The organism is Microbacterium sp. A93 (assembly GCF_051842835.1).
Genome location: NZ_JBPXMT010000010.1, coordinates 1 through 57,671, shown reverse-complemented (window position 1 = coordinate 57,671; position 57,671 = coordinate 1). Strand labels below are relative to the sequence as shown.

Below are 57,671 nucleotides of genomic sequence, written 5' to 3'. Positions count from 1 at the left end.
TGGAGAATGTGATCCGGGCAGCGGCCCTCGTCCGTGGGGGACCAGAGCGGATCCGGGTCAGGATGGTCGGTCGAGGGACGCGCCACGGTGAACTGGTGGAGCTCAACGAATCCCTCGGGTATCCCGTGGAGATGCTCGACTCGGCCTTCGGCGCACAGCTGCAGGAGCAGTATGCCTGGGCGGACACCTGCGTGGTGGCGCTTCGGCCCGACTGGCCCAGCTTTGAGATGACCATCCCCTCCAAGACCTATGAGCTGCTGGCAGTCGGCCGGCATATCACCGGGGTGGTGACCGGTGAGGCGGCTCGGCTGCTCGAGGACACCGGCAGCGCGGACGTGGTGCCGGCAGATCCTGGCGCCGTAGCCGAGCTGTGGCGCAGGCTGGCTGCGGACCCGGACAGCACCGACGTCGGGGTCCGGGGTCGCCGGTGGCTCTCGGCACACGCCGACCTGCCACTGCTGGGCGCCCGGTTCGTGCAGCTCGCCGAGGCCGTGGTGGCGGGCAGAGTGCCCGCAAAGCTCTGAAGCAGACCTCTGAACTAGACTCGACGCTGTCCATTACCCTCCCGAACGAAGGATCGTGCATGACGAACATCTCCAGCATCGCTGTGGTCGGGCTGGGCTACATCGGCCTGCCGACCGCCGCGATCTTCGCGGAGTCCGGGTTGCGCGTGCACGGTGTGGACGTCAGCCAGAAGACGGTGGACGCCGTCAACCACGGGACCGTGCCCTTCGTGGAGCCGGAACTGGGAGATTACGTGGAGCGCGCCGTCGCCGCCGGCCGGCTGACCGCCAGCGTGGAGACCCCTGCGGCCGACGCGTACATCGTGGCCGTCCCGACCCCGTTCCGCCAGGACAAGTCCCCGGACCTCTCCTATATCGAAGCCGCTGGTCGCACCCTGGCTGCCCAGCTTCGCGGTTCCGAGCTGATCATCCTCGAGTCGACCTCGCCCCCCGGGGCCACCGAGCGGCTGGCCGAGGTCGTCTACGGCGTCCGCCCGGACCTGATGGACGAGGACGGCGGCTCCCTAGACTTCGCGCACTGCCCGGAGCGGGTGCTGCCGGGCAAGGTCATGGCCGAGCTGGTGACCAACGACCGGATCGTGGGCGGTTCCTCGCGTGGGGCAGCCGAACGGGCCCGTGACCTGTACCTGCTGTTCTGCCGCGGGGACATCCTGCTGACCAACACCCGGACGGCTGAGATGGCCAAGCTCGTGGAGAACGCCTTCCGGGATGTCAACATCGCCTTCGCCAACGAGCTCTCCATGATCTGCGCCGGGCTCGACATCGACGTCTGGGAGCTCATCGACCTGGCGAACCATCATCCGCGGGTGAACATCCTGCAGCCGGGACCGGGCGTCGGCGGGCACTGCATCGCCGTGGACCCCTGGTTCATCGTGGACGCCGCCCCCGAGGCCGCACGCCTGATCCGCAGCGCCCGGGAGATCAACGACGCCAAGCCGGGCTGGGTCATCCAGCAGGTCAAGGCCGCTGCCTACGACGTGTTGCAGAGCTCCGGCGAGCCGCCGGTCATCGCCGCCCTCGGGCTGGCCTTCAAGCCGAACATCGACGACCTGCGCGAATCCCCGGCCCTGGACATCACCCGCCAGCTCGGCGAGCAGTTCCCGGACAGCCGCATCCTGGCCGTTGAACCGCATGTGGACACCCTGCCGGCTGGACTCACCTCCCTCCCGAACCTCGAGAAGGCTGCCGCGCGGGAGGCCATCGAGGCGGCCGACATCGTGGTGCTGTTGGTCGACCACGCGCCGTTCGCCGAGCTGAAGGAGCTGGCGGCCGGCAAGCACGTCGTGGACACCAGGGGGCAGTGGCGCCAGACGCCCGGCATCTGAGCCGACGCCGGCCCCACGGCGGTGCCGGCCCGGGCACCCTCGCAGCTCGGCGGACCGGGTCAGCCGACCGCCGTCAGCGCAACCGCCGGCGCAGGCCGCGGTACACCCGCCGCAGCTGACGCTTCCACGGGGACGGTAACGGGGTGGTGCCCGGCACTGGCGTCGGTGTGCGTTCCGGTGCGGTCACCGGTTCGGATCCAGCAGCAGGTGCAGGTTGAGGTGAAAGTGTAGCGGCAGAGACAGGGGTAGGCGCCGGATGCTGGATCCACGAGGGGTCCGGGATCCGCAGGGGGGCGTCACGCAAGGACTCGCTGAGTCGGTCCAGATCGGCCGCGGCACGGCGTTCGAGCCCGTCGAGGGCCTCCGTGGTCTGTTCCGGTAGTCCGCGCTCGGAGAGCAGTCGTTCCAGGGTCGCACGCAGCTGCGGCGCCGGGGCATCCAAGTCCAGGACAGCCTCCGCACGGCCCAGCTGCAGGAAGTGCGAGCGGACCTTGGGGTCATAGGCGAGACCCAGCGCCGGCCGGCGCAACCGGTGCATCAGCAGGTTGGCGTGCAGACGCATGGCCACCAGCACCTCCGCGCCCCGCAGGACGGTGAGGAAATCCTCCAGACCGAGGTCCGCGGGGAGGATTTCGACGCTCACCCCGGCCGGGGCGGCGGCCGCGAAGTCCTGCAGGGATTGTTCGTCGGTGGACTGCATCGGCACCCCCACCACCTGCAGACCGTGGTCACGGGCCACCTCGAACAGCGTCTGCCACAGTCGCCGGCGGTCCTGATCCGCATCGGTCCACGGGCGGAGGTTGACGGCCAGATAGCGGGGACGGCGCCCCGCCCCGGCGGCTGGCGCGGCATCGGGGGCGGCTGTAGGGGCAAGTGCGGGGGTAGATGCGGGGAGTGCCAGCCCGTAGACCACATCGGGGCTGATGGTGACCTCGGCCGCCCAGTCCTCGGCGAGCGGCTCCAGGATCTCGGCCGATTCCCGGTCACGGACCACCACGGTCCGGGCCAGCCGACCGGTCAGCCGCACCGCCGCTCGGGCGGCGATGTCGTCCAACGGCCCGACCCCCATGCCGTGGACGTGCACCGTGCCGCCGTAGGCGGCCACCAGCAGGGGCAGCTGCGCCATGTGGGCGGGGGAGACGGTGGCCGCCCGGACCATACCGGCCGCACCACCGGCCTGCCGGATCGAGTAGTCGTGCCAGTGGCCGCCCGGTCCGAGGACGAGGGATGATGCGGTCGCGGCGTGGAGCTCGGAGGCCTGCAGATCTGCCCGGGGGAAGGCCTGGACACCGTGCAGGCGTTCGACCTCCGGCGCGCGGGAGGCGGCCACGACCGGGTGGGCTCCGGGGACGTTCGCCTCGAGGTGTTCCAGCAGCACCTGCAGCAGCAGCTCATCACCCCGGTTGCCGGCGCCGTAGTAGCCGGAGAACAGGACGGTCCGCGGCCGGGGTGCGCCGGCGCGGAGGCCGAGCGAACCGATCATCGCCTCCAGCCGGTGCTCATAGAGGTGGTTCGAGGCCAGATGGGCCAGGGCCCGGGCGGCCAGTTCAGGGGGAACCTCTGACCACTGACGGTGGGACGTGAGCTGCGCCCGCAGCTCGGCCTGGTCACAGGGCGCCGGTCCGCCCGGGCCGCGGTGTGCAGAGCCGTGGTGTCCAGAGTCGAGGGCGCGCAGGATCCGGTCCAGGGGCGGGGGCTGGTCACGGAGGAGCTCAGCACGGGTCACCGCGCCGGCCAGGTCCAGGGCCGTCGCGTGGTGGGCACCGGGCACCGGCGTCAGGGAGACCACCGGGACGCCGTCACGTCGCAGCCGTTCTGCCGTGGCCTCCGTCAACCCCCAGCCGAGGCCACCCATCAGGACGAGCCCGGGGGAGAACCGGGAGAAGATCCGGTCCACGGGTTCATGGCTGAACAGTGCGCCGGCGCCGGCAGGACCCGCGAGGGTCAGGGGATGGCGGTCGACGTCCAGGTCGAAGACGGTATGGCCGAGGTGACGCAAGGTGTGGAGGACATCGTGGTCCTCCTGACGACGCGTGGCCTTCCGGTTGCCCCGGACCACCAGGACGCGCAGTGGCGTCCCGGTCTGGCTCGGGCGGCCACGCAGCTCATGTTGCCACCGGTGGTGAGACGTCGAACTCACGATCTGGAGCCGCCTTCCGTGACCCTGGCCTCGGGCCGGACCAGGCGGTCCGGTGCCGCTGCCCATCGTAGCGGCACGGCGGTGTCCGGCCCGGAGTGGGCGGTACAATCGGCGGGGACGTGGGGCTCCACGTGATTCCGCAGGCGATGACAGAAGGTCGGCAGACACCATGAGGCTGGGGCGTTGGCTGGCGGGTGCCGCCCTGGGGGGACTGGCGCTGATCGTGGTGTCCGTCCCGGTCTTCCTGCTCTCCGACTCCGGCTGGGCGCCCGCACTGTTCGCCGTGGGGACCGGGGGTGTGCTGGGTTATCTGGCGCTGACCGCCCGGTCCATCCTGCGGGAGGCCCGCACCCTGAAGTCCAGCCTGGGCCGCCTGCGGCGGGAGCTGATCCAGGAGCACGCCGAGGCGGCCGGAGCGGCGTCCGACGTCCGGCGGGATCTGCAGGAGGTGACCGGCGCCCTCCAGGGGGTCCTGGACCCGGTGCGCCAGGACCTGGAGGCGTTGCAGCGTGAGGTCGGACGGCTGCGCGACGCCCCGGCCTCCCAGGCGTGGCGGGACCTGCGGTTGGACCGCCGTGAGGGGCCCTGCTGCCTGGTGATGGGTCACGCCGACCGTGATTCCCTGCTGGCGGAGGAGGATGCTCCCGGCCGATGGGAACACGTGGACCCGCGGGACTCCGGCCCCGGCGGGCTCCCCGCCGTACCGGCGCACTCGGTCGGCGCGGTGCTCATCGACCTGGATCGGTTCCAGGGGCCCGACGTCGGCGGGTCCGGCTGGGCACGCTATCTCCGATGGCTGCGTACGGACGTCCCGGTGGTCGGCTACACGAGGGAACCGGCGCAGCTGACGCTGCGCGCGGCCACCGTGAGCCGGTTGGCCGGAGGGGTCCTGTTGCCACGGCCTGTCGCCGCGGACCGGGTCCGGTTCGACCGCGGTCCCCGGCCGTATGGCTCAGCCGGTGACCCGGCACCTCGACGGGCCGGGGCGCCGTCATGAGGGTCGTGATCTATGACGGCATCCAGGAGTCACATGTGGCGGCCTCCCTGGAACGGGCCCTGATCGAAGCCGGCCATCAGGTCTACAACACCCGGCGGTTCGGTGCGGGGTACCTCTTCCCGGACCTCGAGGGGCTGCTCCCGGTGATCGCCCCACACCTGGAGCGGATCGCGGACTTCAGGCCCGACCTGGTGCTGGTGTTCCGCCCGAGCTCGGCGCCGTTCCCGGTGCTGCAGGCGCTGCGTGGCACCGGTGCGGTCCTGGCCGCCTGGCTGTCCGACGACCCGGTCCTCTTCGACCTCTCCTACGGGCCGGCCCTGGAGCTGTATGACCTCGTGCTGCACTGCGGCAATGCCGAGGTCCTGCGGTTCTACGAGCGGCAGTTCGGGCGCCCCACCGGCGTCAACTTCCCCTTCTGGACCGACCATGAGGCCTTCCCCGCTGTCCACGGGCGCCACGAGCCGGACACCACGGTGCTGTTCCTGGGCAACGTGGTCGGGCCGCTGCGTCGGCGGCGCTACGAGCAACTGGCCTCGATGCGGCACGAGGTCACGGTCTATGGGCGGACCGGGGACGACCCGGCAGGGCTCGGCGGTGGCTTCCTGGACACCGACGCCGAGGTGGTCCAGGCCGGAAGCCGGGCCAGGGTGGCCCTGAACATCCCGCAGTTCTTCACCGACCACCGCGACCAGCCGACCTGGTTCCCCGGGCTCGACGGCCTCGGGTTCTTCGACCTGCCCAGCCGCGTCATCCAGTATGCCGCGATGGGTCTGCCGACCGTCACGGTGATCCCCGGGGCCCCCGCCATCCCCTCCTTTCCCGAGCTCACCGTCTGCGGCTCGATCGAGGAGGCCGACGAGTGGATCGGCACGGTCCTGGACTCCGGCCGGCTGGCGGAGCTCAGCGCCCGCACACTGGACCGGTTCGACCGTTCCTTCAGCGCCCGGTCCCGGGTCCTGGCCCTGGAGTCACTGATGGTCGACGACAGCTGGCGAACCCTGGATCCCGTGGAGCGCGAACTCTGGTTCCACCGGTTCGATGGCCGTACCCCGGCCCCGACGGGTCCCACCGAGACCGACGCACGGGAGCGGGTGGAGGTCACCCTCGACCGGCCCGAGCCCGCGCCCGGGGACGTGACCCGGGAGGTGACCCGGGACGTGGCCGTGGTCCACGGCCGGGAGCCCCGCCGCTTCGGTGCCACCGATGTCATCCTGCGGGAGCTGCGCGACTGGGGCCGGGACGCCATGGTCTGGGGCCCGGGGTCCGCCGTGGTGCGGGAGGTGGTGCGCGAACCCGGCGGTGTGGGCCATGACCGGACCGTCGATGTCCACCAGGTGGTCCAGGCCTTCCAGGGGACCGCGGTTCGGCTGCTCGTCCTCACCGACGGCATCGGCCTGACGCCGGCAGACGCCGGGATCCTGCGCCAGGCCGGCCTCGCCACGGTCCGCGTGCTCGGCCCCGAACGGCTGTCGGCCACGGAGGCGGGGCAGTACGACGCGGTGGCCCGCGTCGGTCCGGCACCTGCCGCGGACGCGGCCGTGCTCGAGGGGATCGGGCACTGTCTCCGGGTCCCCGGGCTGGTGGAGTCCGCGTTCCTGGCCGCCGTGCGGCACCGGGGCGCTGGCCCCGCCGCGACCGGTGCCACCTCGGTCCACGCCGGACAGGACCCGTGGGCCGCCGGGGTCCTCGCGGAGCTGCCGGGCCCGCACGAGAACGTCACGTTCGACGAGCTGGACACCGCCGGCCTGCAGCGACTGGCCGAACTGTTCAGCCGGCCGGTGGTGTGCCTGCAACCGGTCCACTACGGCCGTCGGCAGGCCCACCCACCGCTCACCCCCTACGCCCTCTGCGCGGGCTCCACCGTGCTCACGACCCGGCACCGCCGGTCTCCCGACCCGGACCCCTACAGCCCCTGGATCACCCGGGCCGACACCGTCCGGGAGGCGGGCCTCAAACTCGCGCGCCGCGGCCCGGCGCCCGGGCCCGCGGCCGTCGCCGGTGGCGCGCTGGAGCTGACGCAGCACAGCTTCGACGCCCGCGCCCACCTGGCCACCTGGTTCGACCACGCGCTGGCGGGCCGGGACCGGGACCACACCGTCGCCGAGGACGTCATCGACCCCGGGACCGAACAGCGGATCCGGCTGGGCCGCCGGTACCGGGTGCAGGCCGAGGAGATGATCACCACAGCGCAGGGTCACCTGTCCCTGACCCTGCGGTTCCAGGACCCGGGGCTGCTCTGCGGCCTGCGCCTGTACGACGGGGACCGGACGGTGGCGCAGACCCACTTCCCACCCGGCTCGGCCGGCGCCGTCGAGGTGATCGCCTGGGGGCAGCGCAGGGACCCCACCGGGGACATCTCGGTGAAGTTCATGCCGCCGGAGCAGCACCGCCTCGGCCAGCTGGCCGGCATCGTCGTCCGGTCGAGCGCGACCAGCGGCCAGGGTGTACCCGGGACCGTCCCGGACCGGGGGTTCACCGCCTACCTGCTCCCGGTCGCCACGGAGCAGGCCGGTGACACGGAGCAGGCCGGTGACAGGGAGCAGGCCGGTGACAGGGAGCAGAGCGAAGAATGACGAGGAACCCGTGAGTGTAGAGAGCCCCACCCCGCGCGACGCCCGGCCCGCTACGACCCCCTGGCTGCGCAATGCGGCCCTGACGCTCCAGACGGTGCGTGAACACGTGGTGGACGACCCGGTGCAGCTGATCCTGCAGGTCTCCCGCCGCGCCCCGCACCGAGCCTCCCACCTGATCGGGCGGGTCCTGAGCCGCGCCGGCGGACTGGCCGGCGGGGTGCCGGCCGCCATCGGCCACGAACTGCTCGGTGACCGCCCGGAGGCGGTGCAGGCCTTGGAGCGGGAGGCCGGCGCCACCGGCTCCGCCACCTCCGAGGTGCACCGGGCGGATGCGGCCCTGGGCCTCGGCGAACCCGAGCTGGCCGCCCGACTGCTGGACCGCGTCGCCCCCCGCCGACGCGCGGCCCCCTGGGCGGCCTCGGCGGCACGGCTCGCCGCCTACAACGGTGACCTGGACGCGGCGGTGGAGTTCGCGGTCCGCGACGACCGCAACCGGAACCTGGCCCGGCGGATGATCGGGGAGCGGGACGCCTTCCGGTCCTCGCCGATCCGCGTGCCGCCGGTGACCGCCCGGCCGCCGGTGCCCGGCCGGATCATGCACGTGCTGACCAACTCGCTGCCCTACACCGGCTCCGGCTATGCCCAGCGCAGCCACTCCATCCTCCGTTCGCTGACCGACCTCGGATTCGACGTCGGGGCGATGACCCGGCCCGGATACCCCGTCCAGATCGGGGTACCGTGGGCCGGGATCCAGGACACGGTGGATGGCATCACCTACCACCGCCTGCTCCCGGGGCGACTGGCCCAGGGCCAGGCCGACCGCCTGGACCAGCACGCGCGGCTGCTCTCCGAGGCGGTGCACCGGTTCCGTCCCGCACTGCTGCACACCACCACCCACTTCACCAACGGGGTGGTCACGGACGCCGTGGCCCGGGCCCACGGGATCCCCTGGGTCTACGAGGTGCGGGGCCAACTGGCGGACACCTGGGCCTCCACCCGAGGCCCGGGGGCCCGCGACTCGGAACGGTACCGGCTCTTCCGGCAGCGCGAAGCCGAGGTGGCCCGCCGCGCCGACGCGGTCGTCACCTTGGGCGAGGGCATGCGCGACGTCCTGGTGGGCGACGGTGTGGACCCCGAACGCATCGTCATCTGCCCCAATGCGGTGGGCGACGTCTTCCTGAACCCGCCGAAGGACCAGGCGCAGGCCCGGCGGCACCTGGGCCTGCACGAGGCGGAGGGGACCTTCGTGGTGGGGACCGTCTCCAGCATCGTCGACTACGAGGGACTGGACACGCTCCTGCGGGCCGTCGCCCTGCTCAGCCCGCGGCTGCCCGGGCTGCGCCTGCACGTGGCCGGGGACGGCGTGGCCCTGCCGGGACTGAAGACCCTGGCCCGGCAACTGGGGATCGAGGGCCGGTGCCATTTCCCCGGACGCGTGCAGCGTGAGGACGCGCCGTGGCACCATGCGGCACTGGACGTCTTCGTGGTGCCCCGCCGCGACCTGCCCGTCACCCGGTCCGTCACCCCGATGAAGTCCGTCGAGGCCTCAGCCTCGGCCCGCCCCGTGGTGGCCTCGGACCTGCCGGCGCTCGCCGAGCTGGTGGACTCCGGGACGACCGGGCTGCTGGTCCCGGCCGGAGATGACCGGGCACTGGCCGCCGCGCTGGAACGGCTGGCCGGCGACCCCCGGGAGCGGCATCGGATGGGCCGGGCCGGCCGGGACTGGGCCCTGCAGTCGCGCACCTGGGCGGGCAACGCGGAGCGGTACCGGGACCTGTACGCCGGGCTCGGGGTCCACCCGACCCCCTGATCCACGGGCCCGGTGGTAACGTGTCACGGTGGCGCCGGCCGCCGTTGACCCCCACGTCCCGCAGGAAGGGTGCACCATGGATCCCTCCGAAGTGCGTCGATGGATCCGTTCCGGACTGCGCCTCGTCCCTCCGCGGGCCAGACGCCGGCTCCGCGCACCCGCCCGGGCCCTGGGCCGGCGGTTGCCGAGCGTGGTCCGAGAGCCGCTGAGGAAGGTCCTGGGTCTGCCCGTACCGCCCGTCCGCCGCGCCCCCGGGCCGGCGGGCTCACCCCCTCCGCGCCTGGCCGAGACACCGACAGACCCCCTCGGCCTGGCCACACCGCCGGCGCCGGGAGCCCAGACACCCACCCGGGTCCGCGCCGGACGCGCGGCAGCCACCGTCGCCGCGGACCCGCAGGCCTCCCTCCGCCTGGACCGCGCCCTGGGCGGCGGTCCCGAGGCCCGGCCCGATTCCGGCGGACGGCTCGTCGGCGGACTGGCCGCCGCGGATCTCCGCGGCCTCCTGGAGCAGTCCGGGCACCACTGGGAGCCCTGGATCCCCGGAACCGCCGAGGCCGCCGCCAGCCGTGCCGAGGTGGTGGTCCTCGACCTCGAGGCCGCCCACGGCGTCTGGGGCGGGCTCCTGGACGCGCGGGGGATCGCCCTGTGGGGCGAGCTGGCCGCAGCGGTGGAGGCCTCCGCCGGGCGCGGGGTGACCTGCTGGTTGGTGGACCGCGGCCGGAACCGGCACCGCATCGGGGCCGGCGCCTTGCGCCAGCACCGCGCCCTGCTGCCCGTAATGGTCGGTGCGCGGCCGGCGTCGCCCCATGTCACTGAGGATCCGGGGGATGCACCGCTGGGCATCCTGGACCTGTTGCGCGCCCTGGACCAGGACGCGGCGGACCCGGAAGGCGGGCGGGGGACCACCCCTACCGGACGTGATGCGCAAGGAGGACTGAACCCATGACCACCCGACCCGTCAAGGTGCTCCTCTACGGGGACGTCGATCTGAACGTGATGGACGGCTCCGCCGTCTGGCTCGTCGCCATGGCGCGGACCTGGGTGGCTGCCGGAGCCGAGGTCCACGTCCAGTTGAAGGCCCCCGAGCGCAGGGACCTGCTCACGGGTGAGCTGCGGGCCGAACCCGGGGTGAGAGTCCTGACCGCGCCGGACCAGCGGCCTCCCGGCCAGCCCGGCCAGCGGCTCCCTCAGCAGTTGACGCCGGCGGACGCGGCCAGCGCACTGGAGGCCCAAGATGCGCAATCGGCCTTCGACGTCATCATGGTCCGCGGGATCCACGCCTGCCGCGAGGTCGTCCGGCGTGACTCCCTCGCCGGACGGCTCTGGTGTTACGTCACCGAGTTCGAGTACCCGGCACCCGCCCCGGACCCGGAACTGGTGCGCACGCTGGAACAGATCGCCGAGGCCAGCAGGCTGGTGCTGGTCCAGACCCCGGCGGCACGGTCGGTGCTCGAGGCGCTGGTCCCCGCCGCCGCCGGACGGACCGAGGTGCTCACCCCGATGATCCCGGACGACCTGCGCGCCGCGCCGGGGCCGGACGAGACGGGCGGTTCAGACGGGGCAGTCGGGTCAGTCGGGTCAGTCGGGTCAGGACGTCCCCCGATCGGCTCCGAGGACCGTCCGCTGCGGATGGTCTACGCCGGCAAGTTCGCACGACATTGGCGGACCGACCTGATGCCGCAGCTGCCCGCCCTGCTGCGTTCCCGCGGCATCAGCTCCCGCCTGGAACTGATCGGGGACAAGATCCAGCGGGATCCCGAGGACACGATGTGGACCCGGACCATGCGCCAGACCATGGAGGTTCCGCCTCAGGATGTGGTCTTCGCCGGGGCGATGCGTCGTTCCGAGGTGTTCGAGCGGACCTCCACAGCAGACGTGTCCCTGGGATGGCGCTCCTCCCGGCTGGACTCCAGCTTGGAGATCTCCTCCAAGGTCCTGGAGAGCTGTGCTCTCGGTGTCCCTCCGGTGATCAACCGCACCAGTGCCCATGAGGAACTGCTCGGCGAGGACTACCCGCTGTTCGTGGAGTCCGCCGGCCATGACGACGCCGAGGCGGTGGCCGAGCTCATCGCCGGAGCCGCGTCTCGGCTTCCCGCCCTGCGCACCGCAGTGGCCGGGGCGGTGGAGGGATTCCGGATCGGACAGCGCGCGGCGGTGCTGCGCGGGTGGCTGGACCGTGTGGGCCTACCCGCCGCGGCCGCGCCGCAGGGGTCCACGCCCATTCGCGTGGTGGTGGCCGGGCACGACCTCAAGTTCGCCGGCGAGCTGGTGGACCTGCTGACGGACCACCCGGGGGTGGACCTGAGGTTCGACCACTGGTCCGGGCTGCACCGCCATGACGAGCGGGCCTCCCGGGAACTGGTGCAGTGGGCGGACGTGGTGATGTGTGAATGGGCCGGGCCCAACGCCGTCTGGTACGCCCGCCACAAGAGGCCGGGTCAACGTCTCGTGGTGCGCCTGCACATGTTCGAGTTGCGCGGAGCCTGGCTCGATCAGCTGGATACCGGCGCCGTGGACCGGTTTGTGACCGTCTCCGCCGAGTACCGCCGCCTGCTCGCCGCCCGGCTGGAGCTGGCCGAGGATGCGGTCACGGTCATCCCGAATGCCGTCAGCCTGGCAGACCTGGACCGGCGCCACGAGGCACCCGTCCCGGACCGCCGCTTCCGGCTGGGTCTGGTCGGGCTCGTCCCGCTGCGCAAGCGGCTGGACCGGGCCGTCGACCTGCTGCGGGAACTGCACCGCACCGATGACCGGTACACCCTGCACGTGCGGGGCCGCATGCCCTGGGAGTACCCCCACGAATGGCGCAAGCCGGACCAGCGTGAGGCTTACCTGGACCTGTTCGCCCGGCTCGGGAAGGACCCTCTGCGGCAGTCGGTGGCCTTCGAGCCGTTCGGCGCCGACATGGCCGGTTGGCTGGCCGGCATCGGGTGGATCCTCTCGCCCAGCACGGTGGAGAGCTTCCACCTCGCCCCCGCCGAGGGCATGGCGGCGGGGTCCGTGCCCGTGCTGTGGTCCCGGCCCGGGGTGCGGGAGATCTTCGGCGACGACTTCGTGGTGGCAGACACCGCCGCGGCGGCGTCACGGATCCTCGCCGCGGATGAGGACCACACCTTCGCAGCGCTCCAGGATGCCGCCCGCACCCAGGCCGGACCGTTCGATGAACACGTGGTGGCCCGTGCCTGGGCTCGGGTATTGCTCGGCGCGACATAGCCCGGGGAGGGCCCCGGGATCTCCCCGAACGGGCGCCGCCCGGCTGTTACGATGGACGCGCTCGTGCCGGAGGCTGATTCGGCGCGGGCGGGCCCGGGGGTATCCCTGCGGGCTGAACATTGACTGAGAGGTGTTCCCACTGTGAAGATCGCCGTCGTGGCTTTGGGCAAGATCGGACTTCCACTGGCCGTCCAGTTCGCATCCAAGGGGCACGAGGTGATCGGCGTGGATGTCAATGAGCAGGTCGTTGAGCTGGTCAACGCCGGCCAGGAGCCGTTCCCGGGCGAAGACCAGCTGCAGGAGAAACTCGCCGAGGCCGTGCAGAAGGGCCTGTTGCGGGCCACCACCGACTACGGCCAGGCCATCCCGGATGCCGAGGCAGTCGTCCTCGTGGTCCCGCTGTTCGTGGACGAGGAGGCCCGGCCGGACTTCGGCTGGATGGACGGCGCCACCACGGAACTGGCCAAGCACCTCACGACCGGCACGCTCGTCTCCTATGAGACGACCCTGCCGGTCGGGACCACCCGCACGCGCTGGAAGCCCATGCTCGAAGAGGGGTCCGGACTGACCGAGGGGCAGGACTTCCACCTCGTGTTCTCCCCGGAGCGGGTGCTGACGGGCCGGGTCTTCGCCGACCTGCGCAAGTACCCCAAGCTGATCGGTGCCCTGAGCCCCGCCGGAGCCGACGCGGCCCGCGAGTTCTACGAGGCCGTCCTGGACTTTGACGACCGGCCGGACCTCGGCCGGGGCAACGGTGTCTGGGACCTCGGCAGCGCCGAGGCCTCGGAGATGGCCAAGCTGGCCGAGACCACGTACCGGGACGTCAACATCGGCCTGGCCAACGAGTTCGCCCGCTATGCCGGAGGACACGGCATCGACATCTACCAGGTGATCGAGGCGTCCAACTCACAGCCCTACAGCCATATCCACCGACCGGGGATCGCCGTCGGCGGACACTGCATCCCGGTCTATCCGCGGCTCTACCTCTGGAACGACCCGGCAGCCGAGATCGTGCGCACCGCCCGGGCCGTGAACGCCGACATGCCGGCCTTCGCCGTCGGCCTTCTCGAGGAGGCGCACGGAGACCTCACCGGCCAGACGGTCGCCGTGCTCGGCGCGGCATACCGGGGAGGGGTCAAGGAGACCGCCTTCTCCGGCGTGTTCGCCGCGGTCGGAGCACTGCGCGAGCGCGGTGCCACCGTGCTGGTGCACGATCCGCTCTACCAGGACGCCGAACTGGAGAAGCTGGGGTTCGCCCCGTTCCACCTCGGTGAGCCGGCCGACGCCGCCGTGATCCAGACGGACCACGCCGAATACCGTGACCTGGCCCCGGAACAGATCCCCGGGATCCGATCCCTCGTGGACGGTCGGAACATCACCGACCCGAGCCGCTGGACCGCCGTCCAGCGCCGGGTCATCGGCCAGCCCGCTGACCAGGGCTGAGGGCGATCATGACTGAAGCGCAGAGGTCGGTGGACGTCACCGTGGCTGCCGGGGCCGATGTCTCGTACCAGGCGAGCATCGGTGCGGGCTCGAAGATCTGGCACCTGGCCCAGGTCCGGGAACAGGCGGTGCTCGGCCGCAACTGCATCGTCGGGCGCGGGGCCTATATCGGCACCGGTGTCACGGTCGGGGACAACTGCAAGATCCAGAACCACGCCCTGGTGTACGAGCCCGCCCAGCTCGGTGACGGGGTGTTCATCGGGCCGGCGGTGGTGCTCACCAACGACACCTATCCGCGGGCCATCAATGCCGACGGGACCCAGAAGTCCGCCTCCGACTGGGAGGCGGTCGGCGTGGTCATCGAACGGGGTGCCTCGATCGGTGCACGTGCCGTCTGCGTGGCCCCCCTGACCATCGGCGCCTGGGCCCTGGTGGCTGCCGGCTCGGTGGTGACCAGGGACGTGCCCGCGCACGCGCTGATGGCAGGGGTCCCGGCCCGGCGCATCGGCTGGGTGGGCACCACGGCCCGCCGTTTGGAACGTCACGGCGAGGTGCTCGTGTGCCCGGACACCGGCGAGCGGTACTGCGAGGAAGGCGAGGCGCTGACGCGCCTGGGTGACGACGGGACCGTCGCGCCCCACGACAACGGAGAGGGAAGTGGCCACTGATGCCTGAGTTCATCCCAGCTGCCCGGCCGATCATCGGCGACGAGGAGCGCGAAGCAGTCGACCGGGTCCTGCGCAGTGGCATAGTGGCCCAAGGCCCGGAGGTGGCGGCCTTCGAAGAGGAGTTCGCCGCCGCCCTGGTGGGCGGTCGGGACTGCGTCGCCGTCAACTCGGGGACCTCCGGACTGCACCTGGGCCTGCTGGCCGCCGGCATCGGGCCCGGCGACGAGGTGATCGTCCCGGCCTTCACCTTCGCGGCGACCGGTAACGCGGTCCGACTCACCGGAGCCACGGCCGTCTTCGCCGACATCGAGCTGGACACCTACAACCTGGACCCGGCCAGCGTGGAATCCCTGGTCACCGAGCGGACGCGGGCCATCATGCCCGTCCACCTCTACGGCCACCCGGCCCGGATGGACGAGCTCGGCCGCATCGCCGAGCGGCACGGACTGATGATCTTCGAGGATGCCGCCCAGGCGCACGGGGCCCAGTGGCAGGGCCGGCCCGTCGGCACCTTCGGGACCTTCGGGATGTTCAGCCTGTACCCGACGAAGAACATGACCAGCGGCGAGGGCGGCATGGTCTCCGTCGACGGCCCGGAGATGCGGCGCACGGTGCGCCTGCTCCGGAACCAGGGCATGGAGACGCAGTACCAGAACGAGCTGGTCGGCTTCAACAACCGGATGACGGACATCCACGCGGCGATCGGTCGCGTGCAGCTGACCAAGGTGATCGGGTGGACCCGCCAGCGTCAGCGCAACGCCGCCGTGCTCGACGCGGGACTCAGAGGCGTGCAGACACCCGTCGTGCTGGACGGGGCCGAGCACGTGTACCACCAGTACACGGTCCGCCTCCCGGAGGCACTGGCCGGACGCCGCGGTGAGATGCTCGCCCGGCTGAAGGACGAGTTCGGCATCGGTACCGGGATCTACTACCCGGTCCCCACCAACGAGCTGCCCTCCTTCAACGAACCGGCCGATCTGCCCCAGACGCGGATCGCCACGGCCGGGGTCTTCTCGCTACCCGTCCACCCGTCACTGACCGAGCAGGATCTCCAGCGCATCGTCGACGCTGTGAACACCGTGGTCGAGGAGGCTGGCGCATGACCCTCAGGACCGGACTGATCGGCCTGGGGATGATGGGCCGTCACCATGCCCGCGTGATGCGTACGGTCGAGGGCACCGAACTGGTCGCCGTCGCCGACGCCATGGGCGATCCCCACGGCGTGGCCGGTGGACTGCCGCTGTACCGGTCGATCGAGGAGCTCATCGGCCACGGCGTCGACGCCGTGGTCTGCGCCGTGCCGACCGGCATGCACGAGGAGGTCGCCCTGACCTTGGTCGAGGCCGGCGTCCACCTGATGGTGGAGAAGCCCATCGCCTCCAGCGTCGCGGCGGGCGAACGCATGCTCGAGGCCGTGACGGCACGCGGGTTGACCGGTGCCGTGGGGCACATCGAACGCTTCAACCCCGCGTTGCAGGAATTGCGCCGAAGGGTGGACGAGGGCCAGTTGGGACGCATCCTGCAGGTGGCGACACGCCGGCAGGGTCCCTTCCCGGCACGCATCGCCGACGTCGGTGTGGTCAAGGATCTGGCCACCCATGACATCGACCTGACCGCGTGGCTGGCCCGGTCCAAGTTCGATCGGGTCTCGGCACAGACCGCACGCAACGCGGGCCGTGAGCACGAGGACATGCTGGTGGCCACGGGACGGTTGGCCAACGGCGCCATCACCAGCCACATCGTCAACTGGCTCTCACCGGCCAAGGAGCGGCTCTGCGTGGTGACCGGCGAGAAGGGGATGCTGGTGGCGGACACGCTCAATGCGGATCTGACCTTCTACGAGAACGGCAGTGTGGAGACGACGTGGGAGTCCCTGGCGAACTTCCGCGGTGTCACCGAGGGGGATGTGGTCCGTTTTGCCTTCCCCAAGCAGGAACCGTTGCTCACGGAGCATGAGGCCTTCCGCGATGCCATCCTCCACGGCACCTCCCGGCACGTCTCCCTGCAGGAGGGTCTGGACGTGCTCCGGGTGGCCGAGGCCATGATCTTCTCCGCGGACCACGGGGAGGCCGTTGCGCTGTGAGTCCCACGTCGGCTGACCAGGCCAAACGGTGGCTGCGGAAAGTCATCAAGTTCGGCGGCGAACAGGTCCATGCGGCGCCGGAACCGGTCGCCAGGTTGGCACGGCAGGCGTTCCACGCCCTGCCGGACCGGTACGACGCCAAGAAGCGGGTTCGCCGCATCCTCACGGGCCGACCGGCGCTGCGCGGGGCGACGGCACGGTTCGGTGGGTACCTGTCCCTGGCGGACGCCGGGTCCACCTATTCGACGTCGGAGCAGGCGACCTACCTGCAGCTGGAGTTGGGCCACCTGAAGCGGGCCCTCTACGACCAGCCCCTCCCACCGTGGCCGGCCACCGGTTTCGAGGAGCAGGACGCCGCAGCCGCTCCCGGCCGGGTCGAGGAGTACCTCCGCCGCGTCCGGGAGGTCTACGGCGCTGAGGACGCCCCCACGGCGCCGCCTCGGCACCTGGTCATCGTCAACCAGTACCCGCGTGAGGGTGACGAGTACGGCAACGGCTTCGTGCACCGCCGGGTCAAGTACTTCCTGGAAGCCGGCATCGAGGTCCACGTCGCCGTCGTGGCACCGGAGGTGGAGCCTGAATCCACGGTGTATGACGGGGTCCCGGTCCTCGTCGGTCGGGGCGCCGAGGTGCGAGAGCTGCTGGAACGGATCCAGTACACCTCGGCCTCCAGTCACTTCCTCAACGCCTTCATCTGGGAGCAGGTCCGCGACAGCCTCGCCGGCCTGCGGTGGTTCACCTTCATGCACGGTTTCGAGTCACGGCGGTGGGTGCGGACCATCCGCAACTACCGTTCCCCCGAACCGCTCTCCAACGGAATCAAGGACACCCTGATCCGGCAGAGGTTCTGGCGTGAGGTCTTGGCCCACCCGAACGGCCCGGAACGGTTCGTGTTCGTCTCCCGGTGGTGGCGGCGGGGTTCCCAGGACGACATGGAGCTGGTCTACCCGGCCCAGCGCACGGCGGTTATCCACAACGTCACGGACACCCAGCTCTTCACCTACCACCCCAAGGACGCTGAACAGCGGTACAAGATCCTCTGGGTGCGCTCGGCAGCCAACCTGAACTACGCACCGGACCTCGCCGTCAAGGCGCTGCAGGCGCTGCGGGAGACCCGGTACTGGCCGCAGCTGTCCGTGCGGATCATCGGCGACGGAATGCACTTCCAGGGGTTCGAGGACGCCTTCGCCGAGGACGAGAACGTCCAGGTGGAGCGGCGCTTCGCCTCGCAGGACGAGATCGCGCGGCTGCACCGTGACTACGGGGTCTTCCTCGTCCCGAGCCGCTGGGACTCGCAGGGCGTCTCCCGGGATGAGGCCATGGCCTCAGGGCTGGTGCCGGTCACCAATGCCGTCTGCGCCATCCCCGAGTTCGTGGACGGCGCCAGCGCCGTGATCGCAGGTCCCGAGGACGTCTCGGGCATGGTGCGCGGCATGATCAGGCTGTTCGAACACCCCGAGTTGTTCCAGCGGATGTCCGCGGCCGCCGCTGAGCGCGTGACGCGGCAGAGCGGACCGGAGCAGACGGTGGTCCAGGAGATGGCCCTGATGGGTCTCACGTCTGACGGGCCTGGCCCCGTGCACGCCACCGAAGGGGAGGACGCCTCATGAGGGCACTGTTTCTGGTCTCGCACTATGGCCCGGCCGAGGCCGCACTCGTGGACCATGCCACCGGCTGCGGACACCAGGTCGATATCCTGGACGTCCAAGGCCCCGGGTGGCTGCAGCGCAGCGCACCCCAGAACGGACACGGGTTGAACCGCTGGGCCACCTACTGGCCGATGCGCTCGGCGCGCAACCAGGTCGCCAGGATGCTCCGCAAGGTCATCGACCAAGGTGCCTACGACGCCGTCTTCACGATGTCCCTGCCCGCGGCGGGCTTTGCCGCCCGCTATCTGGAGGAGGGGTTCGTCCCGGTCCTGTGGCGGGGGGATCTCGACTTCTCCGCAGCCCGGACCCTGCTCACGGAGGACGTCCAGGACCTCACCGCAGCCGTGGACCGGATCTTCCTGCAGGACGAGTACGAGTTCGACAAGGCGCTGTCCAAGTCGTCCCGCAGCGCCCACCTGCTGCACCTGGACCCGCGCGGCACCCTCGCGACCGGGGTGCCGATGCTGGACCGCCGGCCGTCGGGCCCGCAGGTGGTCATGCTCCATCCGGAGGGAGTCGCGCAGGACCGGTGCGAGGCCCAGGCCGGGATGCTCCGCCAGGTCGCGGAGCACCATGGGGGCACCTTGACCACCCTGTCCGCCTCAGCCCTGTACCGCAGGCGTGACGTGCACCGTCGCCGTCCGCTGGCCGGCACGGCCGCCGCCCGACTCGAGGGATTCACCCACGTGGTGCTCACGGGCAGCTCCCGTGACCACCAGGCCGTCGCAGACCTGCTCCTCGAGGCCGGGGACGGAGACCGGCTGGTGGTGGAGGAGACCATCGGCATGGGGTATTGGGCCGCTGACCGCGGGTTCACCCGCACGGGCCGCGGCGCCAGACTGGCCGGGGCCCTGCATGAGGTGCTGGACCTCACGTCCGCCGCGGACGACGGGGAGGATCAGGGCGGTCAGCCGTCGGGCCCCTCCTCCGGAACCCAGCCGGGACAGGACCTGCTCCGTGGATATCTGGCCGCGATGGGCCGGCCCGTGGAGCGCTCCTACGAGCAGCTGCAGGCGCTCCAGGACAGCGGGCCGCTGAATGTCTTCTTCTCCACCTCGCCCCTGGAGGACCGCACGGACGGGGCCCGGCCGCAGCGGGTGCGCAACATGGCCACGGCCCTGGACCGGCAGGGCTCCTCCGTCCGCCTGTACTCGACCCCCAGCGTCTTCGAACGGCGGGCGAAACTGGTGGAGCGCCTCCTGGACTCCGGCCGGCCGGCCGGACTGCTGTACGGGGAGAACTCCACCTCGCCGATCCCCTTCGAACACATCCCCGGTGCGGTGGCCACCCTGGCGCAGACGATGCGCCGCCACGGTGGACGCTCGGCGTGGTTCGTACGCGACCTGCACTGGCTGGAGGAGTTCGACGGATACCTGGACGAGGCGGACCGCCGCGCCCAGATGCAACATGACGGATTGCGCGAGCTGCAGGTGGTCGAGGCCGCCGTCGACGTGTTGGTGGCGCCGAGCGACGCCGCAGGGACCGGGTTCAACGCGCTGCTGGAGCGGCACGGCGAACCGGCCCGCACGTGGTTCGCGCTGCCTCCTGCGGTCGCCCCGCAGAACACGGCCGCCGGCCTCCCGGAGGCCATCGGAGCCGACGAGGAGTCCACCACCCTGCTGTACGCCGGCGGGGTCAGCGAACTGTACGGACTGGACGAGTACCTGGCCGCCCTGAACGGCCTGGACGAGTCACTGCTGCTCGACTTCGTGGTGCGGCCCCTGGAGGTGGGCCGGTTGCACGCCATGCTCGAACTCCACGGCCTGCAGGCACACCCCGGGCTGCGGGTGATCACCGAGTCCCTGGAATGGTACGTCCCGCGCAGCCGGCGGACCATCGGTGCGGTCCTGCTGGGCGGCTCCTATGCCCGGTTCAGTTTCCCGTACAAGACCATGAGCCTGATCGAGCGTGGTTATGCCGTGTTGTGCTTCGAGGACATGGCCATCGCCGACTTCGTGCAGGACCGCCGGATCGGTGTGGCCTGCCCCCGCTCCCAGGACGGCGTCCGGGAGGGGATCCAGGCCCTGCTGCGCCACGACCTGGCGGGCCTGACGCAGGCCCGCGAGCAGGAGACCTGGGACGTCCGGGTGGCCGGGCTGATCGCCCACCTGGACCGGACCGCGGACGTCCGTCCCTGACGGCAGATTCCCGACGGCAGATCCCCGGTGCCGGGCCCCGGCGGACCGGCACCGGGGCCGAGCCTAGATCCCGACCGGGCCCGAGCCTAGATCCCGAGGGCCGCGCGGATGACCTGGACGCTGAGACGCCCGTCGTGGACCTGGGTCCCGTAGTCCTGTCCGGCCCGGATCAGCTCCTCGGCCCCACCGGTCTGCAGGGATTCCGCCAGCTCCAGCACGCGGTCCACTAGGTCATGGTCCCCGGCGGGCACCACCGGAGCCGGTGTCCCGGCTGTCGCCATTGTTCCGCCTGTCCCGGCTGTCCCGGCCGGAACAACAGGGGACTGGCCCACCACGATCCGCCCGGAGCGCCAGGCCCACGCGGCGGCATCCGAGGACTCGCCCAGGTGCAGGGCATCGATCACGATGTCCGCCGTGGCGGCCATGGCGGGGACGAATCTCCGGTGCCGGGGACGGAGGACCTCGAGGCCTGCCGCCTCGGCCCGTTCAGCCATCCGATCCACCGCCTGTTCCTCCTGCGGGGTGCGCATGGTCGGCACCACCAGGACCTGCACGGGCCGGGCTGAGGCTCCAGACCCTGCCTCCGCCGATGGCTGGCCCGAGGCCCGGGACGGATCGGAGGCCGGGGCTGGGATGGGGACCGGGCACCACCGGGCCCCCAGGAGCCGGGCATCGGCCTGCCGACCCGTCAACAGTTGCAGGGCTCCTCCCGCCTGGAGGTCCAGGAGCGACTGCGCCGAGCGTCGCACCTGCCGCCGGTAGCGTTCCGCCGCCTCGCGCGGCAACGTGGAGAAGGGATGGCCCTCCGAGACCTCTGCCAGCAGCTGTGGGTCGGCGAGCGGGGCCTGCGCGGTCCATACGGCCACCGGCTTGCCCCGGTCCAGCAGGGAGCGGATCTCGGCGGAGAAACCCCCGTCCAGGCGTCCGGAGGCGGTCACGGCTCCGGCGTACAGGACCCCGTCGGCGGTGCGGTCCACCCGGATCCACCGATCGAGTGCCTCGAGCAGGCTCGGACCCTGCCCGTCGCCGCACTCCCGGGCCCCGGGCATCCGGTGCGCCGGACCGGCGTGTTCGCGCCAGGCGCGGACCAGGGACTGGTCCGCCGGATCTTCGGCCACCACGGCCAGCACGGGGCCGGCGGTCTCGCCTGCCGCAGACCCGGTGGCAGTCGGCGCGGCCGGTTCAGCAGGCCCGGCAGACCCGGCCGGTTCAGCCGGGGACTCGGGGACCGGGCACCACCGGTGCCAGAGCTCGGTGAGGGCCTGCTCCGAGCCCTCCCACGTGTGCTGGGACTGCAGCTCGGGGTTCCGGACGGCCGCGCGGAAGTCGGGAAGCCGGTCGAGCAGCTCCTGCACGGCGCCGGCCAGGGATTCTGGCTGCCCGGGGGCGAACACGGTGCCGAGGCCGCTGTCCCGGGTGAAGGCCGCCTGCTCGGTGAGGTCGCTGACGACCAGGGGCAGCCCCGACTGGATGTACTCGCGCAGCTTCGTGGGGATGGCCAGCTCGTGGGCGGGGGTGGGCAGCAGGGGGCTGACCCCGCAGGTGGCGGACTGGATGTACCACGTGACGGAGCTGGAGGACACGTAGTCGGCGATGTGCAGGCGGTCGGCCACGCCGATCTGGTCGGCGTGGTCCCGCATGCGCTGGCGGAAGGCGTCGTCCTGGTTGCCCACGAAGGCCGCGTGCACCCCCGGCAGCTGCGGGAGGGCGTCGATGACCGTGAAGATGCCCCGCACATCCGCCAGGCGGCCGATGTAGACCAACAGGGGGGTGTCCTCGTCCAGTCCGCACTCCTGGCGCAGGGGCAGCCGCTGCTCCGGGTCCAGCGGGGTCTTCGCGGCCAGGGGTGCGTTGTACACCACGGTGGGACGCTGGGGGAGTCGGTGGCGGCTCTTCATCCGGTCGGCCAGCTCATCGGTCACCGAGACCACGGCGTCCGCGTGTCTGATCAACTCCGCCTCCGCGGCGACCCAGCCGATCCGGGCCTGCGCGCCACCGACGATCTCCTGACCCGGGACCCACTCGTGGGCATCGTAGATCCAGGGCACCGTGCGACCCCGGGCCTGCATGAGCTGCACGTACGAGTGGACGGCGGCCAGCGGGTGCCGGTCATGGGTGTGGATGATGTCCGGGGCCAGGTGCAGCAGCGGAGCCAGGAACAGCTCCTCGTAGTCGGCGATGTGCGGCCACACGGTCCGCCAGCCCCCGGGCGTCTTGGCGAGGACGCGGTCCCGGGCCAACTCCGCCCTCTCGGCCAGCCGGTCCCGCCACGGGCGGCCAGCGCCTTCCCGGGGGGCCGGCAGCGGCTCGCCGGGGCCGAACGTCGGTGTGCCGTCGGCGTCCGCCAGCCGTTCCCACGTGGGGGAGACGGAGGGGCGCAGGGCCTTCCACTGGTTCAGCGCGCCCTGACGGCGGAACACCGCCGGGGTGCGGTAGATCGGGATCCCCTGATACTGGCCGATGGGGAACACGGTGCGGTGCCCGGTACCGAGCACGGTGACCCGGTAACCGGCCCGCTCGGCGGTGACGGCACTCTTCTCCACCCGGGAGTCACCCACCACCTGGTTGCCCACCACCATCACCATGTGCGGTCGTCGGTCAGGGGTGGAAGAGGTGTCGTTCACGGCTGGGGGCTCCTTGGCTGGCGGGGGACGGTCGGATGAGGGCTGCGGTCCGGAGGTGGTGTCACCGTCCGAGGTCTCTCTCACACGCTACCGGTGCCCGGGCCGGAGAGGAGCGGCGCACCGAGGACCTCCGCGGCCAGTCGGGGCAGCACGTTCTCCCGGCCATACCGGGCGGCCACCTCCTGCCGTGCCAGGGCCGCCTCCTGCGCCCAGGACCTGGACTCGGCGGTGGCCCGGCGGACGGCGCGGGCCAGGCCGGCGGTGTCCGCGGCCAGCCATCCGATGGGGTACAACAGGTCGGCACCGGGCCAGGCCAGGGACCGGGGCACGCAGCCGTGGGCTGCCCCGTCCGGGAGCGTGAAGTGGAAGGACTCGTAGTCGCTGGTCGAGAGCACCACGCCGATCCCGGCGAACCACCGGTCCATGTCCGGACCGTGCGGGGAGAACTCCACCGCCCCCCGCAACCGGGGATCGGTGGTGAGACGCTCCAGCTGGGAGCGGAAGTACTCCTGTTCGGCGGGCCGTCCATGCAGCCAGGCGACGTCGCCGGGACGGTGCCCGCGCAGGCTCAGCCGGTACCGCTCGTCCTGTCCGCGCAGCAGGGCCAGGACGTCCAGCGCCCGGTGCAGCCCCTTGCGGGCCGGGACCATCCCCACCAGACCCAGCCTGAACCTCAGGCCCGGATCGCGGGAGCCCGGCGGAGCCGGGATGCGCACGGCGTTGGGCACCACGATGCTGCGCTCGGCGGGCCAGCCGTGGTCCCGCACGACCTGCCGGCGGACGTGCTCGGCGACGAAGACGGCCCGGTCCAGCCGCGCGGTGTCCACCTGGCCCGGAAAGACCGTGGCCCCCTCCTGCAGGTGGAGCCGCACGGTCAGCCGGGTGCCGGCGGGGGTATTCCGTGAGTACCAGACGGCGTTGCCCAAGGCCCATTCACACAGCACGACGTCGGCCCACCGGGCCAGGCTGCGGCTCGCCTCGGCATCGTGGCGGGCATGGCCGGACCAGGTGTCCAGGCGGACCTCGTGCCCGGCCTGCCGCAGGTGCTCGACGAGGCCACCGGCGAACTTCAGATCGTGCCCGGCCACCACCACCCGGCGCGGCTCGAGACCCATCGTCACCCGAGCGTGGGGTGGGGGCTGGGGCAGCGCGGGCAGGAGGTCTCCGGCGGCGGCGGCCAGGGTGTGGCGGGCGGCCCGTCCGGCCACCCGCCGGTCCTCGGGACTGCCCAGGTCTCGGGGCAGGGGTGCCGTGGGCGGGTGGACGAGGACCATGATCCCCGCCGCCTGTGCCTCGGTGGCCAGCTGGCCGGTGGACCGTGGACCGGCGGGGACGGCGACCGCGCCGAGCAGGCTCAGCACCTCCGCCCGGCGTGCGGGGCCGGGGTCCTCGAGGACCAGCGCGACCCGGCGGGCGCCGGCGGCCCGGACGGCCTGTCGTACGGCCTCGGCCTGGCCGGTCGCGGTGAGGATGACCAGCCGCGGGGACCGGGCCGGCCAGTGGTGCCACGGCCGGCCGGCCAGCAGCGACGCCAGCTCAGCGGTGCTGAAGGACCCGGCCGGCGCCCCGGCGCCGTCCGGGCCGATGGTCAGGCCGAGACGCGCCTCGGTGCGATCCCCACCGTCTTGGCCGGCCGTCGTCGTGCCCCAGAGCCACCGGGACAGGTGCAGGGCCGGCGGCAGGGGGAGCAGGCGCTGGAGGGCCGGGGCCGCGTCCGGAACGGGCACCGTGGCGCGGGACCAGGCGGACTCCGGGACCCCGGTGGCTCCCGCGAGGCCGCGGAGACCCCACCGCGTGGAGGCCAGGGTGCGGTCCAGTCCGGACCGGGCCGTGCGGCCGCCCCGGCGGGCGCGCACCGCGGCACCGCGGGCCAGGGCGGACAGTCGTGCGGCCGGGCCCGGGACGGCGTGTTCGGTCATGCCGGCCCGCCCTAGCGGCGGCCAGCGTTGCCGTCGGTCCAGTTGAACCGGGTGCGGACCAGCTCGCGCTGGCAGGCCTCCCGCAGGAGGCGGGCCCCCTTGACGCGGTTGCGGCCTAGGTGGTTCGAGTACTCCTGGTACCGGGCCGTGACCTCGTCCGGGTCTCCATCCATCAACAGTTCCCCGCGCTCGATCCACAGGGCGCGGGTGCACATCTCCCGGATGGTGCCCAGGGAGTGGCTGACCAAAAAGACGCAGCCGGCGTTCTCACGCAGCTCGGAGATCCGCTGGCCGGTGCGCTCACGGAACTGTGCGTCACCGGTGTTCAGCGCCTCGTCGATGACCAGGATCTCCGGGTCCATGCTGGTGGCGATGGCGAACTGCAACCGGGCGGCCATGCCGGAGGAGTAGGCCTTCAGCGGCAGGTGGATGGACTCCTCCAGGCCCGAGAGCTCGATGATGGACTGCCGCTTGCTCTCGGCCTGGGCCCGGGACATCCCCATGGCCAGGCACCCCAGGATGATGTTGTCCTGACCGGAGATCTGCTGGACGAGGGCGGCGTTGACGCCGAGCATGATCGGCCGGCTGGTGGCGTAGACGGTTCCGCCGGTGGGGTGCAGCTGGCCGGTGACCAACTTCATCAGGGTGGACTTGCCGGAGCCGTTGGTCCCGATCACCCCGACGCTCTCGCCGTGCTCGACCATGAAGGACAGCGGCTTCAGGGCCTCGATGTGGGTCGTGGTCAGTCCGGAGGCGCTGCGGTTGCGCTCGGTCTTGCCGGAGGCCCCGCGGTGCGAGGTCGAACGCACCACGTAGGTCATGGCGACCTGGTCCACCACCACGAGCGGGTCCCGAGCGGGTACCGCCGCGCCCGGTGCCAGCGCGGAATCCATGGTCCCGGCCATCAGTTCTCCACCCCGTAGGTTTCCTCGGCGCGCCAGAACACCAGCATGCCCACCACCAGCATCACCACGGTCCACGCGCCCAGGACGATCCAGCGTTGGGGGTCGGGCCACGTGTTGTACAGCAGGCAGTCCCGGGCGATGTCCAGGACGCAGAACATGGGGTTGAGCTCCATGATGGACATGACGACCGGATTGCCCTCGAACCGGTCCAGGCTGAAGAACACGGCCGAGAGGTACAGCCAGATCCGGGTTCCGAAGGAGATGAGGTTCACGATGTCGGTGTGCTTGGTCACCCAGCGGGCCAGCAGCAGGCTGAGCCCCACATTGAACAGCACCTGCAGGGCCACCAGCGGCACGAACATCAGCCACTTCCAGGTGATCGGCTCGAAGGGCGGGATCACCAGGATCAACACGAACATGGTGATGAACGCCGGGATCTGGACCAGCAGCTCACGCACGTTCACCGCCAGCGGCAGGGTGGCGCGGGGGAATTGGAACGCCCTGACGACCGCCCGGTTGTTGGTGATGGACCGGGCGCCGCTGGTGATCGCCGAGGACGTGAAGCGGAACATGAACACGCCGATGATCAGGTAGGCGATGAAGTTCTCGATGCCGCGGCCGGTCCCGAGCAACAGGCCGAACACGAAGTAGTAGGTGGCGCCGTTGAGGATCGGGTTCAAGACCAGCCACAGCCGGCCCAGGGTGTTCTCGTTGTTGTCACCGGACACCCGTGACTGGGAGTCGAACATGATGAAGCTGCGGTACTTCCAGAGTTGCCGCAGGTACTCCAGGATCGGAGGGCGTGCGCCGACCCGCACGAGCTCGCCGCGTTCCAGGCTGATGGTCCTGACGGTGGGTCCGGCCTCCGGCGCTTGATCGACAGGTGGCAACTGAATCCTTCAACGTTGGCTGGCGGCGTCCGCGGGGTGGGACGTCCGGACCGCAGGGTCCGGCACACCCGGTGGAGCCGGGCGGAGCCGATGTGTCAGCAAGTATAACCGCGTCACCGGTGCCGATTCCGGCATCCCCGACCGGGTCCGCTGGCCGGGATCGGGCGGCTCTCGCCTAGGATGTTCGGGAGCAAGCGTGCCGAGTCGCAGCCGGAGATCGGCCGCCACCCTCGGCGTGTCCCGTCCACCGAGGAGTCCTCGATCACCGTGACCACTCGTCCATTGACCATCATGCCCATCTACGGGACCCGACCGGAGGCCATCAAGATGGCCCCGATCGTGACGGCCCTGCAGCGCGCGGAGAACCTGCGGTGCGTGGTGACCGTGACCGGCCAGCACCGGGAGATGCTGGACCAGGTCAACGAGCTCTTCGGGATCGTCCCGGATCACGATCTGAACATCATCCAGCCCCGGCAGACGCTCAACATGGTGATGGCGAAGACCATCTCCGGGTTGGACGAGGTCCTGGTCCGGGAACAGCCGGCCGCCGTGGTGGTCCAGGGGGACACCTCGACCTCGACCGCCGGGGCCATCGCCGCCTTCAACCGCGGCATACCGGTGGTGCACGCCGAGGCCGGCCTGCGCAGCTTCAACATCAACTCGCCGTTCCCCGAGGAGGCCAACCGCAAGATCACCTCCCAGGTCAGCGCGCTGCACCTGGCCCCGACCTCCGTCTCCCGGGACAACCTCCTGCGGGAGAACACGGCCCCGGCTGACATCTACATCACCGGCAACACGGTCATCGATGCCCTGCTGACCGTCGTGGACCAGAAGATCGCGTTCAGCGACCCCCAGTTGGGTGTCCTGGCGGATCAGGTGCGCCGGGGGCGGAAGCTGGTCCTGGTGACCACGCACCGCCGGGAGAACCAGGGCGAGGCCATGCGCGGGGTCGGCCGGGCCCTGGCACGCCTGGCCGGGGACAACCCCGAGGTCGAGTTCGTGCTGCCGGCCCACAAGAACCCGGTGGTGCGGGAGGCGATCCTGCCACTGCTGGAGGGGCTGGGGAACATCACCGTCACCGAACCGCTGCCGTATGGGGAGTTCACCCACCTGTTGTCCCTGTCCACGGTGGTCCTCACCGATTCCGGCGGTGTCCAGGAGGAGGCCCCCGGCCTCGGCAAGCCCGTGCTGGTGATGCGGGAGAACACCGAGCGGCCCGAGGCCGTCACCGCCGGAACCGTCCGCCTGATCGGCACGGAGGAGGAGCGCGTGGTGGACGAGGTCTCCACCCTGCTCCATGACCCGGTGGCCTATGAGGCCATGGCCAACGCGGTGAACCCCTACGGTGACGGACAGGCGGCCGCCAGGTCCGTCTCGGCGATCGCCGCACTGCTGGGCGTCGGATCCAGGATGCCGGAGTTCCAGGACGGCCTCAGTGGCTGAGTCCTGCCTCGTGGCCGGCCGCTGAACGCACCGGATCCGTGTACCTCAAGACCTTGACGGTCCGGGGCTTCAAGTCCTTCGCCTCGGCCACCACCTTCCACTTCGAGCCCGGCGTGACCGCCGTGGTGGGGCCCAACGGCTCGGGCAAGTCCAACGTGGTGGACGCCCTGTCCTGGGTCATGGGGGAGCAGGGTGCCAAGAACCTGCGCGGCGGCAAGATGGAGGACGTCATCTTCGCCGGGACCACGGGCCGGGCGCCGCTGGGCCGGGCCCAGGTCTCCCTGACCATCGACAACGCGGACGGCGCCCTGCCGATCGAGTACTCAGAGGTCACCATCTCCCGCACCCTGTTCCGCAGCGGGGGATCCGAGTATGCGATCAACGGCGCCCCCTGCCGGCTGCTGGACATCCAGGAGCTGCTCTCCGACTCCGGACTCGGCCGCGAGATGCACGTGATCGTGGGCCAGGGCCAGCTGGACCGGATCCTGCAGGCCAGCCCCGAGGAGCGCCGTGGTTTCATCGAGGAGGCCTCCGGGGTGCTCAAGCACCGCCGCCGCAAGGAACGCAGCGTCCGCAAACTCGAGTCCATGCGCTCCAACCTGGACCGGGTCCGTGACCTGAGCGAGGAGGTCCACCGCCAGCTGGGCCCGTTGTCCAAGCAGGCGAAGACCGCCCGCAAGGCCCAGCGCATCCAGTACGACGTCCGGGACGCCCGCTCGCGGCTGCTGGCTGACGAAGTGGCCCGGCAACAGGCGGCCCTGGACCAGTTGGGCGCGGGGGACCAGGAACTTGAGCTCGCGGTGACCGGCGCCCAGGCCGAGGTGGACCGCGCCACCGAGGCGGCCGCGGCCATGGCCGAGGACGTGGGCACCGCCTCCCAGGCGGCGGCCGCGGCCCGAGACCACTGGTACCGGCTGTCCACCCTGGCCGAACGGTACCGGTCACTGGGGGCCGTCGCCGCCGAACGGGAGCGCTCCCGCCGCCACCCCGTGCCGCCGCCGCAGGGCCCGGATCCCGCCACCGCCCGTGACCTCGCCGAACGTGCCGCCGCCGAGGCGGCCGGTGCCGAGGCGGACGTGACGGCAGCCCAGACCGCCCTGGAACGGGCCACCCAGCAGCGCCAGCACGCAGAACACGCCGCCCGCGCCGCCAACGAGGCCTACACCCGGCTCCTGCAACAGGCGGCGGACCGGCGCCAGGCGGCCGCCGTGGCCGCGGGCCGGATCGAGGCCGCCCGGGCCACCGAACGCTCCCTGCAGGGACAGTGGGAGCAGGCGGGCTCGCGCGTAGCCGAGAGTGAGCGGTCGGCCGAGGCGCTGCGCGCCGAGCTCGTCGACTACCAGAACCGGTTGGCCGGATCCCTCGACTCCGAGGAGGAACTGGACGCCGAGCATGAGACGGCCGCCGGGGTGGCCGGTGGCCTGCGGGAACGGCTCGCCCGCCTCGACGAGGCGCTCGCCGCAGCAGAGTCCGCCCAGGGCGCGGCCGTGGCCCGGCGGGATGCCCTGGTCGAGGCCCTCGAGCCGGAGGCCGGAGCCGCCGCCTCAGCACTCGGAGACCTGGACCCCACCGCCCTGGCCGATGCCCTGACCGTGGTGCAGGGCTGGGAGGCGGCGATCGCCGCGGCCCTCGGGGGACCCGCCGAGCAACTCGTGGTGGACGGCCTGGATGCGGCGGTGGCGGCCGCGAGCCGGCTGTCCGAGGCTGACGCGGCGGACGCGCGCCTGCTGTTCGCGTGGGACGGCGGCACGCAGGAGCCAGCGGAGCCGGCGGAGACGCCGGCAGCGGCAGGCGAGCCGGCGGCACAGGTTGAGGCACTGCCCGACGGCGTCACGGACGCGGGCGCGGTGGTGCGGTTCCCGGGTGGGCCGGCGGAGTCCGCCATCGCCGGCACGGTCCGCTCACTGCTGACCGGGACGCTGCTCGTGGAGGACCTCGCCACGGCCCGGAACCTGATGCAGTCCGGCGCGATTCCCGTGCACCACCGAGGTGCCACGGTCCGTCTGGCGACCCGGGACGGTCACGTGCTCGGGCCCGGATGGGCGGACGGCCGCGGTGCCGGTGCCGGGAGCCGGCTGGAACGGCAGGCTGCCGCCGATGCAGCGGCGGCGGTGGCAGGGCAGACCCTGCACGAGGTCGAGCGACTGCGTTTCGAACGGTCCGGGCTACTGCACGAGGTCCAGGAGGCAGCCGCCACGGAACGGGCTGCCCTCGCGGCGCTGGAGGCCTCCGACGCCCGCTTCACCGCCGTGACGGAGGATCTGGCGCGGCTGAACCAGCAGCTGGGCCATGCCGATCAAGCCGCGGAACGGCAGCGTGGAGAACTCGCCGGACTGCGCGAGCAGCTCGCCGAGGCCACGGCCGCCGTTCAGGATGCGGTCGAGGCCGCCGGGCGGCAGTCCGAGGCAGACCCCGAGTCGGACCCTGAGGCGGACCCCGAGTCGGACCCCGGGACGCAGACCGGTTCCGTCCCGGACCCGGCGGCGCGGGACGCCGCGGAGGTGCGGGCAGGTGAGGCCCGGCACGAGGAGACCGAGGCCCGGCTGGCCCTGCGGGCGGCCGAGTCCACGCTGTCCCAGCTCACCGCCCGGGCGGAGCAGTCGCGGCGTCAGATGGCCTCGGCCACCGTGGCCCATCAGGAGCGGGAACGCGCCGAGCAGAAGCGCCTCGCGTGGCTGGCCCGGATCACCGCCGTCTCGCGGGCCCTGGGGCAGGCGCTGGCGTCGCTGGAGCGGGCCGTGGCCCGGGCGGAGGCAGACCGCACGGAACTCGAGCGCCGGGGTGAGGAGCTCACGGCGGAACGCCAGGGGCTGCAGCGCGCCGCCGAGGAGCACCGCGCGGCGGTGGCCCGCGCCAAGGACCGGCTGCACACGGCGCGCATGGCCCGGCAGGAGCAGCAGCTCAGACTGGACCAGCTCCTGGCGAAGTCCCTCGACGATCTGGGGATGACGGGTCAGTACCTGCTCGAGCACTTCGGTCCCGAAGTTGCGGTACCGGACGGGCCGGCGTCGGACTCCGAGGCCGGGGACACCGACCCCGACACCGAGACCGAAACCAAGACCGAGACCAAGACCGTGCCCTTCGACCGGGCCGAGCAGCAGAAGCGGCTGCGCCGTGCCGAACGCGAGCTGGCCGCCCTGGGCCGGGTGAACCCCCTGGCCCTGGAGGAGTACGCCGCGGTGGAGGAGCGCCACCGGTTCCTCACGGGGCAGCTCGAGGACCTGGATTCCAGCCGCCGGGACCTGCTGTCCATCATCCAGGACGTGGACGCCACCGTGCTACGGGTGTTCTCGGCGGCCTTCGAGGACACGGCGGCCCAGTTCCAGCACGTCTTCGCCACCCTGTTCCCGGGCGGCGAGGGGCGGCTGTTCCTGACGGATCCGGAGAACCTGCTGGAGTCCGGTGTCGAAGTCGAGGCGCGCCCGGCCGGGAAGAAGGTCAAACGGCTGTCCCTGCTCTCGGGCGGGGAGCGTTCCCTGGCGGCGGTGGCCATGCTCGTGGCGATCTTCAAGGCCCGGCCCAGCCCGTTCTACGTCATGGACGAAGTGGAGGCCGCGCTGGATGACACCAACCTGGGGCGGCTGTTGGAGATCTTCCGGGAGCTGCAGCAGGACAGCCAGCTGATCATCATCACCCACCAGAAACGCACCATGGAGGTGGCGGACGCGCTCTACGGTGTGTCCATGCGCGGGGACGGCGTCAGTACGGTGATCAGCCAGCGTCTGGACGGTGCCCGTTCGCAGACGGCGGCGCCGGCTCCGCCGGACTGACCGTCGGCAGCGCCCCCGTGCGGGGTCCGCCCGGGGCCACCGGCAGGTTGGTCTCGGAGGCGAAGGTCCAGGACACCGCGCCCACCGCGAGGATGCCGCCGGTCAGCATGAAGGCCCAGCCGAACCCCGCCGAGTCCACCACGAGTCCCGCGAGCAGCGGGCCCGAGATCGCCCCGAGGTCGGAGGCCATCTGCGCCGTGGACATGACGGGCCCGGCCTTGCGGTCCTGCCCCACGATGTCCGCGATGGCGGCCTGCTGGGGCGCGTTGAGCAGGCCCGTCCCCGAGCCGGCGAGCACGCAGAGGGCCAGGAAGAACCACGCGTTGTCCATCCAGCCGATGAACGCGGTGCCCACCGCGGCCACCAACAGGCCGATGATGATGAGCGGCTTGCGGCCGTGGACGTCGGAGAGCCGGGAGGAGAACGTGACGGCGGCGATGTTGCCCACTGCGAACAGGGACAGCGCGGCGCCGGCGATCTGGGGCCCGTCCAGCCAGAAGCCGGTGCCCGTGAAGGCGGTGGCCGCCAACAGGGGGGTCAGCGAGTTGCGGACACCGAAGGTGGCCCAGCCGTTGGCGAAGAAGGAGGTCAGCGCCGCGCGGTAGGGGGTGTGTTCCCACGCCTCGGCGACCCGCATCTCCGGGCGGGTGTCCGGCTTGCCGCGGTCGGCCAACCGGGAGTCGCGCAGCAGTACGAAGACGATCCCGGCGGCCACCACGAGCGCCGAGCCGTAGATCAGGAACGGGACGCGGTACCCGAAGACCGCCAGCGCCGAGCCCACCACGGGACCGGCGATGTTGCCGATCAGGAACGCCGAGGCATAGGCGCCGGAGACCCGTCCACGGATGCTCGGCGGCGCCTTGCGGGCCAGGAAGGACATCGCGGAGACCGTGAACAGGGTGGACCCGATGCCGCCGACGGCCCGGAAGGTCAGCAGCTGCCAGTACTCCTGCGAGAACGCGATCAGGAACATGGACGCGGACACGATCAACACGCCGGTCATGTAGGCCGGGGTCTCGCCGAAGCGGCTGGTGATGCGCCCGGAGAAGGGCGCGAACAGCAGCCGGGTGAGGCCGAACGCGGAGACCACGGCGGAGACCGCGGTGGCCGAGGCGTTGAACGACTGGGCGTACTGGGGGAGCACCGGGGCGATGATGCCGAACCCGATGGCGATGATGAAGGCCGCCGCGATGAGTACCTTGATCTCCCGGGGGATGGGGACCTGTCCGGTCCGGGAGGTCTGTGAGCGCGCCATGACTCCCATCCTGCCACCCTGGTCACAGCCGTGCTGTGAGGCAGCTGTGACAGACTGGAGCGGTGGATCCGATCATCTTGATTTCGCTAGCCTCTGTCCTCATCGTCGGCCTGGGCCTGTTGGCCTTCATCGGCCGTCCGCCGAAGCCGCCGAAGGGCACCTACCCGACGACGCGTGATGCCAACGACCCGGCGCCCGGGGGTGTGGCGGGTGCTGGCACGGCCGTTCTGGACCGCCCGGAGACGGACGACGCCGGCCCCTCCGGTACCGCGGTCGCCGAACCTGAGGCGCCGCCGGCCGCCCCGGCCTCGGATGTGGTGGAGACCGAGACCGCTCCCGCCCTGGACACCCCGGCCCCGGCCGCCGGCCGCCTAGCTCGGCTGCGGGCCCGCCTGGCCAAGTCCAACAACATCTTCGGCAAGGGCCTGCTGGCCCTGCTCTCCAGTGACAACATCACCGAGGACGTCTGGGACGAGGTCGAGGAGACCCTGTTGCTGGCCGACCTCGGTACCGCGCCGACCCTGGAACTCGTGGACAACCTGCGCGAGCGGGTCACGGTGGAGGGCTCCCGGGACCCGCAGCAGGTCAAGGCCATGCTCCACGAGGAACTGGTCAAGATGGTGGATCCGGGCATGGACCGCCGGCTGGACGCCACGCGCAAACAGGACCGCCCGGCCGTCATGATGGTCGTCGGTGTCAACGGCGTCGGCAAGACCACCACCGTGGGCAAGATCGGCCGCGTGCTCGTGGCCGAGGACCGTCGCGTGGTCTTCGGCGCGGCGGACACCTTCCGTGCCGCCGCCGCCGAGCAGCTGGCCACGTGGGGCGCCCGGGTGGGTGTGGACACCGTCCGCTCGCACGAGGACGGCGCGGACCCGGCCTCGGTGGCCTTCGAGGCCGTGAAGACCGGCATCGACCAAGAGGCCGACGTGGTCATCGTGGATACCGCAGGCCGGCTGCAGAACAAGTCCAACCTCATGGACGAGCTGGGCAAGATCAAGCGCGTCATCGAGAAGCAGGCCGCGGTGGACGAGGTCCTGCTGGTCCTGGATGCCACCACCGGCCAGAACGGTCTGGCCCAGGCCAAGGTCTTCGCCGAGGTCGTCAACATCACCGGGATCGTGCTCACCAAGCTGGACGGCACCGCCAAGGGCGGGATCGTGGTGGCCATCCAGCGCGAGCTCGGCGTGCCCGTCAAACTGGTGGGCCTGGGCGAGGGGCCGGATGACCTGGCCCCGTTCAACGCCGAGGGCTTCGTGGACGCACTGCTGGACTGAGCCCGCCGGCTGCAGTCCAGCCCGCGGCCGCCGGATCGTAGGGTCTGCGCCTGAGAGATGCAAGAAGAATGGCGGATCACTCGGGACAACCCCGTGCCCGGGGCTACTATGTGCGTGGGGAACATCACCGCACTCAAGGGGTCCACATGTCTCGCGTTCGTCTCAACACCTGGTTCACGAGGACCCTGGTCCTGACCCTCGGGGCCACCCTGGTCCTGACCGCACCGTCGCCGTCACTGGCGGCATCCACCACGGCGGTCCCGTCACCCAGTGCGGACGGGACCACGCCGGCGGCCCCGACGCCGGCTGTGCCGTCCACAGCCGCACCGAGCCCGGACGTGCCGTCGACGACAGCACCGGGTTCGGACGGGCCGTCCACCATCGGGCCGTCCACCATCGCGCCGTCGACCATGGCGCCATCCACCGTGGCGCCGACCCCGGCGGAATCGACCACTGATTCTCCCTCGACTCCTTCCTCGACCCCGTCGCCAGCCCCTTCGGTCTGGTCCATCCCCAGTCGTCAGGAACTGGAGTCACTGAATGCCCGGGACGAGGGCGCGGAGGTCATGGACCTGGAGGCGGAGCTCGAGGGCATCGACGCGGCGGAGGAGAAGGTCGAAGCCGCCACTGCGGCGAACAACCCGAACGCCGTCTACCCGTGTCAGGCCTACGGCCAACTGCCGCGCTACAACACGGTGGCCTCGAACCAGGCGGATGTGTACAACTGGTACATCTTCCCCTCCACCAAGGTCGGCGACGGCAAGGGGAACATCAACTGGAACCTGGACCCGCACCGGGACACCGGCTGGCGGCTGTGGCTGGCCAGCCTGCGGTGGATCGGCCCGAGCATCGAGGCCGGCCGGGACGGCAACACCACGGCCCTGAACAAGGCCGAGGTCATCATCCGTGACTGGATCCGTGATCACCCCGGGTCCTGGTTGAAGGACCATGACGACATCGAGGCGAACACCCACCGCCTGAACACGCTGCTGTGCTTCCGTGAGGTGGTCATGGAACGCAACGGCGGATCCCTGCCGAGCTCGTACGGATGGCTCACCAACATCATCCACCGCCATGCCGAACACAACATCGCCCGGTGGTCCGGCGCCTGGAACCACGGGTCCATGGAGAACCGCGCGCTGTTGGGTGCCGGCTGCCTCCTGGGCCGCCGCGACTACCAGGACCACGCGATCTCCCGGGTCAAGCAGGCCCTGCCCATCCAGATCAGCCGGGAGGGCCTGAGCAACGAGGCCGCCCCGCACTACATGCTCTTCAACTACCGCCTGATCTTGGAGACGGCCGAGCTCATGGAGCGCTGTGGGCACAGCACCTCGTCCATCAGCCCCCAGCTGACCACCTTCGGCAAAAACATGGCCCACTTCACCAACAACCTGGGCTACTACTGGCAGTTCGGTGACTCGCCGATCTACCAGGCCAACCGGCAGGTGCCCTCCGAGGCGCTGTATGCGGCCACGGACGGCAAGCAGGGTAAGGCTCCCCGCCACCGGGTGCGGACCTTCCTGGACGCCGGCTACATCCAGGGCCGTGCCTCCTGGGGTAACTCCACCACCGGATTCCGCGACTACCCCTCGTGGATGCTCCGGGCCGGCAGCGGCAAGGAGAAGAAGGCACACAAGGGTGATCTGTTGCAGTTCCTGTACACCGCACGCGGCAGGGATGTCCTGGTCGACGCCGGGCACCCGGGGATTGTCTCGAGCAAGTGGCGTGGGTGGGCGATGAGCGAGCTGGCCCACAACACCATCTACGTCCCCAGTTCCAAGATGTCGGCCGGCGGCCCGGCGAAGATCACCCGGACCAACTACCCGGCCGCCGGCTGGGGGGACTTCGCCGAGGTGACCCAGCAGTTCAGCAGCCAGGGCAACCGCACCCGCGGCACGCTCGTGATGGACGACCCGGACGTCTCCGTGGTGCTGGACCGCACGGTGATCAACGACCGGTCCAAGACCCACACCGTCCAGACCTTGTGGAACCTCCCGCCGGACCAGCGCTCCGAGTGGGTCAACCGCTCGGTGGTCCGATCCTCCGCCCCGGGGTCCTCCACCCAGACCACTTTCGTGCAGGTGCCGTTCTGGGGGCCGAAGGCCTTGAGCCGGGGGGAGACCGCGCTCTACCACGCCGTGGAGAACCCGCACCCGAGGGGCCACTACTACCCGCAGGAGCAGGTGCGTGTCCCGACCGACCAGATCGCGTTCGGCCGGCACGGCAACAGCGTGGGCACGATCTCCGTGATCGCCCCGGCGCGCAAGTCGGCCAAGGTCTCCGTCTCCACCAGCAAATACTCGGACGGGGCCACCAAGGTCACCATCAAGATCGGCTCGGACACGGTCGTGGTGCGCATCACGCGCGGTGGCTGGATGAGCCGCCAGAGCTGAGCCTGCACCGTCTGAAACACGGCGTTCACCTGGACCGGTGATTCGTCACCTGGCCGAAACAGTGCTGCGGGCCAGGTGAAACACGCCTCCGCCATCCTCTCTATCAGGACCAGCCGCACCCCGCTCGCGGGTCACACCGGTGACCCGGACCATCCGGCGTCGGGGCGCGGTGGATGGTCCTTCGGCGAGAGGAATGACTGTGGAAACGATCGAACTGACCTCGGGCCATGTCTGGACCATGGTGTGTGCCGGACTGGTCCTGCTCATGACCCCCGGCCTGGCCTTCTTCTACGGTGGCCTGACGCGGGCCAAGGCCTCGCTCAACATGATGATGATGTCCTTCGTGTCCATCGGCCTGGTGGCCGTGGTCTGGGTGCTGTGGGGCTACAACATGTCCGGCGGCGAGGGCATCCTCCAGCTGTTCGGCAACCCCCTCACGGACGTCGGTCTTTACGGGTTCCTGGGCACCGAGGACCTGATCGGGATCGGCTTCGGCGCCACCTTCGCCATCATCGCGGTGGCCCTGATCTCCGGGGCCATCGCCGACCGTGCCAAGTTCAGCACCTGGATGGTGTTCGTGCCCGTGTGGGTCACCCTCGTCTACTGCCCGCTGGCCTTCATGGTGTGGGGCGGCGGACTGCTCTCCGCAGACGGACTCATCGGCGGTGCCGTGGGAGAGGCCGTCGACTTCGCGGGCGGCCTGGTCGTCCACATCTCCGCCGGCGTGGCGGCGTTGGTGCTGGCCCTGCTGCTGGGCAAGCGCCAGGGGTTCGGCATCGATCCCGGTCACCGTCCCCACAACATCCCCTTCGTGATGCTCGGCGCGGCCCTGTTGTGGTTTGGCTGGTTCGGGTTCAACGGTGGTGCCGCCTCCGATGCCGCGGAGGCAGGCCTCATCTGGGTCAACACGCTGGCCGCCCCGGCCGCCGCCATGCTCGGCTGGCTGCTCACCGAGCGGCTCCGCGGCCAGCGGGCCACCTCGATCGGCAGCGCCTCCGGCATCGTCGCCGGCCTGGTGGCCATCACCCCGGCCTGCGCCTACGTCGATCCGGTGGGCGCCCTGGTCATCGGCTTCCTCTCGGGCGCGAGCTGTGCCCTGGCTGTCGGTCTGAAGTACCGGCTCGGTTTCGACGACTCCTTGGACGTCGTGGGACTGCACCTGGTGGCCGGCATCCTCGGCACGGTCCTGATCGGACTGCTGGGCCGGCCGATGGCGGACGGCCGCGCCGGTCTCCTCTACGGCGGTGACGTCTCTCTGCTGCTGGCCCAGATCGTGGCCGTGGTGATCGCCGTGGGATACACCGCCACGGTGACCTTCGTCATCGGCACCGCACTCAAGGCCGCGATGGGCTGGCGGGTCACCGCCGAGGAGGAGGAACTCGGCCTGGACCAGTCCCTGCACCGCGAGATCGCCTATGAGTTCGGCGGCGGCGGGATGGGCACGTCCTACACGGAGACCGTGGATGCCGGCGGGCCTCAGGTCGTGTCCCCTTCCGCGGGGTCCCGGCTCCATCGGAGTTGATACCCTTGGAAACCGGTAGATTCGCACGTGCCGCCCCCAACCCGAAGGAAGAGCACCGCAGTGTTCAACTCCCTGTCCGATCGCCTGGCCGCCACCTTCAAGAACCTGAAGGGCAAGGGACGCCTGTCCGAGGCGGACATCGACGCCACTGCCCGCGAGATCCGCCGGGCCCTGCTGGACGCCGATGTGGCCGTCCCGGTGGTCCGGGAGTTCATCGCCCACATCAAGGAACGCTCCCTCGGTGAAGAGGTCAGCCAGGCCCTGAATCCGGGCCAGCAGGTCGTCAAGATCGTCCAGGACGAGCTCGTCAACATCCTGGGCGGTGAGACCCGCCGGCTGAACCTGGCCAAGAACCCGCCCACGGTCATCATGCTCGTCGGCCTGCAGGGTGCCGGTAAGACCACGCTGGCCGGCAAACTCTCCAAGCACCTCAAGGAGCAGGGCCACACGCCGTTGCTGGTGGCCGCCGACCTCCAGCGGCCCAACGCGGTCAAGCAGCTCCAGGTCAACGGTGAGCGGGCCGGGGTGCCCGTCTACGCCCCGCACCCGGGGGTCTCCAGCGAGTTCGAGGACGCCACCGGCGATCCGGTGCAGGTGGCCCGCAACGGCGTGGCGGAGGCGAAGGCGAAGCACAACGACGTGGTGATCGTGGACACCGCCGGACGTCTCGGCGTGGATGCCGAGCTCATGCAGCAGGCCGCGGACATCCGCACGGCCGTGCAGCCGGACGAGGTGCTCTTCGTCATCGACGCCATGATCGGCCAGGACGCCGTGGCCACCGCTCAGTCCTTCAACGAGGGCGTTGGTTTCACCGGCGTGGTGTTGTCCAAGCTCGACGGCGACGCCCGGGGTGGTGCCGCGCTCTCGGTGCGCTCGGTGACCGGCAAGCCGGTCATGTTCGCCTCCACCGGCGAGAACCTGTCCGACTTCGAGGTCTTCCACCCGGACCGGATGGCCTCGCGCATCCTGGACATGGGCGACGTGATGAGCCTGATCGAACAGGCCGAGCGCAGCTGGGACAAGGCCGAGGCCGAGAAGATGGCCCAGAAGTTCGTGGACCAGGAGGACTTCACCCTCGACGACTTCCTTGATCAGATGCAGCAGATCAAGAAGATGGGGTCCATGAAGAAGCTGCTCATGATGATGCCCGGTGCCCAGGGTATGCGGCAGCAGCTCGAGCAGTTCGACGACCGGCAGATCGATCGCATCGAGGCCATCATCCGGTCCATGACCCCGCATGAGCGGGTGGCGCCCAAGATCATCAACGGGTCGCGTCGGGCCCGCATCGCGCGCGGTTCCGGCGCCCAGGTCTCCGAGGTCAACGGTCTGCTGGAACGTTTCGGCCAGGCTCAGAAGATGATGAAGAAGATGGCCGCCGGTGGCGGGATGCCCGGCATGCCGGGGATGCCCGGGATGCCGGGCGGCGGCGGCGGCGGGTCCAAGAAGGGCAAGGGCAAGGGCAAGAAGGCCAAGCCGCGGTCCGGCAACCCGGTGAAGGCGGCGCAGGAGATGCGTGAGCTCGAGGAGCGCCGCAACCGTCCGGCCGCACCGCCGCAGGGTTCGGCCTTCGGGCAGGGGGCCGACGGCGGCCCGGACGGATTCGATCCGTCCTCGCTCAACCTGCCGAAGGGTTTCGAGAAGTACCTCGGCGGAAACTGAGTCAATCTGAACCGATTCATCTGAGCTGATCGCTGTCTACGGGCCGCCTCCACCTGCCGGTGGGGGCGGCCCGAGGTCTGTGAGGGATCTCCCCACCGGAATAGTTGAAGCATCAACCATGTTGTGCTGTACTGAAGGCAATCCTCCAGACCAGCTGCCATGACCCCGAAGGAGTCCCCATGTCCCTCCAAGCACATCCGACCACCCACCCGGCCACCGGCCCGACCGCCGATCCGGCCGGCGAGGCTGCTGCAGCCTCCATCCGGTACGAGTCCATCAGTGGCCGGCCCCTCGCGGAGCTGCTCCCGGCCGGGCTCGCCATGGGACTGGTCACCCTCAAGACGGACAACGTCCCCCGGTTGCGTGACTACTACGAACAGGCCCTGGGCCTGGTCGCGGTGGCCGAGGACGGCCCGAATGTGATCCTGGGGCGGGCCGGGACTCCGCTCGTCGGTATCGAACAGGCCGATGGGCTCAAGCTGCCGGGCGAGGGGGAGGCGGGGCTCTACCACGTGGCCATCCTGTTCGAGCAGGCCGCCGACCTGGCCGCCACCGTGTATTCGGCGGTGCGCCACGATCAGTCCCGGTTCGTCGGCAGCTCTGACCACCTCGTCTCCGAGGCGTTCTACTTCCAGGACCCGGACCACAACGGCATCGAGCTCTATGTCGACCGCCCCCGTGAGCAGTGGCAGTGGGGTCCGGACCGTCAGGTCGCCATGGGCACCAGCTACCTGCCGTGGGACCAGTACCTGAACACCCATCTCACCGAGGACTCGGTCGCGAGGCTGCGGACCGCGCCGGCCGCGGTGGGGCACGTCCACCTGCAGGTGGGAGATGTGGCCACCGCCGAGGAGTTCTACGTCCGGGACCTCGGCTTCGAGAAGACCACGGGACTGGGCACCATGGCCCTGTTCGTCTCCGCCGGCGGATACCACCACCACATGGCCATGAACACCTGGAACTCCACCGGCGTCGGCCCCCGGCGCAACACCCTGGGCCTGGGTGCCGTGGACATCACGCTGCCACCGGGGGAAGGACTGGACTCGGCCGAGGAGCGGCTGAAGGGTGCCGGCAGGATCGCGCAGCGCACGGACCGCGGCCTCGAGGTCCGAGACCCGTGGAACACGCTGCTCGTACTGTCTGAGGTCGAGGCTCCGGCCGGCGCCGCGTCCAACTAGGCGCAACAACGGGCAACCAGGGTCAACGAGGGGCAACTAGGAGAATTGCCCGGACGTCTGGCAGAATGGGACGGTACTGAACTGCCGTCTGGGCGACCCTCTATCATTCCAGCCGGCGTTCCGTCAGTAGCCACCGATCCGCGCCAACCCCACGGCCGGCACGAACGCTGCGCCAACACCAAGAACCAGGAGCTACCACACCCGTGGCCGTTAAGATCCGTTTGAAGCGCTTCGGCAAGATGCGCGCCCCGTACTACCGCATTGTTGTCATGGACTCCCGCGCCAAGCGCGACGGCCGTGCCATCGAGGAGATCGGCAAGTACCACCCGACCGAGGAGCCCTCGTTCATCGAGGTCAAGTCCGAGCGGGCCCAGTACTGGCTGTCCGTGGGCGCCCAGCCCACCGAGCAGGTCCATGCCATCCTCAAGATCACCGGTGACTGGCAGAAGTTCAAGGGGGAGCCGGGCGCCGAAGGCACCCTGAAGACCAAGCAGGCGAAGGATCCCTTCGTGGCCCCCCAGAAGGGCTCGGTCATCATCCCCGAGGCCATCACCCCGAAGAAGGACGCTGCTGAGGCCCCGGCCGAGGAAGCTGCCGCCGCAGAGGACAGCCCCGAGGCTCCGGCCGACGAGACCTCTGAGTGACCATGCTGACTGAAGCGCTCGAACACCTGGTCCGGGGAATCGTCGATTCCCCGGAAGACGTCCAGGTCGACCTGCGCACCAACCGGCGGGGTGAGGTGCTCGAGGTCCGCGTGGACCCCTCCGACCTCGGTCGGGTGATCGGCCGTCAGGGCCGCACCGCCACCGCGTTGCGCACGGTGCTGGACGGCCTCGCCGGCCATCCCGTGCGAGTCGACGTGGTGGACACCGACCGCCGCCGGTAGCAGTACCGTGCCGCCCCACCCCGCAGGTTTCGGTGGGGCAGCACCATGACATGATGGCCCGTGTCCGGACACCGTCCGGCACGGGCCATCGGTGTCTGAACCCCTGACACAGAACGTGACACCCGGCAAGTACCCCGAGGAGAGGACCCCACCACCATGCCCCAGCCAGGCGATCAGAGCCCGTCCGTCGACGGGGTTGAGCAGGTCCGCGTCGCCCGGATCGGCAAGCCGCACGGCATCCGCGGGGAGGTGACCGTGCAGGTCTATACGGACGAGCCGCAGGAGCGCTTCGTGCCCGGCGCCGTGCTCTCCGCGCAACCCGGGAACGGCGGTGGGGGTGCAACGGGTGGCGGGCGTGGGGGCCAGCTGACCGTGGTGCGGGCCCGGTGGAACAAGGAGATCCTGCTGTTGTCCTTCGACGAGGTCCTCACCCGCAACCAGGCCGAGGAGCTGCGGGGCACGGAGCTGTTCGCCGCACCGGACGAGGGGGGCGAGGACGATGCGTGGTACGAGGAGGATCTCGTGGGACTCGCGGTGCTGGTCGCGGGCCGGAGGGTCGGTGCCGTGACGGGCCTGCAGACCGGGGAATTCCAGGATCTGCTGCAGATCGAGGTGCAGGGCGGCACGGAGGTGCTGGTGCCCTTCGTGGACGAGATCGTCCCCGAGGTCGATCTGGAGTCGGGCACCATCACCCTCACCCCACCGCCGGGTCTGCTGACCCTGAATGACGAGGTCGGTGGCGTGACGCCCGGACCGGGGGATCCTGCATGAGGATCGATGTCGTCACGATCTTCCCGGAGTACCTGGCGGCACTGGATGTGTCCCTGATCGGCAAGGCCCGGCGGGACGGGTTGCTGGACATCCGGATCCACGACCTGCGGGAGCACACCGTGGACCGCCACCGCACCGTCGACGACACGCCCTACGGCGGCGGGGCCGGCATGGTGATGAAACCCGAACCCTGGGCGCTGGCCCTGGAGGGGATCGCCGCCGACGCCGACTCTGCAACTCCGGCCGGAATCCCGGCCGGCACCCCTGCCGAGCGGCCAGTCCTGCTGGTGCCGACGCCGTCGGGCCTGGTGTTCCGGCAGTCCGTGGCCCAGGACCTGGCAGAGGCCCAACACCTGGTGGTGGCCTGCGGCCGGTATGAGGGGATCGACGAACGACTGTTCGAGTGGGCCACCGAGCTCTATGACGTCCGTCTGGTCTCCCTCGGGGACTACGTCCTCAACGGCGGTGAGGTGGCGGCCCTGGCCATGATCGAGGCCGTCGGCCGGCTCGTACCGGGCGTCGTGGGAAACCCCGAGTCCCTCGTGGAGGAGTCCCACAACGACGGGCTGCTCGAATACCCCGTGTACACCAAGCCCTCGTCCTGGCGGGGCCGTGAGGTCCCCGAGGTACTGCTCTCCGGAGACCACGGTCGCATCGCGTCCTGGCGGCGTGGACAACAGCTGGTCCGCACCCGGTCACGCCGGCCCGACCTGGTCCAGGACGCCTCCGAACGGCCAGAGGCGTAGGAGAAGACAGCAGGGCACCGGATCTGGCATAATGGGTCGCTGTGTCAACTGGACATCCGACCTGCCACAGGGGGCGGATGCCGACAGTCTGGCCAGCCGGCGCCCATCAGGGACTGACCGGTCACCAGTTTCAGGCCTGCCCATCCCGACGCCTCCCCTGCGGAGGCACCGGCCGGCGGGCCGCAGACCACGTGAAGGACCTGTGGCGTTCACCAGGAGTACCACCATGCATATCCTCGACTCCGTCGATGCCGCCTCGCTGCGCAGCGACGCCCCCGATTTCCGCCCCGGCGACACCGTCAAGGTGCACGTGAACATCATCGAGGGCAAGACCGCCCGCGTGCAGGTCTTCCAGGGCTTCGTGATGGGCCGCCACGGCCATGGCATCCGCGAGACCTTCCGCGTCCGCAAGGTGACCTTCGGCGTGGGCGTGGAGCGCACCTTCCCGGTGCACTCCCCGGTGATCGACAAGATCGAGCTCGTCTCCCGCGGTGACGTGCGTCGCGCCAAGCTGTACTACATGCGCGATCGCCACGGCAAGGCCGCCAAGATCAAGGAGAAGCGCGACTTCACGGCCACGCCGAAGTCCGCGGCCAAGAAGGCCTGATCGGTCTAGCACCCAGGAGGGCGGACCTGTCTCAGGACCCGTCGTCTCCTCAGCGCCGCGGGGGGCGGACCCCACCGGGGGACCGGCGCCCGCGGCGTCGTGGTTTCCGGGCTCGGTGGGTGGTGGTCGTGGTGGCCGTGGCCCTCGCCGCCGTCCTCGCCTCGGCGCTGGTACGGAGCACGGTGGCCGAGCCGTACCTGATCCCCTCGGGTTCCATGGAACCGCTGCTGCACCAGGGCGACCGGATCAGTGTGGACCGGACGGCCTATGACACCGCGGCCGTGCGGCGCCAGGACGTGGTGGTGGTGGACGGCGCGGGCAGCTTCGTCCCCTATGAGTCCCGCCCGGCCCTGGCGAGATCGGTGGACGGCGCACTGCAATGGCTCGGGCTGGCACCGGACACCACCGCCGTGGTCAAACGGGTGGCCGGCGTAGGCGGGGACATCGTCTCCTGCTGCACCGTGGACGGCCTGCTCCAGGTCAACGGCGAGGCCGTGCCGGAGCCCTATCTGGCAGAACCGCCCGCCTCCACCGTGCCGTTCACCGTCACGGTGCCCGAGGGGCGGCTGTTCCTGCTGGGGGACAACCGGCACCACTCGCTCGATTCCCGCGCCCTGCTCGGTGCCCCCGGCGGCGGCATGATCGCCGAATCCGCGGTCATCGGCAGGGTGACGGGAATCGCGTGGCCGCCGGACCGACGCACCTCACTGGAGCATCTCGAGGCACCCGCCGAGCGGTAGAGTGACAGGCTGGACCAGCGGAGAGGACGGCAGGATGGCGCAGGACAGCAGCCCGGGCAACCCGGCGCAGCCTCAGCGCGGCGCCGCTGACCGGCCAGCCGGACCGGATGCCGTGGAGCCGTTCGGCGGCCGCCGCCTCTGGCTCGCAGTCCGCGAGGTCGTGTTGATCGTCCTCATCACCATCCTGGCCTCCTTCCTGGTCAAGACCTTCCTGTTCCGCGCGTACTACATCCCCTCCGGATCCATGGAACAGACGCTGCAGATCAACGACCGGATCTTCGTCAACCTCATGGTCCCCGGTCCCTTCGACGTGGACCGCGGGGACGTGGTGGTCTTCGAGGACACCAAGGGCTGGCTCGGTGAGCCCGCACCGGTGGCCTCCAACCCCGTCCGAGACGTCCTCGAGTTCATCGGCCTGATGCCCAACTCCTCCGAACAGCACCTCGTCAAGCGCCTGATCGGGTTGCCCGGGGACCGGGTCGCCTGCTGCAGTGCCGAGGGCACGCTCACCGTCAACGGCACCGCCGTCCACGAGCCGTACCTGTACCCCGGTTCGGTGCCGTCCGAGATCCCCTTCGAGGTCACCGTGCCCCAGGGGCACATCTGGGTCATGGGGGACCACCGCGATGCCTCGGCCGACTCCCGCATGCACCAGGACGGCCCCGGTGGTGGCTTCATCAGCCTGGACGACGTCACCGGACGCGCCGAGGTCATCGCGTGGCCGCTGTCCCGGTGGGGAGACGCCGGCGGCGACCGCGACGTCTTCGAGCAGGTCCCGGCACCCGAACCGGCGCGAACCGGGTCCGAATGACGGTCAGGACAGCACGGCCGGCCCCGGTGCTGCCGGATCTGGCGCTGGAGCATTCACTCGCCGGAGCCCATCGGGCGCAGACGGGCGTGGCGGAGGGATCGTTGCTCGTCGCCGGCATGGATGAGGTGGGCCGGGGCGCACTGGCCGGCCCCGTCAGCGTCGGAGTCGTCGTCGTCAGCGTGCCCGACGCCGGCCCATACCCGGCCGTGCGCGACTCCAAGGCCCTGAGCGCCAAGCGCCGCACGGCGCTGGTCCCGGAGATCCTCGCCTGGGGTGCCGCGGCCGCCGTCGGACATGCCGAACCCGGGGAGATCGACCGGTACGGGATCACCGCGGCCCTCGCCCTGGCCGGGCGGCGGGCCTGGCACCGGGTGGTGTGGGACCTGGGCCGGACCCCGGACCTGTTGTTGTTGGATGGTCGGGACAACTGGCTGCCGAAGGCGCCGGCACCGCTCTGCGGAGCGCTCGCGCCGGGGCCGGGCGCCGTCCACCTGCAGGTCAAGGCCGATGCCACCTGTGCTTCGGTGGCCGCCGCGTCGATCGTGGCCAAGGTGGAGCGGGACGGGCTCATGACCGGGCTGGCGGAGGCCTTCCCCGCCTATGGGTGGGCCGGGAACAAGGGGTACGGGGCGTCCGCGCACCGGCTGGCGATCGCCGCGCAGGGCCCGAGCCCCTACCACCGGATGAGCTGGAACCTCGGACTGGGGCGGGCTCCGGGCGGGGAACAGGCAGAATGGACGGCATGAGCGGCGACGAACTCGAGAACTACGAATCCGAGATGGAGCTGCAGCTCTACCGGGAATACCGCGATGTGGTGGGGCTGTTCCGCTACGTGGTGGAGACGGAGCGACGCTTCTACCTGGCCAACTCCGTGGAGGTGAGCGCGCGTACCGAGGGGGGCGAGGTGTTCTTCGAGGTCCTGCTCGAGGATGCCTGGGTGTGGGACATCTATCGCACCGCGCGCTTCGTGAAGCGGGTGCGGGTGCTCAGTTTCAAGGACGTCAATGTCGAGGAGCTCCCGCCCCGGGACGATCTGCAGCTGCCCCAGGACGGCCCGGCGCTCTAAGGCCCGTTCCTCCACAGCCCGCCGACCGGCCCCTCCCGTCCACAGCGGCGACCTCCCCACCCCCGACAGGACTGGACCTGGCGCAGGGTGGTGGGTGGAGGTGCATCAATGGAGCATGCGACACCGGCCGGGACCCGGCCGAAGGAATCATCAGCCCACACGGCACTGGGTCGTTTCGGCGAGGACGTGGCCGCCCGGTGGTTGCAGGACCAGGGCTACGAGATCGTGGACCGGAACTGGCGCTGCCCGGACGGAGAGATCGACCTGGTGGGGATCCACCAAGGCTGGTGGGTGGTCGTGGAAGTCAAGACCCGGCGGGGGACCGGATTCGGTCATCCCTTCGAGGCCATCACCAGCCGCAAGCTACGCCGACTGCACCGCCTGACGCTGCAATGGGCCCTCGCCCACCCCGAGTCCCAGCGGTTGGCCGGGTGGCGGGTGGACGCGGTCTCGGTCCTGTTGCCGGCCGGGGGCGGGATGACCGTCGAGGTGCTCAAGGACATCAGGCCGTGAGCGGGCCGCCCGTCCTGGGACGGACCCTCGCGGTGGCACTGACCGGCCTGCACGGCCACCTGGTGGAGGTGGAGGCGGACATCGGACAGTCCCTGCCCGGATTCGTGCTGCTGGGGCTGCCGGACCAGTCCCTGCAGGAGAGCCGGGACCGGATCAAGGCCGCGGCCAGGAATTCCGGGCTGCCCCTTACCCGCCGGCACCTGACGGTGAACCTGGTGCCCGCGGCCCTGCACAAGCGGGGATCCGGCTTCGATCTCGCGATCTTGATGGCGGCCTACGCTGCCGACCACCGGGTGCGCGGGACCGCAGGTCTCGTGTTCCTGGCGGAGCTCGGATTGGACGGACGGCTGCGGCACGCCCCGGGGGTGCTGCCCTGCGTGATGGCCGCCGTGGCAGCGGGCCACCCCGAGGTGATCGTCGCCGAGGAATCGTGCGCGGAGGCCTCCCTCGTCCCCGGGGCGAGGGTGCGGGGCTTCCGCTCGTTGCACGAGGTGATCGTGGCCTTCGGCGGCAGCCCGGACGCGCCGTTGGCCAGTGCTCTGGCTGAACCAGTTCCGGGGCCCCGCCAGGGTGCGGCCGAGGATCTCGGTCCGGTGCCGGACCTTGCCGAGGTCGCGGGTCAGTTCGAGGCCCGCTTCGCATTGGAGGTGGCCGCGGCCGGCGGGCACCACCTGTTGCTCGAGGGCAGCCCCGGTGCCGGGAAGACCATGCTGGCCGAGCGGCTTCCGGGCATCCTGCCGGCCTTGGATGACCGGACGGCGCTGGAGGCCACCGCCGTGCGGTCCCTGACCGGGCGGTCCCAGTCCACCGCCCGCCTCATCCGGCAAGCCCCCTTCCAGGCGCCCCACCACTCGGCGTCCATGGCGGCCCTGGTGGGTGGTGGCAGCGGACTGGCCCGGCCCGGTGCGGCCTCCCTCGCCCACGGAGGGGTGCTGTTCCTGGACGAGGCCCCGGAGTTCGACCGCCGCGCCCTGGACGCCCTGAGGCAGCCGCTGGAATCCGGGACCATCACCCTGCACCGCTCCTCCGGGGTGGTCCGCTACCCCTCCCGATTCCAGCTGGTCCTGGCGGCCAACCCCTGTCCCTGTGGTTGGGGTGGCGGACGTGGCAGTGCATGCCGCTGCTCATCGCTGCAGCGTCGGAGGTATACGGCCAAGCTCTCCGGGCCTCTGCTGGACCGGGTGGACATCCAGGTCACGGTGCCCGCCGTGGAGGCCAAGGCCCTGACCTCCGGTACGGCGGGTGAGGGCTCCGAGGCCGTCCGGAAGCGCATCCTGCCGGCGGTGACGAGGCAGGCCTTGCGGCTGCACCCCTTCGGACTGTCCCGCAACGCGCACATCCCGGCGGCGTTGTTGCGGGATGACGCGGTGGCCATCGGTGCCCGGGCGCGCGCCGGGGCCGATGCCGCCCTCGACCGGGCTGAACTGACCGCACGGGGGCACGCCCGCGTGATGAGACTGGCCTGGACGATCGCGGATCTGCGCGGAGCGGACCGGCCACAGGCCCAGGATGTGGACACGGCCCTGTACCTCAGGCGTCGCGGTGAGGGTGAGGAGACGGTATGAGACAGAACGGTTCCCAGGGTGCGGGTCAGGACGTCGGTCAGGACGCCGGCCTGAACGTCGGCCAGGACGCCGGCCTGGACGCCGAGCGCATCGCCCGCGCGGCCCTGACCCGATTGCTGGAACCCGGGTCGGTCCTGGGGACCACCGCGGTCCGGGTGTGGGGACCCGAGAGGGCCCTCCAGATCCTGGCCGGCAGAGACCGGCCCGTCCCGGACGAACGCCAGGAACTCAGCCTCGTGCTGGCCGGGGAGGGGGCCGCGCTCACCGAGCGGACCTGGACCAAGGCCCTGCAGGGCTGGGCGGCGCGGACCTCCAGCCTGGCCCCGGAACGGGATCTGGAGTCCATGGGCAGGCTCGGGGGCGGGTTGCTCATCCCCGGGGATCCAGGGTGGCCGGCGGGCGTCGACGACCTGGGACCGGCCGCACCGGTGGCCCTCTGGTTCAGGGGCTCGGGAGCGGTGCCCCGGGGAGCGTCCACCCTGGCCGTCGTCGGTAGCCGGGACGCCACCGGATACGGACAGTCTGTGACGAGGACACTGGCGGGCGGCGCTGCGGCCCGCGGCCTGACCGTGATGTCGGGCGGCGCCTACGGCATCGACGCGATGGCCCACCGCGCTGCACTGGCCTCCGGGACCGGCACTCCGCTGACTGCGGCCGTCATGGCCGGCGGCCTGGACCGCTACTACCCGGCGGGCCATGAGGAGCTGCTGCGGGAGGTCTCGTCCCGCGGGATCCTGCTCTCCGAGATGCCGCCCGGTGCCAGCCCCACGCGGCACCGCTTCCTGCAACGCAACCGCCTGATCGCCGCCCTGTCCGGGGCCGTTCTGGTGGTTGAGGCACGGTGGCGCTCGGGGGCACAGAACACCGCCGGGCACGCGCTGGGGCTCGGCCGGGAGGTGGGGGTGGTGCCCGGCCCCGTGACCTCACCACAGTCCGCCGGGTGCCACCGGCTGCTCCGGGAGTCGCCGGCGGTGGTGGTGACGGACCTCGAGGAGGCACTGGCCCTCATGCCGGGCGGTGCGGGCGGCACAGGGACTGCCTCTGGCACCGTCGCCGGGACAGTCTCCGGCGCCGGGGCGCCGGCCGGGAGGATCCACGATCACCTGACGGTCGAGGAGCTGCTGGTCTATGAGGCGCTTCCGCTGCGCAGCCCGGTCCCCGTGGACCGCCTCTGCGCGGTCGCGGGGCTCGGCCCGGGAACGGTCATGGGCACCCTGAAGAAGCTCCAACGGCAGTCCCTGGCCGAGCAGCGTGAGTCAGGATGGCGGCGCGGCCCGGTGTCTGGGGGATAGGCCCGTGGCACAGTGGAGAGATGCCCGAATCATCCGCCGCGCGAACCGGCCCCGCCAGGGGCACTTCCCGGCTGTCGGCCCGGGACCGATCCTGGGTGGAGGGCTTCGCCGACCACCTGGTCCATGAGCGGAACCGATCGCCCCAGACCGTCCGGGCCTATGTGTCGGACCTGGAGGGCCTGATCCATGACGTGGCCCGGCAGTCCGCGCTGGTGCCGGAGGATTCTGCCTGGCCGGACGTGCTGGGCGCCCTGGACCTGGCCGACCTCCGACGCTGGCTGGGGCGGCTCTCCGCGGCGGGACGGTCCCGGTCAACGCTGGCGCGGAAGACGGCCTCCGTGCGGGTCTTCATGGCGTGGGCTGTCAGAGAAGGACACCTGGACCACGACCCCTCCCTGCGGCTGACGTCCCCCCGGCGAGACAGCCGCTTGCCCGATGCGCTCAGCGCCGAACAGGCGGATCGGCTCCTCGCCACTGCCGAGCGCCAGGAGCCCGAGGACCCCCGCGAGCGGGCCATCGCGCTGCGGGATGCCGCCTTGTTGGAACTCTTGTATGCCACCGGGGTGCGCGTGGCCGAACTCGCCGGCCTGGACCGGTCAGACGTGGATCACGAGCGGCGCACGCTGGTGGTCACCGGCAAGGGCGACAGACAGCGGACCGTTCCCTTCGGAGCGCCGGCCGCCGCCGCCCTCGGCCGCTGGCTGGACCAGGGCCGGCGGCACCTGGCCCTGACGTCCGGTGATCCGCCGCGGCCTCAATCGGCGGCGCTGTTCCTCGGGGTGCGGGGCGGACGGATGGGCGTGCGGCAGATCCGCGAGGTGGTCAACCGTGCTCTGGCAGGGCTCGGCGACACCGCGGCCAGCGGACCTCACGTACTGCGTCACACCGCCGCCACCCACCTACTGGACGGCGGGGCCGATCTGCGCAGCGTGCAGGAACTGCTCGGCCACTCTTCCCTGCAGACCACGCAGTTGTACACGCACATCTCGGTGGAACGCCTCCGGGAGGGATACCGGCGGGCGCATCCCCGGGCCTGAACTGGGCCGGCCGGGGATGAATAGGGATGAATTGGGACGAGTAGGGACGAGTAGGGACGAGTAGGGGTGGGGAGGCTGGAACAGGCCTGAAAAGACCGTCGACGGTGTCGCGGTTGGCACCCGGGCGACTGGTGGGGCACAATGGTGCCGGAAGCACACCGGTGTCATTCGTAGGACTGACATCGGATGTTGCCGCCCGGCAGTGAGAAACTGAATACATCGAGGCATCGGGCACTGGTTGCCACCTCCCGTGAACCATTGTGGTTCTGAGCCTGTGGGGTCGTTGGGGAAGACGTACCGCACAGCACTGGGAGGAACGTATGTCTGAAACCATGGTCCGTGGAATGCTCTACATCCACTCGGCCCCGGCCGCGCTATGCCCACACATCGAGTGGGCGGTAGGCGCAGTCCTGGGTGCCCAAGAGGAGTTGGAGTGGGCGCCTCAGACGGCGTCGCACGGCTCCTACCGCGCCGAGATCATCTGGTCCGGTCCTCAGGGCTCCGGGTCCCGGTTGGCCTCGGCCCTGCGCGGCTGGGCACACCTGCGCTATGAGATCACCGAGGAAGCCTCGGCCGGTGCCGACGGCAGCCGGTGGTCCCACACCCCCGAACTGGGGATCTTCCATGCCACCACGGACGTCACCGGCAACATCATGGTCTCCGAGGACCGCATCCGCTATGCGTACGAGCAGGCCCAGGGCGATCCCTCGGCCGTCTTCCACGAACTGAGCCTGGCCCTCGGCGAAGCCTGGGACGAGGAGCTGGAACCCTTCCGCCAGGCGGCCGACGGCGCACCGGTCCGCTGGCTGCACCAGGTGGGTTAGCCCAGCCTCAACCACCGGCGTTCCTCCCGAACGCAGCGATACCCGCCAGGATCACCTGGCGGGTATCGGTGTTTAGCCGTTCAACTGTTCAACTGTTCAACGACTCACGGCAGCCGGAGACAGCAGCGGGCTCCGATGGACCTGCATTCAGACGGTCCAGAACGCAGACCGTCCTGAACTCAGACCGTCCTGAACAGGGACACGGCATTGTGGCCGCCGAAGCCGAACGAGTTGTTGATCGCCACACGCTGGCCCTGCGGTAGCTGGCGGGGCTGACCGGAGACCACGTTGAGCGGGATCTCCGGGTCCTGGTTCTCCAGGTTGATGGTGACCGGCGCCTGGCCGTGGTAAACCGCCAGAACGGACAACACGGACTCCAGAGCGCCAGAGGCCCCCAGCAGGTGACCGGTCTGGCTCTTGGTGGCGGAGACCGCCACCTGGTCCAGGTGATCGCCGAACACGGACTTCATGGCCAGGTATTCGGGACGGTCACCGACCGGGGTGGAGGTGGCGTGCGCGTTGACGTGGCTCACGTCCTCGGGGGCTGCGCCGGCGGCCTCGAGGGCCATGCGCAGGGCGCGGGAAGCTCCGAGCCCGTCTGGTTCGGGGGCGGTGATGTGGAACGAGTCGGAGGTGACGCCGGTGCCCGCCAGTTCGGCATAGACGCGGGCGCCACGGGCGGCCGCGTGTTCCTCGGACTCGAGGACCAGGGCGCCGGCGCCCTCACCGAGCACGAAGCCGTCACGATCTCGGTCATAGGGACGGGAGGCACGCTCCGGCTCGTCGTTGCGTCGGGAGAGGGCCTGCATCGAGGCGAAGGCGGCGATGGGCATCGGGTGGATGGCGGCCTCGGCCCCGCCGCACAGCACCACGTCGGCCTTCCCGGACCGGATGAGCTCCAGGCCGATGTCCAGGGACTCGGTGCCGGAGGCACAGGCGGAGACCATGGTGCGGGCACCGGCGCGGGCGCCGAGGGCGAGACTGATGGCGGCGGCCGGGCCGTTGGGCATCAGCATCGGGACGGTCATGGGCAGCACGCGGCGGGCCCCCTTGTTGCGCAGGGTGTCCCAGCCGTCCAACAGGGTCCAGACGCCGCCGATGCCGGTGCCGAAGGACACGGCGAAGCGGTCGGGATCCACGAGCGGGTCGGCGCCCTTCTCCACGGCCAGTCCGGCGTCGGCCCAGGCCTCGCGGGCTGCCACCATCCCGAACTGGGTGCTGGGGTCCATCCGCTTCATCTCCACCTTGGAGAGCGTCTCGGAGGCCGGGGTGGTGGCCTGGGCGGCGAAGGTCACCGGCAGCTCGTACTCGGTGACCCATTCCTGCTTGAGCGGACGGGCGCCGGAGGTCCCGGCCAGGGCGTTCTGCCACACGGTCGGGACGTCACCGCCAATGGGGGTCGTGGCACCGAGCCCGGTGATGACGGCTTTGCGGTTCATGTCTCTACCTTCGAATCTGCCGGGTCGGAGGACCCGTGCTGGTTGTTCAGGGGTGCCGGAGAGGAAGTCGGCCCGCCGGGGGAGGGGCCGGCCGGCGTCGGGAATCGTCCTGTTCCCGCAGCCGGCCGGATTCCTCACGGGTGGTGGATCTCCACCACCGGTTCAGGCCTGGGCGTTGGCGATGAACTCGACGGCGTCGTTGACGGTCTTGAGGTTCTTGACTTCCTCGTCCGGGATCTTCACGTCGAACTTCTCCTCGGCGTTGACCACGATGGTCATCATGGAGATCGAGTCGATGTCCAGGTCGTCCGTGAAGGACTTGTCCAGCTGGACCTCCTCGGTCTCCAGGCCGGTCTCCTCGTTGACGATCTCTGCGAGGCCCGCGAGGATCTCTTCCTTGTTAGCTGCCATGGTGGCTCCTTAGCCGTAGATGCTGCTGTGGATGGTGATGGTGATCCAGCGTCGGATGACGTGGAGGTCTGCTCAGTCAGCGCGGCCTAGGGCAGCCGCACCACCTGGGCGCCGTAGACCAACCCGGCGCCAAAACCGATCTGGAGGGCGAGGCCCCCGCTGAGGGAGGGGTCCTCCTGCAGGACCCGGTGCATGGCCAACGGGATCGAGGCTGCGGAGGTGTTGCCCGTCTCCTTGATGTCCCGGCCGATCGTCACGGTGTCCGGGATCTTCAGCTGCTTGGCCATCTCGTCGATGATGCGCTCGTTGGCCTGGTGCGGCAGGAAGGCGGCGAGGTCCGAGGCCAGGATGCCGGCCTTCTCCAGGGCCTCCTGGGCGACCTTGGCCATGGACCACACGGCCCACCGGAACACGCTCGGCCCGTCCTGGTGCAGGGTCGGCCACAGCTTGTTCTCGGGATCGGTCAGCCCGGAGGTGTCCCCGGTCGTGCGGGCGGTCTCCGCCGCATCGCGCAGGTCGAGCATGGAGCGGGTCATGCTCACCGTCTCCCAGCGTTCGCCGTCGGAACCCCAGACGCTGGGGGAGATCCCGGTCTCCTCGGAGGCACCCACCACCACGGCACCGGCACCGTCGCCGAGGATGAAGGAGATGGAGCGGTCCGTCTCGTCGATGAAGTCGGAGAGCTTCTCGGCGCCGACCACCACCACGTGCCGGGCCATGCCGGAGCGCACCAGGGCGTCGGCCTGGGCCACCCCGTAGCAGTAGCCGGCGCAGGCGGCGGAGATGTCGAAGGCCGGCGCCGGGGTGGCGCCGATGGCGTGGGCCAGGGCGGCCGCGGCGGAGGGGGTGGCGTAGGGCGAGGTCACGGTCGAGACGATGACGGCGTCGATGTCCGCACCGGTGAGCCCTGCCTTCTGGATGGCCTCGGTCGCCGCCGTGGTGATCAGGTCGTTGAGGGACTGGTCCCGGCCGGCCCGGCGCCGGGTGACGATTCCGGTCCGCTTCTGGATCCACTCGTCCGAGGAGTCGATGGGACCGGCGATGTCATCGTTCGTCACCACCAGATTGCCGCGCGCCGCTCCGACGGACAGGATGCGGCTGCCGACAACGGGCTGGTACTGCTTCAGGGTGACGGTCATGGTGTCCTCAGGTCTCAGTGGTCTTGTCTGCTGTCTGCAGGTGCTTCTCAGTGGCGTGCCGGGTGCGGGCGGCGATGGCCGGTCCGCACCGGCAGGGCGTCAGCCGCCGGCGGCGGTGCTGTGCTCGGCGATGAAGGCCCGTGCCGCGTCGAGGTCCTCCGGGGACTTCACGGCCAGGGTGGCGGTCCCCTTGAGCGCACGCTTGGCCAGTCCGGTCAGCGTCCCGCCCGGCAGGACCTCCAGGATCCCGGTGACGCCGGCCTGGCGCAAGCTCTCCATGCACAGGTCCCAGCGCACCGGACGGGTGACCTGGTCCACGAGTTGGTCCACGAACTGCCGCCCGGACCGTACTGGGAGGCCGTCCCGGTTGGACAGCAGGGGGACGGCCGGATCCTGCGCCGTGAGCCCCTCGGCGTAGGCCTGCAGGGCCGGTACAGCCGAGGCCATGTACGGGGTGTGGAAAGCGCCGGCCACCTTCAGGGTGATGACGCGGGCCTTGGCCGGGGGGTCCGCAGCGAGGGCTGCCAGGGCCTCGGCCGAGCCGGCGGCCACGGTCTGTCCGGCGCCGTTGGCGTTGGCCGGCACCAGGGAATGGGACTCGAGGCTGGCCAGGACCTCGTCCGGATCGCCGCCGAGGACGGCGGCCATGCCGGTGGGCTCGGCGGCGGCGGCCTCGGCCATCCCCGTGGCGCGGATGCGGACGAACTCCAGGGCGGTCTCGGCCGTCAGCACGCCGGTCAGTGCGGCCGCGGTGATCTCACCCACGGAGTGGCCGGCGGCCGTCCAGGTGGCGGGCAGGGAGGGCAGGTCCAGGGCCTGCGCGGCCAGGAGGCCGGCGGCCACGATGAGCGGCTGGGCCACGGCCGTGTCCTTGATGGTGGCCTCGTCCGAGACGGTGCCGTGGGCTGTCAGATCCACACCGGTGGCCGCCGACCAGGTGCCGAGGGTCTCGGTCATGCCGTCCAGTTCGAGCCATGGCGTGAGGAACCCAGGGGTTTGAGAGCCCTGTCCGGGGCACACGATCGCTAGCATGCCCTTAACTGTGTCAAAGCCACCGCGATGTTCCGGGGCGGCAGGGGCACCAAGCTCACCCTCGAGATTTAGAGGTTTCCTACAACGGCACGGGTGCTGGACACCATCCGTCCCGCCTCAGTCCGGCCGGTGGAGGCGTCCGACGGCCAGAGCCGTCTGCAGCACGTAGGCGTCCCGGGGGACCAGTGGGTCCCAGCCGGTGATCTCGCTGACCCGGCGCAACCGGTACCGGACGGTGTTGGCGTGGATGAACAGTTCGCGCGCGGTGCCCTCCAGGGAATGCCCGAGCTCACAATAGGCGTCCACGGTCTCCAGCAGGGAGTTGCCCGCGGCCTTCAAGGGGGTGTAGATGCGCTGTACCAGGACTTCGACGGCGGCACGGTCGCCGTGCAACGCCCGTTCGGGCAAGAGGTCCTGGGCATGGGCGGGGCGCGGTGCACGTGGCCAGGCAGCGGCCGCGGCCAGTCCGGCCAGCGCCTCCCGGGCGCTGCGGTGGGCGTCCACGAGGGTCTCCGAGACGGGGCCGTGGACCACCGGTCCGTCCCCGAACCAGGGCGTGAGGACCTCGGCGGACCGGTGGGGCTCGGTCACGCCGCCGACCACCAGGACGATGCGCTCGGACTGGACACCCACCAGCAGGTCGAGGCCGGCACGGGCCGCGGACCGGCGGGCGCCGGCGAGCCGGGTGGGAAGGTCTGCCGTGGGCGTGGGCCCGGCGATCACCATGATGCCCTTGCCGCCGTTCCAGCCGGCGGCGGCGGCCCGGGAGAGGATCTCATCCGGGGCCTCGCCACGCAGGACGGCATCCAGCAGCACCGCCTCGTTGCGGCTGTCCCAGGCGCCCCGGTTCTCGGCGGCCCGCGCGTAGACGTCGGCCAGGGCGAAGGCGATCTCCCGTGAATACCGCAGCACGGCCTCACGGACGAGAGTCTGGTCCCGGTCCTGCACGATCTCCGGCACCTGGGTCTCCACCACGTCCACCACCGTGCGGATCAGTTGAAGGGCCCGCTGCAGGCTGATGGACCGGGTCAGCTCGGTGGGGGCCCCGCCGAAGACCTCGCCGAGCAGGGTGGTGATGGAGGTGGAGGGGCGCTCGAACCAGGAGAGGAAGCCGGTGAGTCCGCGTTGGGCGATCAGCCCCAGGGAGGACCGTTCATCCGGCGTCAACCGCCGGTACCACGGCAGGGTGCTGTCCAGCCGCTGGAGCGTGGCGGTGTTCAGGACCCCCAGATGGGCCCGCAGCCGGCGCAGCGACTCCGCGGAGATCGCGCGGGCTGGCGGGGTGCTGCGGGCCTCGGACATGCTCTCGAGCATAGGCCCCTTCAGGGGACGGACGTGACCTGCGTGACGCGTGGGGATTGTGGGAACCCCACAATGGCCGACGGCGGCCGGCG

The 57,671-nt window shown here is 70.9% G+C and carries 46 protein-coding genes (1 of these 46 running past the window's edge); 34 read left to right on the top strand and 12 right to left on the bottom strand.

The window, feature by feature from the left end:
* Together ACSU1G_RS23165 and wecC are read left to right on the top strand one after the other, a co-directional pair.
* On the top strand, positions 1 to 524 hold the final stretch of the coding sequence (locus ACSU1G_RS23165) for a glycosyltransferase family 4 protein (RefSeq protein ID WP_439282384.1). The gene continues 688 nt to the left of window position 1, outside the view; the window shows 524 of its 1,212 coding nt (coding positions 689-1,212); its start codon lies beyond the left edge, outside the window; the stop codon is at positions 522 to 524.
* Positions 525 to 583: 59 nt separating this feature from the next.
* Positions 584 to 1,849 carry a UDP-N-acetyl-D-mannosamine dehydrogenase gene (wecC, locus tag ACSU1G_RS23160; protein ID WP_439282383.1) on the top strand — a complete coding sequence of 422 codons (1,266 nt, stop codon included), beginning with the start codon at positions 584 to 586 and terminating at the stop codon, positions 1,847 to 1,849.
* Between the two features lie 73 nt (positions 1,850 to 1,922).
* On the opposite strand, the gene ACSU1G_RS23155 is transcribed toward wecC, so the two are convergent.
* Positions 1,923 to 3,989, bottom strand: a complete 2,067-nt coding sequence (locus ACSU1G_RS23155) for a polysaccharide pyruvyl transferase family protein (RefSeq protein WP_439282382.1) — start codon at positions 3,987 to 3,989, stop codon at positions 1,923 to 1,925.
* 169 nt (positions 3,990 to 4,158) lie between these two features.
* Here ACSU1G_RS23155 and ACSU1G_RS23150 point away from each other — a divergent pair, with 169 nt between their 5' ends.
* From ACSU1G_RS23150 to ACSU1G_RS23100, 11 genes are all read left to right on the top strand, one after another.
* Positions 4,159 to 4,986 (top strand): hypothetical protein, encoded by an 828-nt coding sequence (locus ACSU1G_RS23150; protein ID WP_439282381.1) that lies wholly within the window; start codon positions 4,159 to 4,161, stop codon positions 4,984 to 4,986.
* Positions 4,983 to 7,559 (top strand): hypothetical protein, encoded by a 2,577-nt coding sequence (locus tag ACSU1G_RS23145; protein ID WP_439282380.1) that lies wholly within the window; start codon positions 4,983 to 4,985, stop codon positions 7,557 to 7,559. Before ACSU1G_RS23150 ends, ACSU1G_RS23145 begins: the two co-directional genes overlap by 4 nt.
* Before the next feature lie 10 nt (positions 7,560 to 7,569).
* Positions 7,570 to 9,369: a glycosyltransferase family 4 protein gene (locus ACSU1G_RS23140; RefSeq protein WP_439282379.1), complete on the top strand. Its 1,800-nt coding sequence runs from the start codon at positions 7,570 to 7,572 to the stop codon at positions 9,367 to 9,369.
* Between the two features lie 76 nt (positions 9,370 to 9,445).
* Positions 9,446 to 10,315: a hypothetical protein gene (locus ACSU1G_RS23135; protein WP_439282378.1), complete on the top strand. Its 870-nt coding sequence runs from the start codon at positions 9,446 to 9,448 to the stop codon at positions 10,313 to 10,315.
* A complete protein-coding gene (locus ACSU1G_RS23130) occupies positions 10,312 to 12,582 on the top strand; it encodes a glycosyltransferase (protein ID WP_439282377.1) in 2,271 nt (756 codons plus the stop codon). The genes ACSU1G_RS23135 and ACSU1G_RS23130 overlap by 4 nt, the downstream gene beginning before the upstream one ends.
* A gap of 141 nt (positions 12,583 to 12,723) precedes the next feature.
* A complete protein-coding gene (locus ACSU1G_RS23125; RefSeq protein WP_439282376.1) occupies positions 12,724 to 14,025 on the top strand; it encodes a nucleotide sugar dehydrogenase in 1,302 nt (433 codons plus the stop codon).
* 8 nt (positions 14,026 to 14,033) lie between these two features.
* The gene (locus tag ACSU1G_RS23120) at positions 14,034 to 14,693 is read left to right on the top strand and encodes an acyltransferase (RefSeq protein ID WP_439282375.1); all 660 of its coding nucleotides are present in this window, start codon (positions 14,034 to 14,036) and stop codon (positions 14,691 to 14,693) included.
* On the top strand, positions 14,690 to 15,796 hold the full coding sequence (locus ACSU1G_RS23115) for a DegT/DnrJ/EryC1/StrS family aminotransferase (RefSeq protein ID WP_439282660.1): 1,107 nt from the start codon (positions 14,690 to 14,692) through the stop codon (positions 15,794 to 15,796). The genes ACSU1G_RS23120 and ACSU1G_RS23115 overlap by 4 nt, the downstream gene beginning before the upstream one ends.
* The gene (locus ACSU1G_RS23110; protein WP_439282374.1) at positions 15,793 to 16,776 is read left to right on the top strand and encodes a Gfo/Idh/MocA family oxidoreductase; all 984 of its coding nucleotides are present in this window, start codon (positions 15,793 to 15,795) and stop codon (positions 16,774 to 16,776) included. The genes ACSU1G_RS23115 and ACSU1G_RS23110 overlap by 4 nt, the downstream gene beginning before the upstream one ends.
* Positions 16,773 to 18,386 carry a glycosyltransferase family 4 protein gene (locus ACSU1G_RS23105; protein WP_439282373.1) on the top strand — a complete coding sequence of 538 codons (1,614 nt, stop codon included), beginning with the start codon at positions 16,773 to 16,775 and terminating at the stop codon, positions 18,384 to 18,386. Before ACSU1G_RS23110 ends, ACSU1G_RS23105 begins: the two co-directional genes overlap by 4 nt.
* On the top strand, positions 18,383 to 20,563 hold the full coding sequence (locus ACSU1G_RS23100) for a hypothetical protein (protein WP_439282372.1): 2,181 nt from the start codon (positions 18,383 to 18,385) through the stop codon (positions 20,561 to 20,563). Before ACSU1G_RS23105 ends, ACSU1G_RS23100 begins: the two co-directional genes overlap by 4 nt.
* Before the next feature lie 86 nt (positions 20,564 to 20,649).
* Here ACSU1G_RS23100 and ACSU1G_RS23095 read toward each other — a convergent pair whose 3' ends face one another.
* The 4 genes from ACSU1G_RS23095 to ACSU1G_RS23080 form a co-directional block, all read right to left on the bottom strand.
* The gene (locus tag ACSU1G_RS23095) at positions 20,650 to 23,187 is read right to left on the bottom strand and encodes a glycosyltransferase family 4 protein (RefSeq protein WP_439282371.1); all 2,538 of its coding nucleotides are present in this window, start codon (positions 23,185 to 23,187) and stop codon (positions 20,650 to 20,652) included.
* Between the two features lie 80 nt (positions 23,188 to 23,267).
* Positions 23,268 to 25,106 (bottom strand): glycosyltransferase family 4 protein, encoded by a 1,839-nt coding sequence (locus tag ACSU1G_RS23090; protein WP_439282370.1) that lies wholly within the window; start codon positions 25,104 to 25,106, stop codon positions 23,268 to 23,270.
* An 11-nt stretch (positions 25,107 to 25,117) separates the two neighbouring features.
* A complete protein-coding gene (locus ACSU1G_RS23085; protein WP_439282369.1) occupies positions 25,118 to 26,011 on the bottom strand; it encodes an ABC transporter ATP-binding protein in 894 nt (297 codons plus the stop codon).
* A complete protein-coding gene (locus ACSU1G_RS23080; protein ID WP_439282368.1) occupies positions 26,011 to 26,901 on the bottom strand; it encodes an ABC transporter permease in 891 nt (296 codons plus the stop codon). The genes ACSU1G_RS23085 and ACSU1G_RS23080 overlap by 1 nt, the downstream gene beginning before the upstream one ends.
* A 291-nt stretch (positions 26,902 to 27,192) precedes the next feature.
* On the opposite strand from ACSU1G_RS23080, the gene wecB reads away from it, so the two are divergent.
* Together wecB and smc are read left to right on the top strand one after the other, a co-directional pair.
* Positions 27,193 to 28,344 carry a non-hydrolyzing UDP-N-acetylglucosamine 2-epimerase gene (wecB, locus tag ACSU1G_RS23075; protein ID WP_439282659.1) on the top strand — a complete coding sequence of 384 codons (1,152 nt, stop codon included), beginning with the start codon at positions 27,193 to 27,195 and terminating at the stop codon, positions 28,342 to 28,344.
* A gap of 38 nt (positions 28,345 to 28,382) precedes the next feature.
* The gene (smc, locus tag ACSU1G_RS23070; RefSeq protein WP_439282367.1) at positions 28,383 to 32,114 is read left to right on the top strand and encodes a chromosome segregation protein SMC; all 3,732 of its coding nucleotides are present in this window, start codon (positions 28,383 to 28,385) and stop codon (positions 32,112 to 32,114) included.
* On the opposite strand, the gene ACSU1G_RS23065 is transcribed toward smc, so the two are convergent.
* A complete protein-coding gene (locus ACSU1G_RS23065; RefSeq protein WP_439282366.1) occupies positions 32,056 to 33,369 on the bottom strand; it encodes an MFS transporter in 1,314 nt (437 codons plus the stop codon). The two genes, smc and ACSU1G_RS23065, sit on opposite strands and share 59 nt — an antisense overlap.
* A gap of 62 nt (positions 33,370 to 33,431) precedes the next feature.
* Here ACSU1G_RS23065 and ftsY point away from each other — a divergent pair, with 62 nt between their 5' ends.
* Entirely contained in the window at positions 33,432 to 34,646 is a 1,215-nt protein-coding gene (gene ftsY, locus ACSU1G_RS23060; RefSeq protein ID WP_439282365.1) for a signal recognition particle-docking protein FtsY, read from the top strand.
* A gap of 133 nt (positions 34,647 to 34,779) precedes the next feature.
* Here the strand turns inward: ftsY and ACSU1G_RS23055 are convergent, their stop codons facing one another.
* Positions 34,780 to 35,157 (bottom strand): hypothetical protein, encoded by a 378-nt coding sequence (locus ACSU1G_RS23055; protein ID WP_439282364.1) that lies wholly within the window; start codon positions 35,155 to 35,157, stop codon positions 34,780 to 34,782.
* Between the two features lie 55 nt (positions 35,158 to 35,212).
* Here ACSU1G_RS23055 and ACSU1G_RS23050 point away from each other — a divergent pair, with 55 nt between their 5' ends.
* From ACSU1G_RS23050 to ACSU1G_RS22965, 18 genes are all read left to right on the top strand, one after another.
* Complete coding sequence (locus ACSU1G_RS23050; RefSeq protein ID WP_439282363.1) at positions 35,213 to 37,039, top strand: heparinase II/III domain-containing protein; 1,827 nt, start codon at positions 35,213 to 35,215, stop codon at positions 37,037 to 37,039.
* Positions 37,040 to 37,247: 208 nt separating this feature from the next.
* Entirely contained in the window at positions 37,248 to 38,561 is a 1,314-nt protein-coding gene (locus ACSU1G_RS23045; RefSeq protein WP_439282658.1) for an ammonium transporter, read from the top strand.
* Between the two features lie 60 nt (positions 38,562 to 38,621).
* Positions 38,622 to 40,220 (top strand): signal recognition particle protein, encoded by a 1,599-nt coding sequence (ffh, locus tag ACSU1G_RS23040; RefSeq protein ID WP_439282362.1) that lies wholly within the window; start codon positions 38,622 to 38,624, stop codon positions 40,218 to 40,220.
* A gap of 320 nt (positions 40,221 to 40,540) precedes the next feature.
* The gene (locus tag ACSU1G_RS23035; RefSeq protein WP_439282657.1) at positions 40,541 to 41,398 is read left to right on the top strand and encodes a VOC family protein; all 858 of its coding nucleotides are present in this window, start codon (positions 40,541 to 40,543) and stop codon (positions 41,396 to 41,398) included.
* Positions 41,399 to 41,601: 203 nt separating this feature from the next.
* Entirely contained in the window at positions 41,602 to 42,042 is a 441-nt protein-coding gene (gene rpsP, locus ACSU1G_RS23030) for a 30S ribosomal protein S16 (protein WP_439282361.1), read from the top strand.
* A gap of 2 nt (positions 42,043 to 42,044) precedes the next feature.
* Complete coding sequence (locus ACSU1G_RS23025) at positions 42,045 to 42,284, top strand: RNA-binding protein (protein ID WP_439282656.1); 240 nt, start codon at positions 42,045 to 42,047, stop codon at positions 42,282 to 42,284.
* Positions 42,285 to 42,440: 156 nt separating this feature from the next.
* Positions 42,441 to 43,055, top strand: coding sequence for a ribosome maturation factor RimM (gene rimM / locus ACSU1G_RS23020; protein ID WP_439282360.1), 615 nt, complete (start codon positions 42,441 to 42,443; stop codon positions 43,053 to 43,055).
* Positions 43,052 to 43,801, top strand: coding sequence for a tRNA (guanosine(37)-N1)-methyltransferase TrmD (gene trmD, locus ACSU1G_RS23015; RefSeq protein ID WP_439282359.1), 750 nt, complete (start codon positions 43,052 to 43,054; stop codon positions 43,799 to 43,801). Before rimM ends, trmD begins: the two co-directional genes overlap by 4 nt.
* Before the next feature lie 226 nt (positions 43,802 to 44,027).
* Positions 44,028 to 44,408, top strand: a complete 381-nt coding sequence (gene rplS / locus ACSU1G_RS23010; RefSeq protein ID WP_439282358.1) for a 50S ribosomal protein L19 — start codon at positions 44,028 to 44,030, stop codon at positions 44,406 to 44,408.
* Positions 44,409 to 44,527: 119 nt separating this feature from the next.
* Positions 44,528 to 45,148 (top strand): signal peptidase I, encoded by a 621-nt coding sequence (gene lepB, locus ACSU1G_RS23005; RefSeq protein ID WP_439282357.1) that lies wholly within the window; start codon positions 44,528 to 44,530, stop codon positions 45,146 to 45,148.
* A gap of 34 nt (positions 45,149 to 45,182) precedes the next feature.
* Positions 45,183 to 45,959 (top strand): signal peptidase I, encoded by a 777-nt coding sequence (gene lepB / locus ACSU1G_RS23000; protein ID WP_439282356.1) that lies wholly within the window; start codon positions 45,183 to 45,185, stop codon positions 45,957 to 45,959.
* Positions 45,956 to 46,705 (top strand): ribonuclease HII, encoded by a 750-nt coding sequence (locus ACSU1G_RS22995; protein ID WP_439282355.1) that lies wholly within the window; start codon positions 45,956 to 45,958, stop codon positions 46,703 to 46,705. The genes lepB (ACSU1G_RS23000) and ACSU1G_RS22995 overlap by 4 nt, the downstream gene beginning before the upstream one ends.
* Positions 46,702 to 47,025, top strand: coding sequence for a DUF2469 domain-containing protein (locus ACSU1G_RS22990; RefSeq protein WP_439282354.1), 324 nt, complete (start codon positions 46,702 to 46,704; stop codon positions 47,023 to 47,025). The genes ACSU1G_RS22995 and ACSU1G_RS22990 overlap by 4 nt, the downstream gene beginning before the upstream one ends.
* A gap of 108 nt (positions 47,026 to 47,133) precedes the next feature.
* Entirely contained in the window at positions 47,134 to 47,538 is a 405-nt protein-coding gene (locus ACSU1G_RS22985; protein WP_439282353.1) for a YraN family protein, read from the top strand.
* The gene (locus ACSU1G_RS22980) at positions 47,535 to 49,103 is read left to right on the top strand and encodes a YifB family Mg chelatase-like AAA ATPase (RefSeq protein ID WP_439282352.1); all 1,569 of its coding nucleotides are present in this window, start codon (positions 47,535 to 47,537) and stop codon (positions 49,101 to 49,103) included. Before ACSU1G_RS22985 ends, ACSU1G_RS22980 begins: the two co-directional genes overlap by 4 nt.
* Positions 49,100 to 50,395: a DNA-processing protein DprA gene (locus tag ACSU1G_RS22975; RefSeq protein ID WP_439282351.1), complete on the top strand. Its 1,296-nt coding sequence runs from the start codon at positions 49,100 to 49,102 to the stop codon at positions 50,393 to 50,395. Before ACSU1G_RS22980 ends, ACSU1G_RS22975 begins: the two co-directional genes overlap by 4 nt.
* 20 nt (positions 50,396 to 50,415) lie before the next feature.
* Complete coding sequence (locus ACSU1G_RS22970; protein WP_439282350.1) at positions 50,416 to 51,432, top strand: tyrosine recombinase XerC; 1,017 nt, start codon at positions 50,416 to 50,418, stop codon at positions 51,430 to 51,432.
* 320 nt (positions 51,433 to 51,752) lie between these two features.
* On the top strand, positions 51,753 to 52,256 hold the full coding sequence (locus tag ACSU1G_RS22965) for a DUF3145 domain-containing protein (RefSeq protein WP_439282349.1): 504 nt from the start codon (positions 51,753 to 51,755) through the stop codon (positions 52,254 to 52,256).
* A 179-nt stretch (positions 52,257 to 52,435) separates the two neighbouring features.
* On the opposite strand, the gene fabF is transcribed toward ACSU1G_RS22965, so the two are convergent.
* From fabF to ACSU1G_RS22940, 5 genes are all read right to left on the bottom strand, one after another.
* Complete coding sequence (fabF, locus tag ACSU1G_RS22960; protein WP_439282348.1) at positions 52,436 to 53,695, bottom strand: beta-ketoacyl-ACP synthase II; 1,260 nt, start codon at positions 53,693 to 53,695, stop codon at positions 52,436 to 52,438.
* A 162-nt stretch (positions 53,696 to 53,857) separates the two neighbouring features.
* Positions 53,858 to 54,106 carry an acyl carrier protein gene (locus ACSU1G_RS22955; RefSeq protein WP_309809124.1) on the bottom strand — a complete coding sequence of 83 codons (249 nt, stop codon included), beginning with the start codon at positions 54,104 to 54,106 and terminating at the stop codon, positions 53,858 to 53,860.
* Between the two features lie 86 nt (positions 54,107 to 54,192).
* Positions 54,193 to 55,245 (bottom strand): beta-ketoacyl-ACP synthase III, encoded by a 1,053-nt coding sequence (locus tag ACSU1G_RS22950; RefSeq protein ID WP_439282347.1) that lies wholly within the window; start codon positions 55,243 to 55,245, stop codon positions 54,193 to 54,195.
* 99 nt (positions 55,246 to 55,344) lie between these two features.
* A complete protein-coding gene (locus tag ACSU1G_RS22945; protein WP_439282346.1) occupies positions 55,345 to 56,277 on the bottom strand; it encodes an ACP S-malonyltransferase in 933 nt (310 codons plus the stop codon).
* A 117-nt stretch (positions 56,278 to 56,394) separates the two neighbouring features.
* Positions 56,395 to 57,579 carry a PucR family transcriptional regulator gene (locus ACSU1G_RS22940; protein ID WP_439282345.1) on the bottom strand — a complete coding sequence of 395 codons (1,185 nt, stop codon included), beginning with the start codon at positions 57,577 to 57,579 and terminating at the stop codon, positions 56,395 to 56,397.
* Positions 57,580 to 57,671 lie beyond the last annotated feature (92 nt).

Excerpts from the sequence above, each read along its gene's own strand:
- ACSU1G_RS23090 (WP_439282370.1), bottom strand. The coding sequence starts at position 25,106 with ATGACCGAACACGCCGTCCCGGGCCCGGCCGCACGACTGTCCGCCCTG.
- ACSU1G_RS22950 (WP_439282347.1), bottom strand. The coding sequence starts at position 55,245 with ATGACCGTCACCCTGAAGCAGTACCAGCCCGTTGTCGGCAGCCGCATC.
- trmD (WP_439282359.1), top strand. The coding sequence starts at position 43,052 with ATGAGGATCGATGTCGTCACGATCTTCCCGGAGTACCTGGCGGCACTG.
- ACSU1G_RS23150 (WP_439282381.1), top strand. The coding sequence starts at position 4,159 with ATGAGGCTGGGGCGTTGGCTGGCGGGTGCCGCCCTGGGGGGACTGGCG.
- ACSU1G_RS23120 (WP_439282375.1), top strand. The coding sequence starts at position 14,034 with ATGACTGAAGCGCAGAGGTCGGTGGACGTCACCGTGGCTGCCGGGGCC.
- ACSU1G_RS22965 (WP_439282349.1), top strand. The coding sequence starts at position 51,753 with ATGTCTGAAACCATGGTCCGTGGAATGCTCTACATCCACTCGGCCCCG.
- ACSU1G_RS22995 (WP_439282355.1), top strand. The coding sequence starts at position 45,956 with ATGACGGTCAGGACAGCACGGCCGGCCCCGGTGCTGCCGGATCTGGCG.
- ACSU1G_RS22985 (WP_439282353.1), top strand. The coding sequence starts at position 47,134 with ATGGAGCATGCGACACCGGCCGGGACCCGGCCGAAGGAATCATCAGCC.
- ACSU1G_RS23085 (WP_439282369.1), bottom strand. The coding sequence starts at position 26,011 with ATGGCCGGGACCATGGATTCCGCGCTGGCACCGGGCGCGGCGGTACCC.
- rimM (WP_439282360.1), top strand. The coding sequence starts at position 42,441 with ATGCCCCAGCCAGGCGATCAGAGCCCGTCCGTCGACGGGGTTGAGCAG.
- ACSU1G_RS23025 (WP_439282656.1), top strand. The coding sequence starts at position 42,045 with ATGCTGACTGAAGCGCTCGAACACCTGGTCCGGGGAATCGTCGATTCC.
- rplS (WP_439282358.1), top strand. The coding sequence starts at position 44,028 with ATGCATATCCTCGACTCCGTCGATGCCGCCTCGCTGCGCAGCGACGCC.
- wecB (WP_439282659.1), top strand. The coding sequence starts at position 27,193 with ATGCCCATCTACGGGACCCGACCGGAGGCCATCAAGATGGCCCCGATC.
- ACSU1G_RS22955 (WP_309809124.1), bottom strand. The coding sequence starts at position 54,106 with ATGGCAGCTAACAAGGAAGAGATCCTCGCGGGCCTCGCAGAGATCGTC.
- fabF (WP_439282348.1), bottom strand. The coding sequence starts at position 53,695 with ATGAACCGCAAAGCCGTCATCACCGGGCTCGGTGCCACGACCCCCATT.
- ACSU1G_RS22990 (WP_439282354.1), top strand. The coding sequence starts at position 46,702 with ATGAGCGGCGACGAACTCGAGAACTACGAATCCGAGATGGAGCTGCAG.
- wecC (WP_439282383.1), top strand. The coding sequence starts at position 584 with ATGACGAACATCTCCAGCATCGCTGTGGTCGGGCTGGGCTACATCGGC.
- ACSU1G_RS23035 (WP_439282657.1), top strand. The coding sequence starts at position 40,541 with ATGGGACTGGTCACCCTCAAGACGGACAACGTCCCCCGGTTGCGTGAC.
- ACSU1G_RS23135 (WP_439282378.1), top strand. The coding sequence starts at position 9,446 with ATGGATCCCTCCGAAGTGCGTCGATGGATCCGTTCCGGACTGCGCCTC.
- ACSU1G_RS22940 (WP_439282345.1), bottom strand. The coding sequence starts at position 57,579 with ATGTCCGAGGCCCGCAGCACCCCGCCAGCCCGCGCGATCTCCGCGGAG.
- ACSU1G_RS23065 (WP_439282366.1), bottom strand. The coding sequence starts at position 33,369 with ATGGCGCGCTCACAGACCTCCCGGACCGGACAGGTCCCCATCCCCCGG.
- ACSU1G_RS23110 (WP_439282374.1), top strand. The coding sequence starts at position 15,793 with ATGACCCTCAGGACCGGACTGATCGGCCTGGGGATGATGGGCCGTCAC.
- ACSU1G_RS22970 (WP_439282350.1), top strand. The coding sequence starts at position 50,416 with ATGCCCGAATCATCCGCCGCGCGAACCGGCCCCGCCAGGGGCACTTCC.
- ACSU1G_RS22975 (WP_439282351.1), top strand. The coding sequence starts at position 49,100 with ATGAGACAGAACGGTTCCCAGGGTGCGGGTCAGGACGTCGGTCAGGAC.
- ACSU1G_RS23050 (WP_439282363.1), top strand. The coding sequence starts at position 35,213 with ATGGACCTGGAGGCGGAGCTCGAGGGCATCGACGCGGCGGAGGAGAAG.
- lepB (WP_439282356.1), top strand. The coding sequence starts at position 45,183 with ATGGCGCAGGACAGCAGCCCGGGCAACCCGGCGCAGCCTCAGCGCGGC.
- ACSU1G_RS23130 (WP_439282377.1), top strand. The coding sequence starts at position 10,312 with ATGACCACCCGACCCGTCAAGGTGCTCCTCTACGGGGACGTCGATCTG.
- ACSU1G_RS23055 (WP_439282364.1), bottom strand. The coding sequence starts at position 35,157 with ATGGACCAGACCGAAGGGGCTGGCGACGGGGTCGAGGAAGGAGTCGAG.
- ACSU1G_RS22945 (WP_439282346.1), bottom strand. The coding sequence starts at position 56,277 with ATGCTAGCGATCGTGTGCCCCGGACAGGGCTCTCAAACCCCTGGGTTC.
- ACSU1G_RS23145 (WP_439282380.1), top strand. The coding sequence starts at position 4,983 with ATGAGGGTCGTGATCTATGACGGCATCCAGGAGTCACATGTGGCGGCC.
- ACSU1G_RS23100 (WP_439282372.1), top strand. The coding sequence starts at position 18,383 with ATGAGGGCACTGTTTCTGGTCTCGCACTATGGCCCGGCCGAGGCCGCA.